The sequence below is a fragment of the Acinetobacter sp. ANC 3882 genome, from assembly GCF_022549545.1.
GTDB lineage: Bacteria > Pseudomonadota > Gammaproteobacteria > Pseudomonadales > Moraxellaceae > Acinetobacter.
Genome location: NZ_JAKZGB010000001.1, coordinates 401014 through 458684, shown reverse-complemented (window position 1 = coordinate 458684; position 57671 = coordinate 401014). Strand labels below are relative to the sequence as shown.

General features: G+C 40.7%; 52 protein-coding genes (2 of these 52 only partly in view). 35 read left to right on the top strand and 17 right to left on the bottom strand.

The window, feature by feature from the left end:
• Both glnG and glnL read right to left on the bottom strand, forming a co-directional pair.
• On the bottom strand, positions 1 to 849 hold the 5' portion of the coding sequence (gene glnG, locus MMO42_RS02345) for a nitrogen regulation protein NR(I) (protein WP_241319084.1). The gene continues 645 nt to the left of window position 1, outside the view; 849 of the gene's 1494 nt are visible here — the first part of the coding sequence; the start codon lies at positions 847 to 849; its stop codon lies off the left edge, out of view.
• Entirely contained in the window at positions 836 to 1945 is a 1110-nt protein-coding gene (gene glnL, locus MMO42_RS02340) for a nitrogen regulation protein NR(II) (protein WP_241319082.1), read from the bottom strand. Before glnL ends, glnG begins: the two co-directional genes overlap by 14 nt.
• A 328-nt stretch (positions 1946 to 2273) precedes the next feature.
• Here glnL and rimO point away from each other — a divergent pair, with 328 nt between their 5' ends.
• The 12 genes from rimO to lpxA all read left to right on the top strand — a co-directional run bounded on the left by rimO (position 2274) and on the right by lpxA (position 14878).
• Positions 2274 to 3617: a 30S ribosomal protein S12 methylthiotransferase RimO gene (rimO, locus tag MMO42_RS02335; protein ID WP_005293736.1), complete on the top strand. Its 1344-nt coding sequence runs from the start codon at positions 2274 to 2276 to the stop codon at positions 3615 to 3617.
• A gap of 51 nt (positions 3618 to 3668) precedes the next feature.
• Positions 3669 to 4397, top strand: a complete 729-nt coding sequence (gene pyrH, locus MMO42_RS02330; RefSeq protein ID WP_005152641.1) for a UMP kinase — start codon at positions 3669 to 3671, stop codon at positions 4395 to 4397.
• Between the two features lie 344 nt (positions 4398 to 4741).
• Positions 4742 to 5296 carry a ribosome recycling factor gene (gene frr / locus MMO42_RS02325; protein ID WP_241319080.1) on the top strand — a complete coding sequence of 185 codons (555 nt, stop codon included), beginning with the start codon at positions 4742 to 4744 and terminating at the stop codon, positions 5294 to 5296.
• Positions 5297 to 5302: 6 nt separating this feature from the next.
• Positions 5303 to 6052 (top strand): polyprenyl diphosphate synthase, encoded by a 750-nt coding sequence (uppS, locus tag MMO42_RS02320; RefSeq protein ID WP_241319079.1) that lies wholly within the window; start codon positions 5303 to 5305, stop codon positions 6050 to 6052.
• A 2-nt stretch (positions 6053 to 6054) separates the two neighbouring features.
• Positions 6055 to 6879 (top strand): phosphatidate cytidylyltransferase, encoded by an 825-nt coding sequence (locus MMO42_RS02315; protein WP_005293743.1) that lies wholly within the window; start codon positions 6055 to 6057, stop codon positions 6877 to 6879.
• Positions 6880 to 8076: a 1-deoxy-D-xylulose-5-phosphate reductoisomerase gene (ispC, locus tag MMO42_RS02310; RefSeq protein WP_241319078.1), complete on the top strand. Its 1197-nt coding sequence runs from the start codon at positions 6880 to 6882 to the stop codon at positions 8074 to 8076.
• Between the two features lie 5 nt (positions 8077 to 8081).
• Positions 8082 to 9437, top strand: a complete 1356-nt coding sequence (rseP, locus tag MMO42_RS02305; protein WP_241319075.1) for an RIP metalloprotease RseP — start codon at positions 8082 to 8084, stop codon at positions 9435 to 9437.
• A 34-nt stretch (positions 9438 to 9471) separates the two neighbouring features.
• Positions 9472 to 11982, top strand: a complete 2511-nt coding sequence (gene bamA / locus MMO42_RS02300) for an outer membrane protein assembly factor BamA (RefSeq protein WP_241319074.1) — start codon at positions 9472 to 9474, stop codon at positions 11980 to 11982.
• Positions 11983 to 12026: 44 nt separating this feature from the next.
• A complete protein-coding gene (locus tag MMO42_RS02295) occupies positions 12027 to 12527 on the top strand; it encodes an OmpH family outer membrane protein (protein ID WP_241319073.1) in 501 nt (166 codons plus the stop codon).
• Positions 12528 to 12530: 3 nt separating this feature from the next.
• Positions 12531 to 13601, top strand: coding sequence for a UDP-3-O-(3-hydroxymyristoyl)glucosamine N-acyltransferase (gene lpxD, locus MMO42_RS02290; RefSeq protein WP_241319072.1), 1071 nt, complete (start codon positions 12531 to 12533; stop codon positions 13599 to 13601).
• Positions 13602 to 13607: 6 nt separating this feature from the next.
• Positions 13608 to 14093, top strand: a complete 486-nt coding sequence (gene fabZ / locus MMO42_RS02285) for a 3-hydroxyacyl-ACP dehydratase FabZ (protein WP_241319071.1) — start codon at positions 13608 to 13610, stop codon at positions 14091 to 14093.
• A complete protein-coding gene (lpxA, locus tag MMO42_RS02280) occupies positions 14090 to 14878 on the top strand; it encodes an acyl-ACP--UDP-N-acetylglucosamine O-acyltransferase (RefSeq protein ID WP_241319070.1) in 789 nt (262 codons plus the stop codon). Before fabZ ends, lpxA begins: the two co-directional genes overlap by 4 nt.
• Positions 14879 to 14921: 43 nt before the next feature.
• Here lpxA and MMO42_RS02275 read toward each other — a convergent pair whose 3' ends face one another.
• Complete coding sequence (locus tag MMO42_RS02275; protein WP_241319576.1) at positions 14922 to 15854, bottom strand: AraC family transcriptional regulator; 933 nt, start codon at positions 15852 to 15854, stop codon at positions 14922 to 14924.
• Positions 15855 to 16043: 189 nt separating this feature from the next.
• On the opposite strand from MMO42_RS02275, the gene MMO42_RS02270 reads away from it, so the two are divergent.
• Positions 16044 to 17288, top strand: a complete 1245-nt coding sequence (locus MMO42_RS02270; protein WP_241319068.1) for an alkane 1-monooxygenase — start codon at positions 16044 to 16046, stop codon at positions 17286 to 17288.
• Between the two features lie 158 nt (positions 17289 to 17446).
• Positions 17447 to 18799, top strand: a complete 1353-nt coding sequence (gene gorA / locus MMO42_RS02265; RefSeq protein WP_241319066.1) for a glutathione-disulfide reductase — start codon at positions 17447 to 17449, stop codon at positions 18797 to 18799.
• Between the two features lie 41 nt (positions 18800 to 18840).
• Here the strand turns inward: gorA and MMO42_RS02260 are convergent, their stop codons facing one another.
• On the bottom strand, positions 18841 to 20187 hold the full coding sequence (locus MMO42_RS02260; protein WP_241319064.1) for an ATP-binding protein: 1347 nt from the start codon (positions 20185 to 20187) through the stop codon (positions 18841 to 18843).
• Positions 20184 to 20855: a response regulator transcription factor gene (locus tag MMO42_RS02255; RefSeq protein WP_241319062.1), complete on the bottom strand. Its 672-nt coding sequence runs from the start codon at positions 20853 to 20855 to the stop codon at positions 20184 to 20186. The genes MMO42_RS02260 and MMO42_RS02255 overlap by 4 nt, the downstream gene beginning before the upstream one ends.
• A 109-nt stretch (positions 20856 to 20964) precedes the next feature.
• Between MMO42_RS02255 and dsbD the strand changes: the two genes are divergently transcribed.
• From dsbD to dsbG, 3 genes are read left to right on the top strand one after another with little or no spacing between them, the layout of a single operon-like run.
• Positions 20965 to 22914, top strand: coding sequence for a protein-disulfide reductase DsbD (gene dsbD / locus MMO42_RS02250; protein ID WP_241319060.1), 1950 nt, complete (start codon positions 20965 to 20967; stop codon positions 22912 to 22914).
• Positions 22911 to 23759 carry a TlpA disulfide reductase family protein gene (locus tag MMO42_RS02245; protein ID WP_241319058.1) on the top strand — a complete coding sequence of 283 codons (849 nt, stop codon included), beginning with the start codon at positions 22911 to 22913 and terminating at the stop codon, positions 23757 to 23759. The genes dsbD and MMO42_RS02245 overlap by 4 nt, the downstream gene beginning before the upstream one ends.
• Entirely contained in the window at positions 23756 to 24502 is a 747-nt protein-coding gene (gene dsbG / locus MMO42_RS02240) for a thiol:disulfide interchange protein DsbG (RefSeq protein ID WP_241319056.1), read from the top strand. Before MMO42_RS02245 ends, dsbG begins: the two co-directional genes overlap by 4 nt.
• An 81-nt stretch (positions 24503 to 24583) precedes the next feature.
• Here the strand turns inward: dsbG and MMO42_RS02235 are convergent, their stop codons facing one another.
• From MMO42_RS02235 to paaZ, 4 genes are all read right to left on the bottom strand, one after another.
• Positions 24584 to 25783 (bottom strand): acyl-CoA dehydrogenase family protein, encoded by a 1200-nt coding sequence (locus tag MMO42_RS02235; protein WP_241319055.1) that lies wholly within the window; start codon positions 25781 to 25783, stop codon positions 24584 to 24586.
• A gap of 15 nt (positions 25784 to 25798) precedes the next feature.
• Positions 25799 to 27085, bottom strand: coding sequence for an acyl-CoA dehydrogenase family protein (locus tag MMO42_RS02230; protein ID WP_241319575.1), 1287 nt, complete (start codon positions 27083 to 27085; stop codon positions 25799 to 25801).
• Positions 27086 to 27359: 274 nt separating this feature from the next.
• Positions 27360 to 27650 carry a DUF1330 domain-containing protein gene (locus MMO42_RS02225; RefSeq protein ID WP_241319053.1) on the bottom strand — a complete coding sequence of 97 codons (291 nt, stop codon included), beginning with the start codon at positions 27648 to 27650 and terminating at the stop codon, positions 27360 to 27362.
• An 87-nt stretch (positions 27651 to 27737) separates the two neighbouring features.
• The gene (gene paaZ / locus MMO42_RS02220; protein WP_241319051.1) at positions 27738 to 29840 is read right to left on the bottom strand and encodes a phenylacetic acid degradation bifunctional protein PaaZ; all 2103 of its coding nucleotides are present in this window, start codon (positions 29838 to 29840) and stop codon (positions 27738 to 27740) included.
• A 264-nt stretch (positions 29841 to 30104) separates the two neighbouring features.
• Between paaZ and paaA the strand changes: the two genes are divergently transcribed.
• The 13 genes from paaA (at position 30105) to MMO42_RS02155 (ending at position 42704) form a co-directional block, all read left to right on the top strand.
• Positions 30105 to 31043: a 1,2-phenylacetyl-CoA epoxidase subunit PaaA gene (gene paaA / locus MMO42_RS02215; protein ID WP_241319049.1), complete on the top strand. Its 939-nt coding sequence runs from the start codon at positions 30105 to 30107 to the stop codon at positions 31041 to 31043.
• Between the two features lie 33 nt (positions 31044 to 31076).
• A complete protein-coding gene (gene paaB, locus MMO42_RS02210; protein WP_005188892.1) occupies positions 31077 to 31367 on the top strand; it encodes a 1,2-phenylacetyl-CoA epoxidase subunit PaaB in 291 nt (96 codons plus the stop codon).
• A 12-nt stretch (positions 31368 to 31379) separates the two neighbouring features.
• Positions 31380 to 32135, top strand: a complete 756-nt coding sequence (paaC, locus tag MMO42_RS02205) for a 1,2-phenylacetyl-CoA epoxidase subunit PaaC (protein ID WP_241319046.1) — start codon at positions 31380 to 31382, stop codon at positions 32133 to 32135.
• A gap of 16 nt (positions 32136 to 32151) precedes the next feature.
• Positions 32152 to 32652: a 1,2-phenylacetyl-CoA epoxidase subunit PaaD gene (gene paaD, locus MMO42_RS02200; RefSeq protein ID WP_241319044.1), complete on the top strand. Its 501-nt coding sequence runs from the start codon at positions 32152 to 32154 to the stop codon at positions 32650 to 32652.
• Positions 32653 to 32675: 23 nt separating this feature from the next.
• On the top strand, positions 32676 to 33737 hold the full coding sequence (gene paaE, locus MMO42_RS02195) for a 1,2-phenylacetyl-CoA epoxidase subunit PaaE (protein ID WP_241319042.1): 1062 nt from the start codon (positions 32676 to 32678) through the stop codon (positions 33735 to 33737).
• Positions 33738 to 33745: 8 nt separating this feature from the next.
• Positions 33746 to 34519, top strand: a complete 774-nt coding sequence (locus MMO42_RS02190; protein WP_241319040.1) for an enoyl-CoA hydratase-related protein — start codon at positions 33746 to 33748, stop codon at positions 34517 to 34519.
• Complete coding sequence (gene paaG / locus MMO42_RS02185; protein WP_241319038.1) at positions 34519 to 35310, top strand: 2-(1,2-epoxy-1,2-dihydrophenyl)acetyl-CoA isomerase PaaG; 792 nt, start codon at positions 34519 to 34521, stop codon at positions 35308 to 35310. The genes MMO42_RS02190 and paaG overlap by 1 nt, the downstream gene beginning before the upstream one ends.
• Before the next feature lie 2 nt (positions 35311 to 35312).
• Positions 35313 to 36851 carry a 3-hydroxyacyl-CoA dehydrogenase gene (locus MMO42_RS02180; protein WP_241319037.1) on the top strand — a complete coding sequence of 513 codons (1539 nt, stop codon included), beginning with the start codon at positions 35313 to 35315 and terminating at the stop codon, positions 36849 to 36851.
• A gap of 12 nt (positions 36852 to 36863) precedes the next feature.
• Entirely contained in the window at positions 36864 to 38075 is a 1212-nt protein-coding gene (pcaF, locus tag MMO42_RS02175; RefSeq protein WP_241319035.1) for a 3-oxoadipyl-CoA thiolase, read from the top strand.
• A gap of 42 nt (positions 38076 to 38117) precedes the next feature.
• Positions 38118 to 39407: a phenylacetate--CoA ligase PaaK gene (gene paaK, locus MMO42_RS02170; protein ID WP_241319033.1), complete on the top strand. Its 1290-nt coding sequence runs from the start codon at positions 38118 to 38120 to the stop codon at positions 39405 to 39407.
• A gap of 59 nt (positions 39408 to 39466) precedes the next feature.
• Positions 39467 to 40432, top strand: coding sequence for a phenylacetic acid degradation operon negative regulatory protein PaaX (gene paaX, locus MMO42_RS02165; RefSeq protein WP_241319031.1), 966 nt, complete (start codon positions 39467 to 39469; stop codon positions 40430 to 40432).
• Entirely contained in the window at positions 40413 to 41015 is a 603-nt protein-coding gene (locus MMO42_RS02160; RefSeq protein WP_241319029.1) for a gamma carbonic anhydrase family protein, read from the top strand. Before paaX ends, MMO42_RS02160 begins: the two co-directional genes overlap by 20 nt.
• A gap of 234 nt (positions 41016 to 41249) precedes the next feature.
• Positions 41250 to 42704 carry a benzaldehyde dehydrogenase gene (locus tag MMO42_RS02155; protein ID WP_241319027.1) on the top strand — a complete coding sequence of 485 codons (1455 nt, stop codon included), beginning with the start codon at positions 41250 to 41252 and terminating at the stop codon, positions 42702 to 42704.
• Positions 42705 to 42853: 149 nt separating this feature from the next.
• Here MMO42_RS02155 and MMO42_RS02150 read toward each other — a convergent pair whose 3' ends face one another.
• The 6 genes from MMO42_RS02150 to pobR all read right to left on the bottom strand — a co-directional run bounded on the left by MMO42_RS02150 (position 42854) and on the right by pobR (position 49239).
• The gene (locus MMO42_RS02150) at positions 42854 to 44185 is read right to left on the bottom strand and encodes an APC family permease (RefSeq protein ID WP_241319025.1); all 1332 of its coding nucleotides are present in this window, start codon (positions 44183 to 44185) and stop codon (positions 42854 to 42856) included.
• 148 nt (positions 44186 to 44333) lie between these two features.
• Entirely contained in the window at positions 44334 to 45041 is a 708-nt protein-coding gene (locus tag MMO42_RS02145) for a histidine kinase (RefSeq protein ID WP_241319023.1), read from the bottom strand.
• A gap of 64 nt (positions 45042 to 45105) precedes the next feature.
• A complete protein-coding gene (locus MMO42_RS02140) occupies positions 45106 to 45825 on the bottom strand; it encodes a GntR family transcriptional regulator (protein ID WP_241319021.1) in 720 nt (239 codons plus the stop codon).
• Between the two features lie 56 nt (positions 45826 to 45881).
• Positions 45882 to 46652 (bottom strand): nuclear transport factor 2 family protein, encoded by a 771-nt coding sequence (locus MMO42_RS02135; RefSeq protein WP_241319019.1) that lies wholly within the window; start codon positions 46650 to 46652, stop codon positions 45882 to 45884.
• A gap of 28 nt (positions 46653 to 46680) precedes the next feature.
• Complete coding sequence (locus tag MMO42_RS02130) at positions 46681 to 48111, bottom strand: gamma-aminobutyraldehyde dehydrogenase (protein ID WP_241319018.1); 1431 nt, start codon at positions 48109 to 48111, stop codon at positions 46681 to 46683.
• A gap of 321 nt (positions 48112 to 48432) precedes the next feature.
• Entirely contained in the window at positions 48433 to 49239 is an 807-nt protein-coding gene (gene pobR, locus MMO42_RS02125; protein ID WP_241319016.1) for an IclR family transcriptional regulator PobR, read from the bottom strand.
• Positions 49240 to 49383: 144 nt separating this feature from the next.
• Here pobR and pobA point away from each other — a divergent pair, with 144 nt between their 5' ends.
• Positions 49384 to 50592, top strand: coding sequence for a 4-hydroxybenzoate 3-monooxygenase (pobA, locus tag MMO42_RS02120; protein ID WP_241319014.1), 1209 nt, complete (start codon positions 49384 to 49386; stop codon positions 50590 to 50592).
• A gap of 113 nt (positions 50593 to 50705) precedes the next feature.
• On the opposite strand, the gene MMO42_RS02115 is transcribed toward pobA, so the two are convergent.
• Both MMO42_RS02115 and MMO42_RS02110 read right to left on the bottom strand, forming a co-directional pair.
• Positions 50706 to 52079 (bottom strand): AarF/ABC1/UbiB kinase family protein, encoded by a 1374-nt coding sequence (locus tag MMO42_RS02115; RefSeq protein WP_005293835.1) that lies wholly within the window; start codon positions 52077 to 52079, stop codon positions 50706 to 50708.
• Positions 52080 to 52273: 194 nt separating this feature from the next.
• Positions 52274 to 52579 (bottom strand): hypothetical protein, encoded by a 306-nt coding sequence (locus MMO42_RS02110; RefSeq protein WP_005152732.1) that lies wholly within the window; start codon positions 52577 to 52579, stop codon positions 52274 to 52276.
• A gap of 165 nt (positions 52580 to 52744) precedes the next feature.
• Here MMO42_RS02110 and ybaK point away from each other — a divergent pair, with 165 nt between their 5' ends.
• From ybaK to MMO42_RS02090, 4 genes are all read left to right on the top strand, one after another.
• The gene (gene ybaK / locus MMO42_RS02105; protein ID WP_241319013.1) at positions 52745 to 53209 is read left to right on the top strand and encodes a Cys-tRNA(Pro) deacylase; all 465 of its coding nucleotides are present in this window, start codon (positions 52745 to 52747) and stop codon (positions 53207 to 53209) included.
• A gap of 334 nt (positions 53210 to 53543) precedes the next feature.
• Entirely contained in the window at positions 53544 to 55328 is a 1785-nt protein-coding gene (locus tag MMO42_RS02100) for an IucA/IucC family protein (protein WP_241319012.1), read from the top strand.
• On the top strand, positions 55321 to 56754 hold the full coding sequence (locus MMO42_RS02095; protein ID WP_241319011.1) for a SidA/IucD/PvdA family monooxygenase: 1434 nt from the start codon (positions 55321 to 55323) through the stop codon (positions 56752 to 56754). Before MMO42_RS02100 ends, MMO42_RS02095 begins: the two co-directional genes overlap by 8 nt.
• A 20-nt stretch (positions 56755 to 56774) precedes the next feature.
• Positions 56775 to 57671: the 5' portion of a DHA2 family efflux MFS transporter permease subunit gene (locus MMO42_RS02090; protein ID WP_241319010.1), read on the top strand. The gene runs 543 nt beyond the window's last position; 897 of the gene's 1440 nt are visible here — the first part of the coding sequence; the start codon lies at positions 56775 to 56777; its stop codon lies off the right edge, out of view.

Below are 57671 nucleotides of genomic sequence, written 5' to 3'. Positions count from 1 at the left end.
ATGGGTTGCTGCAACGATACGTACATCGACCTTAACTGGGATATGTCCACCGACACGGTAGAACTCACCATCTGCCAAAACACGAAGTAAACGTGTTTGAGTTTCAAATGGCATATCACCAATTTCGTCTAGGAATAAAGTACCGCCATTGGCTTGTTCAAAACGGCCTTGATGTTGGGTATTTGCGCCTGTGAAGGCACCTTTTTCATGTCCAAATAACTCTGTTTCAATCAAGTCTTTTGGAATGGCTGCCATATTTAAGGCAATAAAGGGTTTGGCACGACGAGGTGAGTGTTTATGTAGTGCATGCGCAACCAACTCTTTACCTGTGCCTGATTCACCATTAATCAATACGGTAATATGTGATTGAGATAAACGGCCGATGGCACGGAAGACTTCCTGCATTGCAGGTGATTCACCAATAATTTCGGTCGATTGTAATGGTGATGCAGCTTTGGTTGCTTCTTGTTGCTGCAACTTATTAATGTGCAAAATCGCACGATTAACCAAAGCCAAAGCTTCATCGATATCGAATGGTTTTGGTAAATACTCAAATGCACCTGTTTGATAACTTGATACCGCTGACTCTAAATCAGAGTGCGCTGTCATAATGATTACAGGTAAATCAGGATGCGAATTTTTAACTTTGGATAAGAAAGTTAAACCATCAATCCCCGGCATGCGGATATCCGTTAAAATCACATCGGGCGCATCATCATGTAGACGTTCAAGCGCAGTTTGTGCTTCTTCAAAGTTGGTGACATCAAAACCCTCTTCTTTAAAGGTTTTTTCTAGTACCCAGCGCATGGCACGATCGTCATCGATTACCCAAATTTTATTTCGTGACATGGTTTAACTCCCAAGGTAGATATAGGCTAAATACGGTTTTTCCCGGAATTGATTGACACTCAATCATTCCGTTATGTTGATGCATAATATTTTGAGCGATACTGAGACCCAGTCCTGTGCCTTTGGCGCGGCCAGTGACCAGCGGGTAGAAAACGGATTCCAAGATGCTTTCAGGAACACCAGGGCCATTGTCTTCAATGTCAATGCGAACTGTTGAGCGATTTAGCACACCATTGATCGTGACGAGGCGTTGGATTCGGGTTCTTAAAACCAGTTCAGGTTCTGAATCGGTAAAAAAGTCTTTATTTTCGGTCATGGCCTGTACCGCATTGACGCTAATGTTGAGCATGACTTGAATCAATTGATCACGATCTGCCATTACATCGGGTAAGGAAAGGTCGTAGTCACGTGTGATCTTAATTTTCTTCTTGGTTTGATTTGCAATCAGGGAACGAACACGTTCTAAGGGTTCATGTACATTCACATGTTCATAGCTTGGTAGCTGACGTGAGCCAAGCATGGTGTCCGCCAAGTTGGTGAGTCGATCGACTTCACTAATAATAATGTCGGTGAATTCACGATAGTTATCATCAGCTAAACTACGGGCAAGGAGTTGGGTTGCTCCACGGATACCTGCGAGCGGGTTTTTAATTTCATGCGCCACACCTCGAACTAGCTGTCGGGCTACTTGATGCTGTTGAACTAAGTTTTCTTCTTTCGAAATTTTCAACATACGATCAATTGGATTGAGTTCAATTAACAGTAGTGGATGATAACTTGTACCTGCATTAAGTTGTGACGCTGTGTAATCGACATGAATCGGTTTGAAATTCACATTGATGACCGCTTCACGACGGGTATAGTGTTGTCCACTTTCTAATGTGTTTAATAAAGCTTCATGCGTGTTAAATGAATCATCATGTGCATGAAGTAAATTTAATACTGGCTGACCCGAGGCACGGAGCAAGCTGATATCAAATAATGCTTCACAAGCAGAATTTAAATAAAAAATATTAAGCTTACTATCGACCAATAAAATGGCAGTGCTCAGATTATCTACTAAGAGTCGATAGTCGATAGTGTTCTGTTGATCCATTTGTGAATCATCCTGTTTTAAAATGGCGCAATAAATATAAATTTTAATGAATAGCCATTAACTTCTAAAATGTACTTTATGCAAAATACAAGCCAACTTTGTATTAACTAAATTTCAAACACTTAATTCTGAAAGAATCGATTTATACGGTATTTTTCACATACATCTGCTTATTTCAATATTTTATTATGTTCCAAATTGGTGCGTTGTAGGGTTTTGTTTAAAATTTTGGTTGTATTTTGGTGCATTACACAAAGAGATGGCTTTGCTGCTATGCGTAAGCAAAGAAAAGTCATACAATACGCCGATTCTAGTGGAGCGCAGATTCATGAAGACCCCCAAAGTCGGTTTTGTATCTTTAGGTTGTCCTAAGGCATTGGTAGATTCTGAACGAATTTTAACTCAGTTAAAGACTGAAGGTTATCAAGTTGCATCAGATTATGACGGTGCAGATTTGGTTGTTGTTAATACCTGTGGTTTTATTGAATCTGCAGTACAAGAGTCTTTAGACGCGATTGGCGAAGCCATGAGTGAAAATGGTCGAGTTATCGTTACAGGCTGTTTAGGTAAAGACGAAGACAAAATTCGCCAAATGCACCCAAATGTTCTTAAAGTAACAGGTGCAGCAGCCTATCAAGATGTGATGGAAGCAGTACATGAATATGTACCAGCACCGCCAAAGCACAACCCATTTATTGATTTGGTTCCTGAGCAAGGTGTTCGTTTAACACCGAAGCATTATGCTTATTTGAAAATCTCAGAAGGCTGTAATCATCGTTGTACATTCTGCATTATCCCGAGTATGCGTGGTGACCTCGTGTCTCGCCCGGTGGGTAAGGTGTTGGATGAAGCAGCAGCATTGAAGCGTGCAGGTGTGAAAGAAATCTTGGTGATTTCTCAAGATACCTCGGCTTATGGTGTAGACACCAAATACAAGTTGGATTTCTGGAACGGCCAGCCAGTTAAGACCAAATTCTATGACATGTGTGAAGCACTCGGTCAGTTAGGCATCTGGGTGCGTTTACATTACGTCTATCCATATCCACATGTGGATGCTGCCATTGATTTGATGGCGCAAGGCAAAATCCTCCCTTATTTAGATATCCCTTTTCAGCACGCCAGTCCGCGCATCTTAAAATTGATGAAGCGACCAGCCCATAGTGAAAATACTTTAGAGCGCCTTAAATTGTGGCGTGAAAAATGCCCTGAATTGGTGATTCGCTCAACTTTTGTTGTGGGTTTCCCTGGCGAAACTGAAGAAGATTTCCAAATGTTGTTGGAATGGTTGAAAGAAGCTCAGCTAGATCGCGTGGGCTGTTTTACCTATTCACCTGTTGAGGGTGCAACAGCAAATGATCTTCCAGATCATGTGCCAGAAGAAATCAAGCAAGATCGTTATGAACGCTTCATGGAAGTGCAGCAAGCTATTTCAGCAGCTAAATTGCAAAAACGTATTGGTCAGAAAATGACTGTACTGGTTGATAGCTTGGAAGAAGAGTTTCCAGTGGCGGTTGCACGTTCATATGCAGATGCACCAGAAATTGATGGCAACGTTTTTGTTGAAGATATTGATAAGAGTCTGATTAAAGCAGGTAACTTGCTTGAAGTTGAAATTACGGATGCTGATGAGTATGACTTGTTTGCAAAGTTAATTCAGATTAAATCTGCTTGATGTTGAATTAAATTTAAGAAAGTTTTGAGATTGGTCGGTTTGGAGAAAAGTATGTCAGCTTCTAAGAATCCACGTTATGCACGTATTTTGCTAAAGCTTTCAGGTGAAGCTTTAGCAGGCAATAAAGATATGGGTATTGATGCCCAAGTATTAGATCAAATGTCACTTTCAATCGCTCACTTGGTTGGTCTAGGCGTTCAGGTGGGTATTGTGGTTGGTGGCGGTAACTTGTATCGCGGTAGCCAATTGCAAAAAGATGGTCTGGTTGGTCGTGTTACGGGTGACCAAATGGGCATGTTGGCAACGGTAATGAATGGTTTGGCACTGCGGGATGCATTGGTACGCCGTAATATCAAAACACGTCTTATGTCAGCATTGTCGATTGGTACTGTGGTAGAGCCATATTCAAGCCGTGATGCAATTCGTCATTTAAGCCAAGGCGAAGTTTGTGTGTTTGTTGCTGGTACTGGAAACCCATTCTTTACAACAGACACAGCTGCTTGCTTGCGTGGTATCGAGATCGAGTCGAACTTAATCTTGAAAGCGACCAAAGTTGATGGTGTTTATAATAAAGATCCAAGTAAATATGATGATGCAGTTAAATATGACCATTTAACGTTTGATCAGGTTTTAGATGAGAAGCTTGGTGTGATGGATCTTACGGCAATTTGTTTATGCCGTGACCACAATGTTCCATTGCAAGTTTTTGATATGAACAAATCTGGTGCATTGCTTTCTGTCGTGATGGGCGAAAAAGAGGGTACTCACGTAACGAACTAGGGTTTGTTAATATTTCACCATGCATTGCGTTATAGGCTAAAACAACACAAACTAGGTATGAAGCAAAAATAATGGCGATACCCTTATTGAGTTTCATAACGACGTTTGAGGAAGTTTTAGTCATAACCCTGTGGGACAGGAATATTTTTTGGCGTTACTGCGTTATGTTTAATTTATTTAGAGTGGCTAAATTTCATAAAACATGCCTTGCATCGCCTAAAAAATATTCTCTGTCGCAATCATCTGTGAAATGTTAATAAACCCTCATGTACGTGAGCCATAAAGCTCTTTATACTAATGTCTAAATATTTTGTAATACCTAATGAATAAGTAAGGAAGATCATATGATTAACGATCTCAAACAAGATAGCGAACAGCGTATGCAGAAATCGCTTGACTCGTTAGAGTTAGGCTTTGCCAAAGTTCGTACAGGTCGTGCGCACCCATCTATTTTAAATGGTGTGATGGTTTCTTACTACGGCTCTGATGTTCCATTGAATCAAGTGGCAAATATCGGGCTTGAAGATTCACGTACGCTGTTGGTTCAACCATTTGAACGTTCGATGGTTGCTGCGATTGATAAAGCGATTCGTGAAGCAGGTCTGGGCTTGAATCCTATTACTGCTGACGCAATCCGCGTACCAATGGCTGCTTTAACAGAAGAAACTCGTCGTGATATGCAAAAAGTTGCGCGTACTGAAGCTGAAAATGCCAAAGTTGCGATTCGTAACATTCGTCGCGATGTATTAGGCGATCTCAAAGCATTATTGAAAGAAAAAGAAATTTCTGAAGATGATGACCGTCGTGCATCAGATGATATTCAGAAAATTACTGATAAATATGTTGCAGAAGTGGATAAGCGTCTTGCAGCGAAAGAAGCAGAATTGATGAAGGTCTGATTTCATATGACCTTGCAAGAAGAACAGCTTCTTCCTCAACATGTTGCCATCATTATGGATGGCAACAATCGTTTTGCCAAAAAAAAGCAAATGCAAACAGGCGATGGGCATCGTGAAGGCAAAAATGTCTTGGATCCTGTCGTTGAACATTGTAAAGCAGTTGGTGTTCGGGCTTTGACTGTTTTCGCATTTTCAAGTGAAAATTGGAATCGCCCACAATACGAAGTTGATTTGTTAATGAAATTGTTAGGAGAAACAATTCATGAGCAACTGCCTCGTATGGAGCAATTTAATATCGCGTTGCGCTTTATTGGTGATCGTTCTCGGTTGTCAAATGAGTTACGTGATTTAATGCAATACGCCGAGCAAAAAACAGCAGCTTTTAACTCCATGACTTTGACTATCGCGATTAGTTATGGCGGTATGTGGGACATGGCACAGGCTGCAAAAGTGATTGCTCAAGATGTACTTGCTGGAAAACTTCAAGCAGATCAGATAAATGTTGATTTATTCGATAAATATGTCAGTCTAAATGATCTCCCTGCTGTCGATTTGTTAATTCGTACAGGTGGTGACTATCGTTTGTCTAACTTCTTACTGTGGCAAGCTGCGTATGCGGAGTTGTATTTTACCGAGACATTATGGCCCGAGTTTACAGTGAAAGAGTTAGATCACGCATTTCGTGTTTTTTCAGGACGTGAAAGACGCTTTGGCAAAACCTCAGAACAAATTCAACAAGCGAAAATAGAGAATTAATAATGTTAGAGCGGATTATTACCGCATTGGTGTTAGTTGCTGTTGTTTTAAGTTGCATGTTTGCAACGCAATCACATTATCCAATGTTTATGCTTATGATTTTAGCCGCAGGGGTCGCAGGTTATGAGTGGTTTAAGCTTATGCCGCGAGCAGTTACAGCTGTGTCAAAACCTAAAGCTTGGTTATATGGTGGATGTGTTGCAGCAGTATCAACACTCGCATTATTTTTTGATGATGTTGCACTTTTGCTTTGGGCAGCATCAATTCTCACGTGGTTAGGCAGTATTTATTGGGTTAAGAATTTTCCTGAATCAGATAGTTGGTACAACGTATCTTTATATATCGTTGGCTTTATTCTGATTTCTGCTGCGGTTACAGCACTTTATGCAGTTTGGCATAGTTCTCCGTGGTGGCTGATGTATTTGTTCCTGTTGGTATGGGGAGCAGACAGTGGTGCTTATTTCGTTGGCCGTAAATTTGGGAAGAAAAAACTTGCGCCATTTGTAAGCCCAAATAAATCTGTTGAAGGCTTATATGGCGGTATTGCAACCACGATTATCATTATGATGGTTGTACAATATTTCTATTTAAATTTAAGTGTTATACAGCTTATTTTATTCTTGATCCTTTCGATTATTACCGTGTTTGCATCTGTGCTAGGTGACTTATTTGAATCAATGATTAAACGCCGTGCAGGAATCAAAGATTCTGGTCGTGTTCTTCCAGGGCATGGTGGTGTGTTAGACCGTATTGATTCTTTGCTTGCTGCTGCACCGATTTTTGCAACTGGCATGTATATATTAAAACTTATTGGTGTAGATCTTTAAATGACTCAAGCTGTTTGTATATTGGGTGTTACGGGTTCAATTGGACAGAGTACTTTAAAAGTATTGGAACAACACCCAGACCAATACACTGTATTTGCAGTCTCTGCATATAGTCGTTTAGATGAACTTTTAGAAATTTGTAAAAAATATCATCCCAAAATTGTTGTTGTGCCGAATGAGAAGGCATTTGAGTTACAACAACGTTTCAATCAAGAAAATCTAAAACAGATTGAAATTTTGACAGATGAAACTGGCTTAATTGAGATTGCTGAACATGCTGATGTTGATATCGTCATGGCAGCCATTGTAGGTGCGGCTGGGTTGTTACCAACGCTGGCGGCAGTCAAAGCCGGTAAACGTGTTTTACTTGCCAATAAAGAGTCGCTCGTGATGTCTGGTGATATCATGATGCAAGCCGCGCGCGAGCATAATGCTTTGTTACTGCCAGTCGATTCTGAGCACAATGCAATCTTTCAATCCTTACCGCATAATTATTTAGATGCCGAAAGAACGGGCCAACCACAATTAGGTGTATCTCAGATCTTACTGACTGCATCTGGTGGGCCGTTCCTGAATCACTCGCTAGATCAATTGCATGATGTCACTCCGCAGCAAGCATGTAAGCATCCAAACTGGTCAATGGGGCAAAAAATCTCTGTTGATTCTGCGACTTTGATGAATAAAGGCTTAGAATTAATCGAAGCTTGTCATTTGTTTTCAATATCAGAACATTTTGTTACAGTTGTTGTTCATCCACAAAGTATTATTCATTCCATGGTGCAGTATGTGGATGGATCAACTTTGGCACAAATGGGTAATCCAGATATGTGTACGCCAATTGCACATGCATTGGCTTGGCCAAAACGTTTGGAGACAAATGTTCCTGCTTTAAATTTATTTAAGACAGCTCAGTTGAACTTTCAGTCGCCTGATCTTGTTAAATTTCCTGCATTGGATTTAGCTCGTCAGGCGATGCGTGCAGGTGGTTTAGCACCAACGATTTTAAACGCGGCAAATGAAATTGCAGTTGCGGCATTTTTGCAGCAAAGAATTCGATTTACTCAGATTGCTCAAGTTGTCGAAAATACCTTGCAAACTGTACAAAATGCTAAAGCAGAAAATATAGACATCATCTTGCAGACTGATATGATCGCAAGACGAATTGCAGAAAAGTATATTGTGGATATAGGAGGCTAAATCGTATGAATGCACTATTTATGATTGTTGCAGCGATTTTATTGCTTGGTCCTCTAATTGCAATTCATGAATTTGGTCATTATTGGGTTGCGCGTAGATTAGGCGTCAAAGTGTTGGTTTATTCCATTGGCTTTGGTCCAACTTTACTGAAATGGCAATCTAAAAAATCAGGAATCCAATATCAGCTTTCGGCATTACCGCTGGGTGGTTATGTCAAAATGTTGGATGAGCGTGAGGGGAATGTTGCTGAGCAAGATCTACCTTATGCCTTTAACCGTCAATCTCCGTGGAAGCGGATTGCGATTGTTGCCGCTGGTCCTTTGATTAATCTGATTTTTGCCGTATTTCTATTTTGGATTTTATTTTTACCCGCACAAGATCAGTTAAATACTCGTATTGGCAAAATTATGCCAAATACACCCGCAGCTCAAGTCGATTTAAAAGTCGGCGATAAGATTGTATATGTTGATGGGCAAACCACACCAACATGGGAAAAGTTGAATTATGCTTTAGTCAACCGTGTTGGTGAAACTGGGCAAGTTTCAATCATTGTTGATCGTGCGGGGACAGAAAAACAATTTAGTTTACCGATTAAAGAGTTTTTAAAAGATCAAAGTCAGTCGCCTTTGGATGTATTAGGTTTTTTACCGTATCGTCCTCAGATTCCTGCAGTGGTAAAAGAATTGAGTGCTGATGGTGCTGCGATACGCCAAGGTATGAAAGTCGGCGATCAAATCGTTGCAATTGATAATGTTGCGATGAAAGATTGGTTTGATGTGGTTGCTGTTGTTCAAAGCTCATCAGAAAAGCTTTTAAATATTGATGTGATGCGTCAAGGTCAATTGGTCCATTTGCAAGTGATGCCTCAAGGGCAGCGCGATAATATGGGCAATACCACTGGAATGCTTGGTGTGAAAAGTGATGCAGGCAAAATCACGATTCCAAATGATTACAAGCAAACCATTCAATATTCGCCTATAGAAGCCTTGGGTGTTGCCTTTGAAAAGACAACCCAGCTTTCAGGCATGATTTTCAATTCGATTATCAAAATGGTACGCGGTTTAATTGGTCTGGATAACCTATCTGGTCCAATCACTATTGCCAAGGTCGCTGGTCAAAGCGCGGAAATGGGATGGCAAACGTTCATTTCCTTCATGGCTTTGATGAGTGTAAGTCTTGGGATTTTAAATTTATTACCAATTCCGATGCTTGATGGTGGTCATTTAGTCTATTACTTCATCGAAGCAATTCGTGGTAAACCTGTTTCTGAACAAATACAGATGTTTGGTCTAAAAGTTGGTATGTTACTGCTCGGTAGCATGATGCTTTTGGCTTTATTTAACGACTTCATGCGTTTATAACAACGCAAATGGAATTTAACTTACTGGAAAATATATGGGCATGCGTCACACACATTTATTAATGCCTTTGGCACTGGTTAGTGCGATGGCAGTGGTACAACAAGCATACGCTGCAGATGAGTTTCTTGCACAAGATATACGAATTGATGGCTTAGTGCGTTTAACACCTGCAAGTATCTATTCTATGTTACCAATAAATAGTGGCGATAGAGTAAGTGATCCTATGATTGCTGAGGCAATCCGTACTTTGTATGCTTCTGGTTTATTTGATGACATCAAAACATATAAAGAAAATAATGTTTTGGTCTTTAAAGTTGTTGAACGTCCAGTCATTTCAAAGCTGGAATTCAAAGGTAATAAACTGATTCCAAAAGAAGCCTTAGAACAAGGCTTAAAGAAAATGGGTATTGCGGAAGGTGAAGTATTTAAAAAATCTGCATTGCAGACGATTGAAACTGAGCTTGAGCAACAATATACCCAGCAAGGTCGTTATGATGCAGATGTGACTGTTGAAACAGTTGCTCGTCCAAATAACCGTGTTGAGTTAAAGCTTAACTTTAATGAAGGTACGGCTGCAAAAGTATTTGATATCAACATTATCGGTAATACAGTCTTTAGTGATAGTGATATCAAGCAAGCCTTCGCTGTAAAAGAAAGTGGCTGGGCGTCTGTTGTTACTCGTAATGACCGTTATGCACGTGAAAAAATGGCTGCAAGTTTGGAAGCCTTACGTGCATTATATTTAAACAAAGGTTATATCAATTTTAATATCATCAATTCGCAACTGAATATTAGTGAAGATAAAAAGCATATCTTTATTGAAGTTTCGGTTGATGAGGGTAGTCAGTTTAAATTTGGTGAAACCAAATTCTTAGGCGATGCACTCTATAAACCAGAAGAGTTACAAGCGCTTAAACTGTACAAAGATGGTGAAACTTATTCGCAAGAAAGAGTAAATGCTGTCAAACAGTTATTGCTACGTAAGTATGGTAATGCTGGTTATTACTATGCTGAAGTGAATGTTGTACCTGATATCAATAACCAAACAGGTATTGTTGGTTTAAATTATTATATTAATCCAGGTCAGCAAGTGACTGTCCGTCGTATTAACTTCACAGGTAACAGTAAAACTGCCGATGAAGTATTACGTCGTGAAATGCGCCAAATGGAAGGTGCATTGGCAAGCAATGAAAAAATTGATTTATCTAAAGTTCGTTTAGAACGTACTGGTTTCTTTAAAACGGTAGACGTTAAACCTGTTCGCGTACCAAACTCGCCAGACGAAGTTGATTTAAACGTGAATGTTGAAGAACAGCATTCTGGTACGACGACATTGGCTGTAGGTTACTCACAAAATGGTGGTGTAACTTTCCAAGCAGGTTTAAGTCAAACCAACTTTATGGGAACTGGTAATCGTGTTGCGATCGATCTATCTCGTTCAGAAACTCAAGATTATTATAACTTAAGTGTAACTGACCCATATTTCACTATTGATGGTGTCAGCCGTGGTTATAACGTTTATTACCGTAAAACCAAGCTAAATAAAGACTATAACGTTAACAACTATGTCACTGATAGTATTGGTGGTAGCGTAAGTTTTGGGTACCCAATTGATGAAAATCAAAGTCTAAGTGCTTCTTTAGGTATTGATCAAACCAAAGTACGGACTGGTCCAAGTGTTTCGACTTATATCCGTGATTATTTATTAGCGAACGGTGGTAAGGCTACTGGAAGTTCAAGCTATTGTCCTTTAGATGCGGAAGGAAAATCGCAAATTGATGAGAAGACTTTAGAATGTAAAGTTCCTCTAGAAAAATATGATAATGCATTTGAAGGTACGTTCTTAACATACAACTTGAATTTGGGTTGGTCTTATAACACTTTAAATAGACCTATTTTCCCAACATCGGGTATGTCACATCGTGTCGGTTTAGAAATTGGTCTGCCTGGTAGTGATGTTGATTATCAAAAAATGACTTATGATGCCCAAGCCTTTAAATCTCTTTGGGGCGGTTTTGTACTCCGTGGTTATGGTAAGTTAGGTTATGGTAATGACTTACCATTCTATAAAAACTTCTATGCGGGTGGTTATGGCTCAGTACGTGGTTATGACAATAGCTCTTTAGGTCCAAGATATCCAAGTGTTATTTTCCAAGAACAGAAGCAAAACGACCTTGACCCTGAAGAAGTCGGTGGTAATGCATTGGTTCAATTTGGTACGGAACTCGCACTTCCTTTGCCATTTAAAGGTGATTGGACCCGTCAAGTACGACCAGTACTTTTTGCTGAGGGCGCACAAGTATTTGATACACAATGTGATGTACCTAAAGGCAATGTCACAATTGATGGAAAAGAGATTGACATCAAGCAATATTGTAAAGATAACAATAAGTTAGATTTTGGTAATATTCGCTATAGTGTTGGTGTTGGCTTCACATGGATTACGATGATTGGTCCTTTATCACTGAGCTATGCATTCCCATTGAATGATAAAAAGGGTGATGATACCAAATCAATCCAATTCGAAATCGGTCGTACCTTCTAAGGACGACCTTGTTTAGCGCTGTAAAATATATAAAGGATGTAATAATGAAAAAATTAACAATGCTCATGTTAGGTTTAGGATTTACGGTTTCTGCAACTGTAAATGCTGCTGGTCTTGCTGTGGTTGATTTAGCTAAAGTTGTTGAAAGCAGTACTTATCTCAAGCAACAAAATGCAAGTTTAACTCAATCAGTAAAACCTACTTCAACTCGACTTGAGCAATTGGGCAAAGAGTTAGAGTCTTTGCAGCAAAAAGCACAGACTGATGGCCAGAAAATGAATCAGGCTGATATTCAAAAACTGACTGCTCAATATCAGTCGAAGTTAAGTGAGTTCAACTCAACCCAACAAGGTTTACAGACCAAAGTTCAGTCAAGCTTACAAGCGATGAATACAACTTTTGAATCTCGTGTGAAGCAAGCTGCTGAACAATTGCGTAAAGAAAGTAACTTAGACTTCATTTTGAATAAAAATTCTACGATTGCCTCTGACGCTCAGTATGATTTAACTGATAAAATGATTCAAAAGGTTAACGCAATTAAATAATCAATGAATAGACGTAGTTATCGTTTAGAAGAAATTGCTCACCTTGTCAAAGGTGAGCATTTCGGTGAAAAAGATTTCCAAGTTTCCAATTTGGCAAGTTTGGAATATGCACAAAAGCAGCATATTTGCTTTGTAAATGGTGAAAAATATTTAGCACAAGCAGAGGCAAGTCATGCTGGTGCATATATCGTCACAGCAGAACTTAAACAACAACTGACAAGCAAACAAAATTTTATTGTTGTTGATAATCCTTATTTGGCATTTGCTACTTTAACGCATCTATTTGAAAAAAAAATAACTCAACGAGGTATCGAGAATACTGCTCAAATTCATCCTTCAGCCATTATTGCTGATGATGCTTATATTGGGCATTACGTTGTGATTGGTGAACATTGTGTCGTGGGTAGCAATACAATTATTCAGGCACATGCGTTCCTTGATGATGACGTTGAAATTGGTAAAGATTGCTTTATTGATGCACATGTTACCATTACGGGTGCGGCAAAATTAAAAGATCGTGTTCGTATTCATGCAAATACAGTGATTGGTTCTGAAGGTTTTGGCTTCGCACCTTATCAAGGGAAATGGCATCGTATTGCGCAACTAGGTTCGGTTCGCATCGGAAATGATGTCCGGATTGGTTCAAATTGTAGTATTGATCGCGGTGCATTGGACGATACAATTCTAGCTGATGGTGTCATTATTGATAACCTTGTGCAAATTGCTCACAATGTACAGATTGGTGAAAATACAGCGATAGCAGCAAATTGCGGAATTGCAGGAAGTGCAAAAATTGGCAAAAACTGTATCATGGGGGGCGCATCAGGGGTGGTCGGGCATCTTGAAATCACCGATAACGTGACACTTACGGCAATGTCAATGGTCACAAAAAATATTTCTGAAGCTGGAACGTATTCTTCTGGGATGGGACTTTTTGAAAATAGTCATTGGAAAAAGACAATTGTACGCTTGAGACAATTAGCAGATGTGCCATTGACCCAAATCACTAAAAGGCTTGATCATATGCAAGCTCAATTAGAGTCCCTTGAATCAACCTTTAAGTTACGTAAATAATTTATTATGACTGAGACTACATTACCTACATTCACGATGCCTGAATTACCCATGGATATTCTTACGATTCGTGAATATTTACCTCATCGTTATCCATTTTTACTCGTTGATCGCGTTACAGAAATTACTGAGAATAGTATTGTCGGTTATAAAAACGTTTCTATTAATGAAGAGTTTTTCCAAGGGCATTTCCCGACCTATCCAATTATGCCTGGTGTACTGATGATTGAAGCATTAGCACAGGTTTCTGGAATTTTGGGTTTTGTCTTAACTAATCAAAAGCCGAAAGCAGGTTCGCTGTTTTTATTTGCAGGTGCAGAAAAAATCAGATTTAAAAAACAAGTTGTTGCAGGAGACCAGCTTGTCTTAAAATCTGAACTTGTGATGCAAAAACGTGGCATTTACAAGTACAATTGTACTGCGAGCGTCGATGGCATTGTTGCTGCGACGGCAGAGATTATTATTTCCCACCAGAAAATTGAGCAGACATGAGTAGTCAAAATTTAATACATCCCACAGCAATTATTGACCCGTCTGCAGAAATCGCTTCTGATGTACAAATTGGTCCGTATAGTGTTGTGGGTCCCAATGTAAGTATTGACTCAGGTACAAAATTACATTCACATGTTGTTATTGGTGGTTTTACGAGAATTGGAAAAAATAATGATATTTTTCAATTCTCGAGTATTGGGGAAATTTGTCAGGATTTAAAATATCAGGGCGAAGAAACTTGGTTAGAAATTGGCGATCATAACTCGATTCGTGAACATTGTACTTTGCATAGAGGTACAGTTCAGGATCATAGCTTGACCAAAATTGGCAGTCATAACCTGTTAATGGTTAATACGCATATTGCACATGACTGTGTGATTGGTCATCATAATATTTTTGCCAATAATGTTGGTGTTGCTGGGCATGTCCATGTTGGTGATCATGTGATCGTCGGTGGTAATGCGGGTATTCATCAATTCTGTCGTATTGATTCTTACAGTATGATTGGTGGTGCAGCCTTAATTCTTAAAGATGTGCCAGCGTATATCATGGCTTCTGGTAACCCAGCACGTGCTTATGGCATGAATATCGAAGGTATGCGTCGTAAAGGCTGGTCAAGAGACACCATTCAGGGTTTAAGAGAAGCTTATAAGCTGATCTATAAATCAGGTTTAACTGCTGAACAGGCAATTGAACAGATTCGTAATGAAATTCTAGTGAAAACACCAGAAGCGCAATTGTTTATTGACTCTTTAGAGCAATCAACGCGTGGCATTGTGCGTTAATCACGAGATTGAAAAAAAGACACTGAGGTGTCTTTTTTTATGCCTAATTTTCCTCTTCTACAAATTGTTGTCGATACTGTTTAGGCGAATGTTCAAAAGTGCGTTTAAAAGCCTGACTGAACGCAGTTTCTGATGAATAACCCACTTTATTAGCAATTTGCTGAACTGAATAATTACTTTTACGCAGATATTGGCTGGCTAAGCGCATACGATGTTGCTGTAAATAGGCGAGTGGTGATTCACCAATTACTTCATGGAAGAGACTGGCAAACTTTGATCGTGACATACAGCATTGTTCTGCCAATGATTCAACCGTCCAAGCATCTTCAGGATGATTGTGAATTGCAGCCAAGCTATTGCTCAGTTCAGGATGATTCAAAGCACTGAGCCAGCCATGTTGGCTCGAAATTTGTTGAATATGATCTCGAATACATTTAATTAATAAGATATTCACCAAATGATCGATGATGATATCGCGGCCTGCCTGAATATTCTGCGTTTCTAAGGCGAGGAAATGTAAGCCGATTTGCAGCCATTCGGGTGCATTGGTATCTCCATGCTGCAGATGGATAATTGCAGGTAATGCCTGAATAAAAGGACGCGCCATAATGGTATCAATCTGGCAACGTACAGTGAGAATGAGATTTTTCTCAGATGAATGAGTACCGAATTCGATGGCTTCTTCTTTATGGCCATCAAATAGTTTTGATATATCAACGGCATCCACCAGCTTGGTAATTGCATTATCTGCAGCTGTATGTGCTTTCCCAGACGGGATAACCACAATTTCACCCGCATGTGCAGTTAAACTATTTTGCGCGTCAATTTGAATAAAGACAGAACCAACTAAAACAATATGAACAATTAAGGCCGTTTGATCTTGGCAGATAAAACTCCATTCTCCTTGAGTTTTCAAGTAGATATATTCAGTGTGATTTAAATGAATATCAGCAAATATTTTACTTAAAGCATCCATATGATTTTTTAACGATGTATTCATTTAAATTATAGAGAGCTGCGCCAATAACTCAATATGTGTTTATGGGACAAAAACAGGGTGGATGATGCCAAAGACTTTGACATAGGTTTTTTGGACGCTTGCAACTGTCATGAAATTCATAATTCCTCAGAATATACATATATATACAAAGACATGGATTCGATGATGAATGCGCCAGTAAATGTTGAGCAAGAACTTACGCCAGTAAGCATTCCAAAGTCAAAAACTCAGTTAGATCGTAAACGTTATTTATGGGCCATTAGCCCAGCTTTGCCTGCAATCGGGATTGGTATTTTAGCAGGTTATCAATTTGCACCACGTCCATTGAAGAAAATCTTTGCTTTAGGCGGCCCAATTGTTTTGCATATTGTGATTCCGACGATTGATACAATTATTGGCAAAGATGCTAATAATCCAACGGATGAAGATATTCGATTGCTGGAAAAAGACCCGTATTATTCTCGATTGGTGAAAAGCTTTATTCCTTTGCAATATGCAGCCAATGTCTATGCATGTTATTTAACCAGTCGCAAAGAAACCTCTTTCATTGATAAAATCTTTTTAGGTATTTCAATGGGTGCAATTAATGGGATTGCCATTAATACTGCACATGAGCTGAGCCATAAATCTGATCGCATTGATCACATCCTTTCACATTTGGCATTGGTACCAACGGGTTATAATCATTTCCGTATCGAGCATCCCTATGGTCACCATAAACGTGCTGCAACACCTGAAGATCCAGCATCTTCACAAATGGGCGAAACATTCTATGAGTTTTGGCCACGTACGGTCATTGGCTCTTTCAAATCAGCAATTGAAATTGAAACCAATCGTTTAAAACGTAAAGGCAAAGAATTCTGGTCAACAGATAATGAATTGCTGCAAGGTTGGGGCATGAGTGCTGCTTTTCACGGTTCAATGGTTGGCTTGTTTGGTAAAGGGGTCATTCCTTATTTAGCAACTCAAGCGTTCTACGGCATTAGTTTATTTGAAATTATTAACTATATCGAACACTATGGTTTAAAACGCCAAAAAGACAAGAATGGTAAATATGAACGTACCATGCCAGAACATAGCTGGAACAATAATAATATTGTGACCAACTTATTCTTATATCAATTACAACGTCATTCGGATCATCATGCATATCCGACACGCCCGTTCCAAGCGTTGCGTCATTTTGATGAAGCACCAGAATTGCCAAGTGGTTATGCAAGTATGTTATTGCCTGCTTTGATTCCACCACTATGGGCAAAAATGATGGATAAGCGCGTATTTGATCATTACAAAGGTGATTTGAATAAAGCCAATATTTTCCCTAAACGTCGCGCCAAAATCTTTAAAAAGTTTGATGTGGTGGATCAGTCATTGACTGAAGTTTCTACCGAGACAGCAACTACAGCATAATTCACGTAGCTTTCCCAAAGCAGGGCACTGATGAGTAATCGTCAGTGCCTTTTTATTTTCTTGTATAAAAAGCTTAACCAAGTACAGATTTTGAATATTCTTGCTGTATATCTATGTATAACTTAAAAATAATCTTGTAATTGGTTTATGAGGCAAAGATGACAAAACATTATGATTATATTGCGATCGGTGGTGGTAGTGGTGGAATTGCTTCTGTGAATCGCGCTGCGATGTATGGAAAAAAATGTGCCTTAATTGAAAAATCGGAAATAGGTGGAACCTGCGTCAACGTGGGTTGTGTTCCTAAAAAAGTGATGTGGTATGCCGCTCATGTTGCTGAATCGATTCAAAAATACGGTCCAGATTATGGTTTCAATACTAAAGTCGAGTCATTTGACTGGCAGGTTTTAATCAAAAATCGGCAGGCTTATATTGATAGAATTCATCAGTCTTATCAAAATAGCCTAAGCAAAAATCAAGTTGATCTTATTCAAGGTGCGGCTTATTTTATTGATAAAAATACCATTGAAGTCAACGGTGAACGATTCACAGCAGATCATATTCTCATTGCGACAGGTACGCAGCCCTCACTGCCTAAAATAGACGGAGTGGAATATGGCATAGATTCGAATGGTTTTTTTGAATTAAGCGCTTTACCAAAAACAACTGCCGTGATTGGATCGGGTTATATAGCGGTTGAATTGGCTGGTGTGCTGAATGCTTTGGGTTCTCAGGTTGGACTATTTATTCGTAAGGATTTACCTGTAAGACGTTTTGATTCTTTCTTAAGCGAAACCTTGGTTGAGGTAATGCAAACGGATGGAATTACTGTACATACACAAGCTGTTCCTAAAAAAGTCACCAAAAATGCGGACGGTCGTGTTGTATTACATTTAGAGAATGGTGAAATGCATACGGTAGATTGTCTGATTTGGGCAACGGGTCGAGAACCGAATACCGCGAGTTTGAATTTGGATAAAGCCCATGTCCAGCTCGATGAGCGAGGCTATATTCAAGTCGACAAATTTCAGAATACCTCACAACAGGATATTTATGCAGTGGGCGATATTACTGGCAAAATGGAACTTACACCAGTTGCCGTTGCTGCTGGGCGAAGATTATCTGAAAGATTATTTAATAATAAACCAGATGAGCATTTAGATTATGAAAATATTCCGACCGTGGTATTTAGCCATCCTCCAATAGGAACGGTGGGGATGACTGAACAGGAAGCTATTGAACAATATGGTCAGCAAGCGGTGAAAGTCTATAACTCATCATTTACTGCGATGTACAGTGCCATTACGCAGCACCGTCAGCCAACCAAAATGAAACTGGTGTGTGTGGGTGAGGAGGAGAAAATTGTAGGTATTCATGGGATTGGCTTTGGTATGGATGAGATTTTGCAAGGTTTTGCTGTTGCCTTGAAAATGGGAGCAACCAAGAAAGACTTTGATAATACGGTAGCTATTCATCCAACATCTGCTGAAGAGTTTGTCACCATGCGTTAATCGTGCTTTTCACCCCTAAATGTCGGTGATCATTTCACAAATTAAATCGAGGAAATGATCACTTTGAGGCCACTTGGGGAATTGTGGCTGAATGTAATTTTGAAGCCATATTTATCCAGTAGCAGTTTCACTAACGACAATCCTAGTCCATGCCCATCATTCTGTGATGATTTACGCCAAAAACGTTGAGTGAGCAGGTCCAGTTCATTATCAGTTAAGCCATTTCCAGTATCTGTGATCACGAGCTGATTATTTTGCATATAAATATGAATTGGGGTTTGAGCATGTAAATAGGCATTCTCAATTAAATTTTTCAGCACAATACTCAATGTCTCAGATGGAAGTGGAATGGGGGATAGGCTGTCCCAATCAATCAATAATTGTTGTGATAAGTGATGATATTTGTTTTCCAACTCATTCAGCACTTGGGTTAGACACGCAGTAACATCAACTATGCCGATGGATGGTTGAGCTTGATTCTCAGTTTTGCTCAGTAATAATAATTGCTCTAGTAATTGTTCATAACGCAGGATGCTTGTTTCTGCTTTTTCTAAATTATCCAGCAGTTTGTGTTGCTCAGAACCAGATTGTGTCAGTATAAGTTGACTAAGCTGTACATGTGTTTTAATTGCTGTGAGTGGGCTGCGCAGCTCATGTGCCGCAAAAGCACTAAAACTTTTTTCATTTTCCAAACTTTGCTGTAAGTTCTGTATTAATTCCAAAATGCTATCTACAAAAGGTTGAATTTCATTAGGAATATTTTGGGTATTTAAATCTAATAGATGCGTCGCCGCTATAGAAAATTGTTGTTTTTTTCGGAGTCGTTGTGCCATCTGATCAAGCGGCTTAAATTCAACGCGGATAATCCATAAAATCAAAAGAATACATAAAATAAGCGTAAGCGTTAAAGGAACTAGAACAGATTGCAAAATTTGGGTGAGCAGAGAATAACGGAGCTGTGATTTCTCAGCAGTGACCACTCTTATTTGTCCTTTTTGCAGGACATAACTACGCCAATCAATACCATTTTCTTGCCATGTGCTAAAACCAACTGTTCTGGAGGCTAAATTTGGCGAACCTTGAGTCCTTACAAGCACCTGATGATCTTCGGCAGGATTGTAGCTAAAAAATGAAACTTCACAGACAATTAAATTCTGCGGATTATGCTTTTGCTGTACAGAATCTAAGCTATTCATAATCTGATCAACAGGGAGCTGTTGAATTAGATGGGCAACCATCTGGGCTGAAGCTGAGAGACGTTCATCCAATGTATTTTGTAGACGTTTTTCTAGATCGACATATAGCCAATAAAATACCAGTGACCACAACAGGATAAACACAAAGGAGATAGTGGTTACCAAGCGCCACTTTAAACTATAGCTTTTCATAGGCTGGACTCAGGCGCTTTAAAAATATAACCCACACCTCGAATGGTTTGGATAATGTCTGGCTGAATCTTTTGCCTTAAATGATAAATATGCACATTAATGGCGTTACTCTCGATACTGTCTTGAAAACCGTAAACCTTATCAATTAAATGTTCATTTTTAAGGATTTGGTTGGGGTACATCATAAAAGTTTCGAGCAGGCTGTATTCGCGTCGAGAGAGATCTAAAAGCTGTTCTTGGTAGTAGGCTTGTTGAGTGTCTTGATGAATTTTTAGCTCACCGAGCTGTAAAATATTGGAAGAATAGCCTCGGTTTCTTCGCGCTAATGCATGAACTCGAGCAACCAAGATAGTTAGGTCAAATGGTTTGGTGAGATAATCATCAGCTCCACTATTCAGCGCTTCCACACACTGTTGAGTTTGATTGCGCGCTGTTAGAACCAGTACAGGAACATGTAAACCTGCTTTGCGCCAGGTCTGTAATAGCTCTAACCCATCTTGATCTGGTAAGCCAAGATCTAGTAAGCATAAATCAACGGCACTGTTGCGGATAAAATAATCAGCAGCTTTTGCCGTATTTACGTGTTCTACCGAGATATTTAGATAGTCCAATGTCGCGATAATACTTTGGGCAATATAGGGATCATCTTCAACAAGTACAACAAACATGGCTTTCCCTCAATAACTGCACTCATTTTACAAACAAATACAGCTCTTAATGTTCTCTTAATTTTATCCGTTTGATAATGCTGTCACGTTGAGTTTTAGACACATTGATATGCGATTTCAATTTCTTGCGGGTATGTTACTTGGATTAAGTAGTACTGCATGGGCTGCTGGAGAGTTCCTGCCGCCTGATCAAGCTTTTAAGTTTCAAGCAAGTTCCATTTCTAAAGACAAAGCAGAGTTAAAATGGGACATTGTGCCTCATTATTACCTTTATCATGATCAATTCAAAGTAAGTGTAAATGGTAAAAATATTGATCTAAATTTACCAAAGGGAACAGAAAAAGATGATCCAACTTTTGGTATCACGGATGTTCATTATAACAACGTAACCGCACAATTTGAGGTGCAGCCAAATCAGCAATATAAGGTTCAATGGCAAGGCTGTGCTGAGGATGGATTATGTTATCCCGTACAACGGACAACCATTCAGACTGACGATGTCGGCTTATTACCACAGCCAAAGCATAAAGAACCTCAAGCGAATTTGACACTTTTAGCGCAAGCACCGACAAAATCGAATCAGTCCTCAGATCAGTCAATTGATGCAGTTGATACTCAAATGGGTAAAGCTTCTGTAACCTCTTTAACTGCTGACCAAACTCAAGAAGATCAGCAAATTGAGACGGTATCAAGTTCAGAAGAATTGAAGCCCGTATCAGAGGTAGAAACGATTAATCCAGCGTCAAAATCAAATCCGTCCTCAGAGTCGCAATCGATTTCAGGACAATCACTAAAAAAAGACTGGAATAACGACCAATTTTTCCTTCATTTATTATCCAGTCAAGCGGTTTGGCTCAATCTTATTGTTTTCTTAGGTTTTGGCATATTATTGGCATTTTTACCCTGTTCATTGCCTTTAATTCCGATTCTTTCTGGTATTTTAGTACAGCAAAATAAAGGGCATCGGGCAGCACTGATCGCCATGACCTTTGTGCTGAGTATGGCATTGGTCTATGCCATGATGGGTGTCGTGGTATCACAGCTTGGTTTTAATATTCAACGCTGGTTCCAAAATCCTGTTTTTATTGGCCTGTTTGTTCTGATGTTCATTGTTTTTGCATTGAATCTATTTGGTCTCTATCAATTGTCTTTACCCCAAGCTTTATTACAGCGTTTGGATCGGATTCAACAAGCTCAAAAGGGTGGGACTTTGGTTGGGGCTGGGGTGATGGGCGCCGTATCAGCTTTAATCGTAGGTCCATGTATGAGTGCTCCACTCGCGGGTGCTCTATTGTATGTTTCACAGCTGGAACAGGGCTTATTAGGTGGATTTTATTTATTTATTATGGGTTTGGGAATCGGAATCCCGCTGTTTATTGCCAGTGTTTTTGGGGCGAAGTATCTACCTAAGCCTGGTCTATGGATGGAACGACTCAAATTCAGCTTCGGTTTTGTCATGTTGGCCATGGCAGTTTATTTTGCACGACCGTTATTGCCAAATGTGATCTATTATTCTGTTTTTGCAATTATTTTAATCGCGGCGGCGGGCTATTTAATTAATATTTCGTGTCATATCGCAAAGTTATCTGTTCGAATTTTGATGTTCATTTTAATTGGTGCTGTAGCAGCCAGTGGTATTTGGCAAGCACATTTCGCAATATCGTCTTTTAATCAGCAACAAGCGCAGGTTTTGCATCCATGGATCGTAGTCAAAAATAAACAAGAGCTGCAACAGGCTTTAGCTGATCATGCCGATCAACTGGTATTGATTGATGTTTATGCAGATTGGTGTGCAGCGTGCCAGCCCATTAAACGGGATGTGATTCCTTCACAACAAGTACAGCTCGCGATTGCAAATGTTGTGAGGATCAAACTGGATTTAACTCATTATGAAGCATCGCAAGACACGATCTTAAAAGAGCGTCAAATCTTAGGTCCTCCAACCGTTTTACTTTTGAATAAAGCGCATGAGGAACAGCGGGATTTACGTTTAACAGGAACATTTACTGCAAATCAACTGGTTCAAAATATAAAACAGTTAGTTGAGCAAGAATCATGATAATGTCCTCAGAAGCCCTGCATTTGGGTGGGTTTATTTTGCCATGGACATTGTTGATCATTTTGATTGGATGGATCGCTGTTTTTCTATCTGGGCTTTATTTTAGTCGTCAATATGCATGGTCAGAAAATGTTTGGCAGCGTTATAAAGACTCGCTTTGGTCGGCGATTTTGGTAGGATTCTTCGCGGCGCGAATGGTTTTTGTCATGATCCATGCTGATGTGTATTTAGTACATCCCATTGATATGATTAAGATTCAGGATAAAGGTTTTCATCTTTATGCAGGTATTATTGCGGCCTGTCTATGGTTTATTTGGAAAAATAGAGACTTAAAACTCACACTGCTGAGCATCAGCCTAATGGTCTTTCTGGCGATACAATCCGTTGGCATGGGTGCTATTAAATCCTTTCAAGTCCAATCACAGTATCCCGTACTCAGTTTTGATGATTTACAACAACAGCCGCAAGCTTTAACCCAGTTTATTGGACAACCCACAGTGGTTAATTTATGGGCGAGTTGGTGCCCACCTTGCCATCGTGAAATGCCTGTACTGTATCAAGCACAACAAGATTATCCGAATATACATTTTGTCATGCTCAATCAGGGTGAATCAGCTGATGCTATTAAAGATTATTTAAGCCGTCATGAATTTAATTTTAAACATGTGCTAACAGACCCCAATGGGGACATGGCGCAGCAGATGAATATGTACGGGATGCCAAGTACCTTATTCTTCAATGCTAAAGGTCAACTTGTAGAAAGGCATATGGGTGAACTCAGTCCTGCAATGCTTAAGCAGTATTTGCAAAAGATTAATCAACATCAGAAGGTGTCATCTCAATGAACCGTAATTTTAAATTTTTAGCAGGTTTAGCACTGAGCTTATCCGCTACTCAGGTATTTGCCGCAGTTCCGACAATTAAGCAAAAATTGGAAAAAGAAGGATTCACTTTTGTTAAGCAAATTGAAGCGCCTGCTCAAATGACAGGTTGGGCAGGACATATGCAGCAGAATCCAGCAACGGTGTTTATTTCGAATGATAACAAATACTATATTATTGGCGATTTACATAATGCCAAAGGCGATAATTTAACGGTCGATGCGCTGAATAAACATGTAAAGCAATCTGTTTTGGATGATGTATGGAAAAGTCTAGCACAATCTGCGTGGATCCAAGATGGAAGTGTCAAAGCACCACGAATTATTTATGTGTTCTCGGATCCGAATTGTCCTTATTGTCACGCTTTTTGGGAAAAAGCGCGTCCGTATGTAAAAGCGGGTAAGGTGCAATTGCGTCATATTCAAGTCGGAGTAATTCGACCTGAAAGTCGCGGGCAGGCAGCAACACTTTTGGCTGCTTCTAATCCGCAACAAGTGTTTGAAGCATTTAATGCAGCCAAAGGCAAACAAAAGCTGAAAGAGTTAAAGCCTATACCAGCCCATCTCGCTGAAAAATTAGAGCGTAATGAGGAAATGATGAATAAATATGGGTTTTATGCCACACCTGCTTTAATCTGGAAAAATAGTCAAGGCAAGCTGGAAACGGCTCAAGGATTACCTAAAGACGTGAAAGGTGTTTTTGAATAGATCGAATCGGCGAACTTATAGATATAAACAGGACGTTCGAAAACGTCCTTTTTATAATTCATTATATGGCGTAAGAAAAAGTTATTTCAGTTCGCTTGATGATTTACCGAGCTCACGACGCGCAATAATCAATTGCTGAATTTGCTGTGTCCCTTCAAAAATATCCAAGATTTTTGAATCTCGTGCCCATTTTTCAAGTAACTCATCTTCACTGTAGCCAACACTCGCGGCTAGTTCGACGCATTTTAAGGTGATCTCACTGCCAACTCGTCCAGCTTTGGCTTTGGCAATCGATGCTTCTTTGGAATTTGGCTTTTTATTGTCAGCCATCCAAGTTGCTTTAATCATGAGGAGGCGAGCTGCCTCCCATTCGGCTTCCATTCGATAGATTTGTGCAGCTAAATTTGAAGTTTGTAAGTAAGGCGTTTTATAGTCTGCATCAAGTTGATCTTTAAAAATTTCTTTAATGCGTTCTAAAGAAGCTTTGGCACAACCTACAGCCATTGCAGCAACTAGTGGACGGGTATTGTCAAAGGTTTCCATAACGCCCGCAAAGCCTTTTGCTACGTCAATTTCAGGATTACCTAACAAATTGGCAGCAGGCACACGACAGTCAGTAAAACTAATCACCGCCGTATCCGAGGCTTTAATGCCCAGTTTATGTTCCAAACGCTCGACCTTCATTCCAGGCGTGCCCTTGGGTACAACGAAAGACTTAATTGCAGCACGACCTAAGTTTTTATCGAGTGTTGCCCAGACCACAACCGAGTCGGCACGTTCACCTGAAGTGACAAAGATTTTTTCACCATTCAAAATATAGTCATCGCCATCTTTGGTCGCCATTGTGCGAATAGCAGCTGAATCGGAGCCACAGCCTGGTTCAGTGATTGCCATTGCTGCCCAAGTCCCTTTGAAACGCTCCAACTGTTCATCATTGGCAACGGCCGCAATGGCAGAGTTGCCCAAGCCTTGGCGTGGCATGCTCAGCAGTAAGCCAGTATCGCCGTAACACATTTCGATAATGCCAAGTGCTGCTGACATATTACCGCCATTGACAACCGTATCTGGATTTACAGTGCCACGTTTACTGGCATTGGCTGCACCAACGCCTTCACCACTTTCATTCATGCCATCAAGCAAGGCAGCGAGCATATCGAGTTCTTTCGGATAGGCATGTTCGGCTTTGTCATATTTACGTGAAATAGGACGTAAAACATTCAGTGCAGTTTCGTGTGCCTGATCCACCAGCATTTTGAATTTTTTCGGATTTTGTAAGTTCATTATTCTTCTCCAAAATTAAGCGTGTAAACCAGAGTGCATGACCGCAGTTGCACGCAGGTCGCGATACCAACGCTCAACAGGGTGCTCTTTGGTAAAACCATGACCACCGAGGATTTGCACACCATCGTTACCTATTTTCATTGATTTTTCGGCACAGAGTAGGCGAGCTAAATAAGCTTCACGATGGAAACTTTGACCTGCTTCAGCCAAACTTGCGGCATTTAAAACCAGCATGCGCATTGCATCAATTTCAATCGCCATATCTGCAATCATGAACGCTACGCTTTGACGATGTGAGATTGGTTCACCGAAAGCCGTACGCTCATTGGCATATTTAATACAGTATTCTTTCACTGCCTCACATGTGCCTATTGTCATTGCACACCACATCAAGTTGCCTAAATCGACAAATGCACTATAGTCAAAATCGGTATCACCCAAACGTAATGCAGGTGTTTGGTTGAATTGTAATGTCGCTGTTTCTGCTGCTTTTAAACCCATTGCCGGATTTGCTTTAATGGCGATACTTTCATTGGATTGCACTACGAAAATATCTGGCTGACCATTGAATTCTGCACTGACAAGGAAGACATCCGCGGTATCGCCTAAAATCACTAAGGTTTTTTCACCAGTGACATAGAATTGCCCATTTGCTTCCGTCGCTTTGGTCTTTAATTGAAACGGGTTAAATGCAGGTGTTGCCTCTTGGAAAGCAAAGCTTGCTGTTACATCGGTATCTTCTGCAAACACAGGTAAATACATAGATTGGACTTGGGTTGAACCCCAGCGTGTAATTGCATTAATCACGCTGAAAGTGCTGAGTAGGCCTGCGGTTAAACTAAAATCACCTTTTGCTAAACTTTCAGCAATCAAGATATTACTGACGATGTTTTGTTCTGCGGCTACACCACCCAATGCTTCTGGTAGTGCATAATAGTTTAAGCCGAGATCGACCAAATGTTGCCAAAGTTCTTCTGGAAATTCAGCATTGTGATCTGCATCGTGTGCTAATGCATATAAAACTTCTTCAGCAAATTTTGACATGGCATCAGCTGTCATTTTCTGCTCGTCAGTTAAACTTAGATCAAATAAATTTTTGTTAACTTGATTTGGGAGACGTTGTTTATCGATCGGTTGCGGCTTAAACGCTTTCTGTGTTTTTGTAAGTACTTTAAAGCCTGTTTTTGAACCTTGATATAATGATTTCTCTACAAATTTTCTTAATTTGAGTTGATCAAGCACTTCGCTTCCTGCGAGTTTTGTGATCAAAGATAGCCCAAAACCTTGAGCCTTATTCATCATATTCGACATGATTTTATCCTAGAGGATGGTTGTAAATTTATGCTGACATGCTCCTGATAAAAAAACTATGTCTTCTTTGACGTGCTGATTGGAGAAAGATAAAGGGTAAATGAGTTAGTTTTTGTTCTATATTTATTTGTTTTATATAACTTAAAAAAAATATTGAGGAAATATTTATTTTTAAAATTGACCTAAATGACAGAGACAAGAACATGCCTTGATCTGTTTGTTGTTCAGCAAGCAGAATCTGTCATTTATTTATCTATATATGCACTTACTCTAACCCTTCCGTTAGAATCACGATATATTCACCTGCTAAATCACGGTGTTTTTTGGCCTGTTGATAGGCATCGCTACGATACCAATCTTGTGCTTCCTGCATACTGCTAAATTTAATAATTGCAACACCATCACTTTCGATATTTTCCAGAGCAATGGATTGCCCATAAAATACAATGGGTTCAGCATTAAAGCCTTGGCTGGCTTGTCTTGCCAATGTTGTATAAGTTTTCATTTCATCTTTGTTTTTTAATTCTTTACGAATAAGAATAATGTATGCGCTCATGAGTATTCCTGAATTGAATTTAGATGTAACACACCAAATATTGAAGTTGTTGATGGACACTTGATGGTATCCATCAATCTGCATGCTTTAAGCTGCGCGGGCAACCAAAGTTAAAATATCATAAGTCGCAACCAGTTCATCACGTTGATTTTTCACCTTGATATCCCAAACCACTACACCATGCTCGGGTTGAGATGGATCTTTTTGTGGCTTTGGGGTTTTCTGTTTGCAGGTCAATTCAACTCGGATTGAATCACCAATCTTGACTGGCTCAACAAAACGTAAATTATCCATACCATAATTGGCAATCACAGGGCCTTGAGCCGCATCGACAAATAAACCTGCTGCTGCAGAGACAATGAAATAACCATGTGCAACACGCTCGCCAAAGAAGGAGCCTGCCGCAGCGATTTTGTCAGTATGGGCATAGAAATAATCACCACTTAAACAGGCAAAATTGACAATATCTGCTTCAGTCACGGTACGGCGTGCGGTGAGCAGGCGTTCACCAATCACCAGTTCATCAAATGATTTTTTGAAGGGATGAACTCGGTCTTCATTGATATGTGAACCCGCTGTCCATGAATGTGTGATTTGAGTCAGGCTATTCGGTGAACCCTGAATTGCCGTGCGTTGCATATAGTGTTTAACTGCACGGATACCCCCCAGCTCTTCACCGCCACCCGCACGACCTGGCCCGCCGTGGACAAGATGAGGGAGTGGGGAGCCATGCCCCGTACTTTCTTTGGCAGATTGTTCATCCAAAATATGTACGCGGCCATGCCAAGGCGCAATTTTCTGAATAATCTGCTCAATATTTTCATCACTGTTTTTCACTACAGAGGCCACCAGACTGCCTTCGCCACGTGCAACCAGATCGACAAGTTCATCAATCGACTGGTATGGCATCAAGGTACATACAGGGCCAAATGCTTCAGTGGTATGCACTGAGATGGCTTCTAACGGTTTTTCACAGCGCAAGAGTGTCGGTGGAAAGAAGGTGCCTTTTTCTGGGTGATCTGCATTAAATTTAAATGAGTTGTCTCCACCGAACACAATTTGAGCTTCTTTTGCCAGTTCAGCAACTTTGGCTGCTACATCCAATTTTTGTTTTGGGCTAGCCAAAGCACCCATTGTTGTGTCAGGTTTTTGTGGATCTCCAACCACGACTTTTGCCAGTTTAGCGCTCAGTTTTTGCTGGACTTGTTCAAGCAGAGCATGAGGAACAAAGGCACGGCGAATGGCAGTACATTTTTGTCCTGCTTTGGTGGTCATTTCACGAAAGACTTCACGGACAAACAGATCAACAGTGGCTTCATTCGCCTCTGGACTTAGAATGGCGCTATTCACCGAATCTGCTTCCATGCTGAATGGAATCGAGTATTTGTTCAGGTGAGGATGATTGCGAAGTTTTTGTCCTGTGTATGCTGAACCTGTAAATGTCACACAATCCTGTGGACCTAAATAGTCAAAAAGATCATCAATTTGTCCACAAATTAATTGAAGTGAACCTTTAGGTAAAATTTGGGTTTGTTCAATCGCTTTAACAACGGCTTGGGTCAGTTGAGCACCATCGGTTGCAGGTTTAACAATACAAGGTACCCCAGCCAATATTGTTGGGGCAATTTTTTCTAACATTCCCCAAATTGGGAAGTTGAATGCATTGATATGAATTGCCACACCCGCCTTAGGGCTTAAAATGTGTTTCGCGCCAAAAGTGCCATTTTTAGAGAGCTGAATCCAACTGTCTTCGGTCATGATTTTTTCATCATTAAGTTCTCGACGGACAAGGCTCGAATAGGCAAATAGGGTCTGAATTCCACCTTCAATATCAATCCAGGCATCTTTACGCGTTGCGCCCGTTGCATAAGCAAGCTGGTAAAAATCCTCTTTATGCTCTAGTAAATGCTGTGCAATTTGTTTTAAGGCATTGGCACGTTGATGAAAAGTCCAGTTTGCTAGTTCAGAACCATTTTTCTTGGCATATTGCACCACTTGTTGCATATCTATGCCATGGCTGCTGACCGTATAAATTGGTTCATTGCTAATCGCGTGAACAACCGTACGCGTATCTTCATGGCTTGAGTGCCACGTTCCATAAACAAAAGAAGATAGTTGTGTGAGCTGTTGAGTTGGCTTTTGGTATTCAGTGTCCTGTGCGATGTCTTCGCGTTTTGCTTGTTCTAGCATGATCAAACTCCATTTTTATGTGATACATCAATTATAAAAACTTTTAAATATGATTCATAATTTCATCTTGATTCAGCTAAAAGTCAACTTTATTTTGTTTTTTTCGATAAATTTAATTTTTATTTTTTTGAATATATTTAAATAAAACAATTTCTTGAATTTGTTTTTGTGGTTGCTTTTAATTTGATACAAAAATATTGATTGACTTTATTTTATGTGTATCGAAAAATAGATTTAAGGGTGAGGCCTAAAGGAAATACACAAATGGAAAATAAGTATCAGAAATTTGAGCACAATATTGCCAACGACATCACGATAGAAGCCAAAGATGAAATGCCTGAGGCGTATCGTAAAACTTTGATTCGCCAAATTGGGCAGCATGGTCATTCTGAAATCGTTGGTATGCTTCCTGAAGGCAACTGGATTACCCGTGCACCGACGTTAAAGCGTAAAGCGGTTCTATTGGCAAAAGTTCAAGATGAAGCAGGGCACGGACTTTATCTTTACAGTGCAGCAGAAACCTTAGGTGCTGACCGTGATGACATGATGGAAAAACTGATTAATGGAAAAATGAAATATTCATCAATTTTCAATTATCCAACAGTGACATGGGCCGATGTTGCTGCAATCGGCTGGTTGGTCGATGGCGCTGCGATTGTCAATCAAGTGGCCTTGTGCCGTACCTCTTATGGCCCATATGCACGAGCCATGGTACGTATCTGTAAAGAAGAAAGCTTTCATCAGCGTCAAGGCTTTGAAGCCATGATGGTACTGGCTGCTGGAACGCCTGAACAAAAACAAATGGCTCAAGATGCAGTAAACCGCTTTTGGTGGCCAGCACTGATGATGTTTGGACCAAGTGATGAACATTCTCCAAATAGCGCACAAAGTATGGCTTGGAAAGTTAAACGATTTAGTAATGATGATTTACGTCAAAAGTTTGTCGACAACACGGTTCCTCAAATTTTACAGCTTGGTTTAGAAGTGCCTGATCCTGATTTGAAGTGGGATGAAGAAACGGGTCGATATATCCATGGTGAAATTAATTGGGATGAATTCAATGAGGTTATTGCCGGTCGAGGCCCATGTAACCACGAACGTATAGAAGCACGTCGCAAAGCTTGGGAAAACGGTAAATGGGTTCGCGATGCAGCTGTTGTCTATGCGAAAAAACAGCAGCAAGCAGCCACTCAAGTCGCTTAAACAAAATTTATGGACAAAATTGAGGAAATCAAAATGGAAGATAAAAATAACTGGTCACTTTATGAAGTATTCATCCGTAGTAAACAAGGTCTAAGTCATCGTCACGTGGGTAGTTTAAGAGCATCCGATGATGAAATCGCATTACAACATGCACGTGATGTTTATACACGTCGTAATGAAGGCATCAGCATCTGGGTGGTTCGTTCTGAATTAATTAAATCATCACAGCCTGATGAAAAAGCTGAATTTTTTGAACCAGCGTTGGATAAAGTTTACCGTCATCCTACGTTCTATCATATTCCTGATGGCATCGAGCATATGTAAGGGAGTATGCAAATGAATAATGTGATTTTATCTAAGTTCTTATTACATATTGGCGATAGCCAGTTGGTTTTGGCGCAACGTTTAGCTGAATGGTGTGGTCATGCACCAGAGCTGGAAGTTGATATTGCATTGGCAAATATAGGTTTAGATTTACTCGGTCAATCCCGAAATTTTCTGACTTTAGCTGGGCAATACGAAGCGGAACAGCGTGATGAAGATCAATTGGCATATTTTCGTTCAGAGCGTGAATTTCTTAATTTATTGTTATGCGAACAACCCAATGGTGATTTTGCACAAACCATCGTACGTCAATGGTTAATGGATCATTATCACTTGTTATTAATGACCGCATTGAGTAGCAGCCAAACAGCTGAGGTTGCGGCATTGGCAGCGAAATCATTGAAGGAAGTGAAATATCACATTCGTTTTTCGACCAGTTGGATGGAGCGTCTGAGTTTAAGTACAACTGAGGCACATCAACGTGTACAGACGGCATTAGATCGTTTATGGCGTTTTACGGCAGAGTTGTTTGAGTTGACTGCTGAAGAACAGGTACTGGTTGAGCAGGGCTTAATCAGCAACTTCGCCAATGAAAAGTCGCAATGGGATAAAACAATTGCTGAAGAATTAAAACGATTTGAACTCAGAATTCCTGCAAATGGTGCTTATCGCCGTGGTGCAAAGCAGGGATTACATACGGAACATTTGGGATATTTATTGGCTGAAATGCAATCCATTCAGCGAACTTATCCTGAAATGACTTGGTAAGACAAGGAGTTGAGCCATGCAAATGATTCGTCATTGTATCGATCAGTGCTGGGACGTTTTACAAACGGTCAATGATCCTGAGATTCCTGCATTATCTGTCGTGGATTTGGGCATGATTCGTGGTGTGGAACTCAATGCTCAGCAAGAAATTATTGTTCGATTGACACCAACATATAGTGGCTGTCCTGCAACTGATTTATTGAAAGCACAGATTGTTGAGGCTTTAGCAGCAGAAGATCTCATTCCAACAAAGGTCATTGTTGATTTATCTGAAGCATGGACAACAGATTGGATGTCTGAAATAGGCAAAAAAAAGTTACAAGACTATGGCATCGCGCCACCTGAGGGTTTAGCTCATCAGTGTGGAACACACGTTCATTTAAAAGATGGCGTGATATGTCCGCAGTGTAAAAGCCGCAATACTAGATTGCTCACAGAGTTTGGTTCGACCGCCTGTAAGGCCCTATACAAATGTCGAGACTGTCTTGAACCCTTTGATTATTTTAAATGTATTTAAAGTCTTGGATAAGGAAATCAGCCATGAGCCAATTTATTCCCTTAAAAGTAAAAAGCATCACCTCTCAGACTGATCAAGCGATTTGTATTTCATTTGATCTCGTCGCTGAGCAGCAAGAACAATTTAAATTTCAACCTGGTCAGCATTTGACCATTCGCCATTTAACTGAGGCGGGTGAGATTCGTCGTTGTTACTCAATTTGTAGTTATGCGCCGAAAGAAGATATCAGTATCGCAGTTAAAAAAATGGATCAGGGGCAATTTTCCAACTGGGCCAATGACTATCTAAAAGTCGGTGATGTCCTTGATGTCATGCCTCCGCAGGGTGTTTTTTTCCAAAAAGCAGCTCGATCTGGCGGCCAATCATTTCTCGGTGTGGCTGCTGGCAGTGGTATTACCCCGATTCTGTCGATTATTAAGCAAGTTTTGTTTGAGCAAGCGACATCAAACTTTACTTTGCTTTATGGCAATCGCTCGTGGAAACAAACCATGTTTGCTGAGCAAATTATGGATTTGAAAGATCAATTTAAGGAACGCTTTCAGCTGATTAATATTTTTTCACGTGAGTTCAACGACAGCGAATTGCTAAATGGTCGAATTGATCAAACCAAACTCAAGCAACTATTTGATCATGATGTCTTAGAGACCAACTTTGATCATGTTTTTGCCTGTGGTCCAGATGAAATGATGGATACAGTCGAAAGCCTTTTACAGACCTATGGTTTAACGAAAGATAAGATTCACACCGAACGCTTTAATACTGGCCATGTACGAAAACGTGTTGTTGATGCTGATGTAAACCGTAAGGAAGAACAAGTCAATATTGTACTTGATGGGCGTGAACTGATTGTGTCTGTGTCTCAAGATGATGAAAGCATTTTAGATGCAGCATTACGGGCAGGTGCAGATTTACCTTATGCGTGCAAAGGTGGTGTCTGTGCGACCTGCCGTTGTAAGGTACTTTCAGGCGAAGTAGATATGTTCCTGAACTATAGCCTTGAGGATGATGAAGTCGAAAAGGGCTATGTGCTGAGCTGCCAGACTTTACCGAAAGGCGCAAATGTACGTTTGAGCTTTGATGAGTAGAGGTTGCCATGCAAGAGCTGATTAAAGCTGAGATAACAGTTGATGGTGTGATGCTATTAACCCTCAATCGTGCGGAAAAACGCAATGCTTTAAATAATGCAACTTTGCAATATTTATGCGAATTATTTGAAGAGGCAGAACACAATAGCCGAGTCAAAGTCGTAGTTCTAACAGGCAATCCATATTGTTTCGCAGCAGGTGCAGACCTGAGTGAATTGGCAGAAATGGATGCGGTTGCTTTACAGCTCGATATTCGTCCCAAGCTCTGGCAGAAGATCGATGCGTTTACTAAACCGATTGTTGCAGCTGTGAATGGTTATGCTTTAGGTGCGGGATTTGAACTGGTTTTACACACAGATATCGTGTTGTGTGGTGAAAATGCCAAATTTGGATTGCCAGAAATTGGTTTGGGTATGTTACCTGGTGCAGGTGGAACACAGCGTTTAGCACGTCTAGTGGGCCAACAACTGGCCATGCGTTGGGCGATGACAGGGGAAATGATCTCCGCCAAGCAAGCACAGCAGCATGGTATCTGTAGCGAAGTAGTACCAACCGCGCTCACGCTGGAATATGCCATTCAACTGGCAAGCAAAATTGCCAAGCAAGCACCTTTGGCAATTCGGGTGATCAAGCAATCGATTAAAAGTATTCACGAAATCACATTAAGTCAGGGACTGAAATCCGAACGGCAGAACTTTGTCTGGTTGGCAGCAACCAAGGATCGGAATGAAGGCATTAATGCATTTTTTGAAAAAAGAAAACCAATCTTTAGAGGTGAGTGATGGACTATAAAAATATTATCGTTGAAGAAAAAAATGGCGTGGGTTATTTAACGTTGAATCGTCCCCAAGCACTCAATAGCTTTAACGTGGACATGCACCATGAAGTAGCCGAGGTTCTGAATCTTTGGGCTAAAAAACAGGACGTTCGCTGTATCGTAATCAGTGGAGAAGGCCGCGGCTTCTGTGCAGGACAAGACTTAGGTGATCGTGTGGTTGATCCAAATGCTGCTGCACCTGATTTGGGGTACTCGATTGAAACCTACTATAACCCGCTGATCAAAATGATTGTTAATATGCCAAAACCAGTCATTTGTGCTGTGAATGGCGTGGCGGCGGGCGCAGGTGCAAATATTGCACTTGCCTGTGATCTAGTCATCGCAGCTAAATCTGCCAACTTTGTACAAGCTTTCTGCCGTTTAGGTCTGGTGCCTGATTCAGGTGGAACTTGGTTCCTGCCACGCTCAGTCGGTCACGCACGTGCCATGGGACTGACCTTGCTCGGTGATAAATTGCCTGCTGAAACTGCCAAAGAATGGGGCATGATCTGGGATGTTGCAGAAGATACGGAATTAAAAACGAAAGTGACTGAGCTAGCTGAACGTCTTGCAAAACAGCCGACCTTTGGCTTGTCATTGATTAAAAAAGCTATCCATCAATCTCGTAATCATAGTTTTGATGAGCAAATGCACTTGGAACGAGATTTTCAGCGTATCGCGGGTCGTTCAGAAGATTATCGTGAAGGCGTACAAGCCTTTATGAATAAGCGTGAGCCAAACTTTCAGGGGCTTTAAACATGACTCATCTGGATTTGTCTCATGCCCGTGTTGCCGTCATTGGCTCGGGAACTATGGGTATCGGTATCGCCCAATTGTCCATTATGAATGGTCATTCTACCATTCTATATGATCTTGATCGTGAAAAGACCAAGCAGGCGGTGGATGGATTGCATCAGACTTTTGCCAAACTGGTTGAAAAAGGCAAGATAACGGATCAACAAGCCCAGCAGGCATGTTCACATTTAAGCATTGCCGATGGTATAGAAGATTTAGCTGATGTGAATTTGGTGATCGAGGCTGTGGTTGAAAAACTGCAAGTAAAGCAGTCTTTGTTTCAACAGCTTGCAGATATTTGTAGTAAACACACTATTTTCGCCACCAATACATCTTCAATTTCCGTCACTGCGATTGCGGCTGGGATTCCACAACCTGAACGTGTCGTGGGCCTGCATTTTTTCAATCCTGCGCCAGTGATGAAACTGGTCGAGATTGTACAAGGTTTAAAAACGCCAGTTGGCCTATGTCAGGCGTTAAAAGCCTTGATGTTGGCGTGGGAAAAAATCCCAGTTCTAACCAAGTCAACACCTGGTTTTATCGTGAACCGCATTGCCCGTCCATTTTACGCAGAAGCATTTCGTGCTTTACAAGAACAGGTCACAACGTATGACCAACTGGACTATGCCTTAAAGCAGTGTGGTGGTTTTGCGATGGGGCCATGTGAGTTGACGGATTTGATTGGGCAGGATGTGAATTTTTCTGTGACCCAAAGTGTCTATGAAGCGTTCTTTTATGAGCCGCGTTATCGTCCGAGTCTGGTACAAAAAGAGCTCGTCGATGCAGGTGCATGGGGACGAAAGTCAAAGCAAGGTTTCTATCACTACGATGCAAAAAATCAGTATTCGACTTTTCAGCCTCAAGCCATTACAGCTACAGCCTTTCAGTCAGATGTTCAGGTCAAAGGCGCATGGTCTCAGCTACCAATGCTACTCACACGTCTAGCGCTGAATTTTGGGACTGAAAATGAAGAAAATATCATTCAGATGGATGATATTGATCTACGGTTAAGTCAGGGTGAATCTGCCAACCTGAACTATCTAAGCCGTAAAACGGTATTGATGGATTGGCATCATGATTTTTCAAAGGCACAAGCCGTAGTGCTGAGCCACAACCCGTTGTGTGAAGCCGAAGATCTGGCAAAAGTTGAGGCATTTTTTGCTCAATATCAGATCCATGTGATCTGGATTACAGACCATCCTGCATTATTAACTTTACGTACCCTTGTGTTGCTGATCAATGAAGCCTGTGAGGCCAGCCTGCACGGTATTGCCAGTATGGAAGATATTGATAATGCCATGAGATATGGTGTCAATTATCCTAAGGGGCCGTATCAATGGATGATGCAATTGGGCGCGCAGTATGTGTTGCAAACCCTCAATAATTTATATGCCATTTATGGCGAAGAAAAATATCGTGCAAGTTTATATCTCAAGCAATACGTGGCACAGCAGCAAAGTGTAACTGCCAACTATTCACAAGATTTAACAGCATTTGCATAAGCAGGAGCGATCATGGAAGACGTTTTAATTTGTGATTTTATTCGTACCCCGATTGGACGCTATGCAGGGTCACTCAGCTCGGTACGTACCGATGATCTTGCTGCATTGCCAATCAAACATTTAAAAGAAAAACATGCACATCTGCCTTGGCAGGATTTAGATGAAGTATTTTTGGGCTGTGCCAATCAGGCGGGTGAAGATAACCGTAATGTGGCACGTATGGCAACTTTGTTGGCAGGATTACCAGAAGCAGTTCCTGCCATGACGGTAAATCGACTCTGTGCTTCGGGGTTGGATGCAGTGGGCTTGGCGGCACGTTCGATTAAATCGGGCGAATCACAATTTGTACTGGCGGGTGGTGTCGAATCGATGAGTCGCGCGCCGTTTGTGCAGGCAAAGCCCACTGAAGCTTTTGGGCGTAGTCCTGAGATTTTTGATACCACCATTGGCTGGCGCTTCATCAATAAAAAGATGAAAGCACAATATGGCACCGATAGCATGCCCGAAACGGCTGAAAACGTGGCTGAAAAATATCAGATCAGTCGACAGGATCAGGATGTATTTGCGATTCGTAGCCAACAAAAAGTGGCTGCAGCACAACAAGCTGGTTTCTTTGATGAAGAAATTTTGCCAGTTGAACTGGTGGATCGTAAAAAGAACATCACAACGTTTGTCCAAGACGAGCATCCTCGAGCAGATACCAGTCTGGATAGTTTAGCGAAATTGAAAGCACCATTCCGCAAAGAAGGTGGTTCAGTTACGGCAGGCAATGCATCAGGTGTGAATGATGGCTCGGCTTGTGTTTTACTCACGAATCGCCAATTTGCGGATATGCATGGTTTAAAACCTTTAGCTCGTGTGGTGGCGATTGCCAGTGCAGGAGTTGAACCGAAATATATGGGCATTGGCCCAGTACCAGCGGTACAAAAATTATTGAAACAAACGGGTCTGAGTCTGGATCAAATGGATGTGATTGAGCTGAATGAAGCGTTTGCGGCCCAGTCGCTGGCGTGTATGCGTGAATTAGGGCTCAAGGATGATGATACGCGTGTAAACCCAAATGGCGGTGCGATTGCACTGGGTCATCCTCTTGGTATGAGCGGAACGCGCTTAGTAATTACTGCCACCAGAGAATTAAAAAGACGTGGTGGTCAATATGCACTGTGCACCATGTGTGTGGGTGTAGGTCAAGGTGTGGCCCTGATTATAGAAAATTTAAATTAATTTAGACGGTTCTCGTGAAATAACGACATAGGAGATACGGCAGTGGATAGCCAGATGATAGAAAATGTAGAAAAAATGACGCTAGCGGAATTGCGAGCACTTCAAACCAAACGGTTAAAAGAAACTTTGACGTATGTGTATGCCAATAGTCCTGTGTACAAGAAAAAGTTTGATGATGCTGGTGTGCATCCGGATGATTTCGTCACATTGGATGATCTCGCCAAGTTTCCATTTACCACTAAACAGGATTTACGCGATAACTATCCGTTTGGCATGTTTGCAGTGCCACAAGAACAGATTGTTCGTTTACATGCCTCGTCAGGCACCACAGGTAAACCAACTGTAGTCGGTTATACCCAAAAAGATATTCATACTTGGTCGGACATCGTGGCGCGTTGCCTGCGTATGGCGGGTTTGAGTGCCAAAGATATGATTCAGGTGGCTTATGGTTATGGCTTATTCACAGGTGGTTTGGGTGCACATTATGGAGCTGAACGCTTAGGCGCAACTGTGATTCCGATGTCAGGTGGTCAGACAGAGAAACAGGTGCAACTGATTCAGGACTTTAAACCAACAGCAATCATGGTCACGCCATCGTATTGTGTCAGCATTATTGAAAAACTCGAACAGCAGTTGGGTAGTGCGCGTAATACTTCGTTAAAGGTTGGTATTTTTGGTGCAGAACCGTGGTCAAAAGAGTTACGCCGTGAGATCGAAGAACGTCTTAATATCAAGGCACTCGATATTTATGGTCTATCTGAAATTATGGGCCCAGGGGTTGCCATGCAATGTCTGAACGAAGGCGATGGTCTCACCATTTGGGAGGATCACTTCTATCCTGAAATCATTAACCCAGAAACAGGTGAAGTATGTAAGGATGGGGAGCTGGGCGAATTGGTTTTCACCACCATTACCAAAGAAGGTCTACCAATTATTCGTTATCGTACCCGAGATTTAACCCGCTTATTGGCAGGCCAGAATCTTGCCATGCGCCGTATGGATAAGATCGTCGGGCGTAGTGATGATATGCTGATCATTCGTGGTGTGAATGTATTTCCAACTCAGATTGAAGAACAAATTCTTCAAGTGCCAAGTTTGGTGCCGAATTATGAAATTCTGGTGGCAAAGAAAGGACACATGGATACTTTGCATATTCGCACAGAAATGTGCCATAACTGTGATAAGCAGGCGCAGCAACTGGCTCAGCAGTTGATGCAGCGAATTAAAACCATGATTGGTATTTCAGTGACGGTAGAAGTGGTGAATGAACTTACCTTGCCACGCTCTGAAGGGAAAGCAAAACGCGTTATCGATATGCGTCAGATTGCTTAACATTATGACCATTCAGGGTATAGAATCTATATCCTGAATCTAAACGCCAAGATAAAAGTATGAGTGCAAAGCTACAGCAAATTATTGATTCGATTATTCAGAATGAGACCTTAAGTGGGACATCGCTCATTTCAACCATTTTTGGGGATTCGGTGCTGCATCGCGGTGGCAATATCAGCCTTGCTAGCTTGATTCAGTTGCTGGAGCTGTTTGAATTTAATGATCGTGCTGTACGGACTTCGGTTTTTCGGCTGGTTAAAAATGATTGGTTAGATTCAGACAAGATCGGCAGAACCAGTTTTTATCGTATCACCGATGCCAGTCGAGCAAAATATTTGCAGGCAGAACAACGGATTTATAATGATCAGATGAAAGAATGGGATCATTCTTGGGATCTTATTCTGATGTCGAGTCTGGATACTGACAATAAAGCATCTTTGAGAAAAGAACTGGAATGGCTCGGCTTTGCCAATATTTCTACCAATTTGATGGCTTATCCAGGTTCTAATCGACTGCAATTGCAAAAGTTGTTGGTTGATCTGAATATGAGTGAACAAGTGGTTGTGTTTAAGGCAGAGACCTTGCAGCTATTTAATAACTCAACTGAAACCATTAGCCGTATGTTAGAGACTAACTGGCCGATTGATGAGTTGCGCCAACGTTATCTACAATTTTTGGATATGTTTCGGGAAATCGGAGCAATTCTGATGCAGGACGATGAGAGCATCGAACCAGTTCAAGCTTTTCAGATTCGTACTTTACTGATTCATTATTATCGTCGGATTTTGCTTAAAGATCCTTCTTTGCCATTAGAGTTGTTGTCAGCAGATTGGCCTGCAATCAATGCCCGTACTTTATCTATGAATATTTATAAGAAAGTCTTTGAGGCCGCGGATGACTATTTCCTGTCAGTTGCTGCAACTTCCGAAGGGCCTATGCCAAATGCAACAGCACATTTTTGGCGTCGCTTTGGCGGCTTGAATCAAAACACTGAGAGAATGAGTGATGCCTTGTTACAGTATTGATGGTGTGATCCCAGTTGTTCATGCTAGTGCATTTGTTCATCCTACTGCCGTTTTAATTGGCGATGTAATTATTGAAGCAGGGGTTTATATTGGGCCATTTGCGTCGCTGCGCGCTGATTTTGGTCGTATCCATATCAAGGAAAATGCCAATGTACAGGACAGCTGCATCATTCACGGTTTTCCACAAAGTGTCACGCTGGTTGAGGAAATGGGACATATTGGTCATGCAGCGACGTTGCATGGTTGTCGTATCGGTAAAAATGTCTTGATTGGTATGAACAGTGTGATACTGGATTATGCTGAAATTGGTGAAAATACCATTATTGGTGCCAATAGCTTGGTGAAAACCAAAGCTAAAATTCCTGCCAATGTTCTGGCTTTAGGCAGCCCAGCCAAAGTTGCCAGAGAGCTTTCAGAGCAAGAACGGCACTGGAAAATAAAAGGTACTCAAGAGTATGTGCAGTTGGCACAGCGATGTTTAAGCACAATGACAGAAGTTGCACCATTAGCAGAAGAATCTGCTGAACGGAAGACCTATCAGAATTTTCAGGCAGATCATCAGATTAAACCAAAAGCAGAATAAAACAGGTATTTCAGTCACTCGGCTCATTTAAGATTTCATGACAGTTCTAATAAAAAATACCGTTTAGTCAAAAAAAGACAACAGCTTCATATTCAATATCAGCACATGATGAAACTTAAAAATATCGTTCAGTGAATATTTAGACTGAACAATATCAGTAAGCGTTACGCTCATTTTAGGACATCAAGCCTTCTAAAGTGAATGCGTTGGGCAAGAAAATACAATGAGGTCAAGATGTCTATTTTAACAAAAGAAATTTGGGATCAAAAATTATTTCGTGGTACATGGCAATTAGCCAAAAACGGTTATCAAGTGGTTGAAGTCGCGACAGGCGAGTCTTTAGGTCAGATCGGTTATGCATCTGCGATAGATGTGGTTGATGCGGCGCAGCAAGCCAAGGTTGCACAAAAGCAATGGTGGGCATCGAGTTACCAAGAACGTCAGGCTGTGTTTGAACGGGCAGTCCAGATTCTGACAGAACATCAGGCTGAAATCATTGAGTGGCTGGTCAAAGAAAGTGGCTCGTTACAGTTCAAAGCAGGGTTTGAAGTCAATATCTCGATTCAAGTATTAAAACATTGCATCGGTTTACCTGCCGCGGATCAAGGTACCTTATTGCCAACTGCAACAGGAAAGTTGAGTCTGGCCAAGCGAGTTCCTTTGGGTGTAGTTGGTGTGATTTCACCGTTTAATTTCCCGCTTTATCTTGCGTTGCGTGCGGTTGCTCCTGCCTTAGCCCTAGGCAATGCTGTGGTACTGAAACCCGATGAGCGAACCGCAGTTTGTAGTGGTTATGCGATTGCTCGTATTTTTGAATTGGCAGGTTTACCTCAGGGGCTGCTGCATGTATTACCTGGCAGTGCGGAAGTTGGTGAGGCACTGACATTGGACAAAAATATTGCCAGTATCCAATTTACTGGCTCAACTCATGTTGGTCGTATTGTAGGTGCCAATGCAGCCAAAACACTGAAAAAAGTATCGCTTGAATTAGGTGGAAAGAACTCACTCATTATTCTAGATGATGCAGATATTGAATTGGCGGCTGAGAATATTGCTTGGGGAGCTTTTTTACATTCAGGTCAAATTTGTATGACCTCTGGGAAAATCTTGATTCAGGAAAAGATTTATCAGCAAGTTAAACAGCGCGTCATTGAAAAGGTAAAGAATTTTGTAGTGGGTAATCCTTTGAATTCTGATGTTACGATTGGTCCTCTGATTAATGCCAAGCAGTCGCAACGTGTTGAGCAGTTAGTGAAGGATGCGATTGCGCACGGTGCAAAACTGGAAGTAGGTGGGCAGGCAAATGGTGTATTCTTTGAGCCAACGGTATTGGCTGATGTAAAGCAAGACAATCCAATTTTTTCAGAAGAAATTTTTGGCCCAGTGGCAGTTCTGATTCCTTTTACAACAGATCAACAAGCCATTGAACTTGCAAATGACGGTGATTATGGGCTTTCTGCTGGTATTATCACCGCCAATGTCGGACGCGCTATACAGCTTGGGCAACAACTTAATGTCGGTCTGTTGCATATCAATGATCAAACCGTAAATGATGAAACCGTCAATCCATTTGGTGGGTTTGGTGCTTCAGGCAATGGTACGCGGATTGGCGGGCCAGCAAATGCAGATGAGTTTACCCAATGGCAATGGATGACGATTCAAGCGCAAGCACCACATTACCCATTCTAGCTTTTAATCTCGTCTATTAAACCTGAATATAAGTTTGCTGAACGCTGAATAAGAGGGTTGGTCCAAATATTTTAGCAAATTTCTCAACGGGCATATTTGCTCCTTCCTGTTAAGGGGCAAATAGCCGATGCAGTTTATTTTTAAAGAACTTAGCATGTGTTGGTCAAGGTAATATTCTGTTTTTTCATTAACTTGTAAATAAATATCAGTATACCAATAGCCAGCCAACAGCTTCCAAATTTTAAGGCTGATGAATCTAGATTGATCCAGAGGCACAGAATACTGATGACCGAAATAAGCGGTAAAAAGAGATTGAAAAACTTATTTTTAAATCCTGAACGTTGTTTTTCTCTAACATAGAACTTGACGAAAACGGATAGGTTGACTGCGGTAAATGCCACCAGTGCACCAAAGCTAATCAAGCTGATCACTTGTGCAAGGTTTAAGAAAATAGCACTTAGTGAAATCAATCCAACAAATAATACCGAGAAAAATGGCGTACCTAAGGTGGCATGGAGTGTTCCAAAATACTTTTTGGGGAAAATATTATCTTTGCCCATGATATAGAGTAAACGTGATGCACTGGCATGCGAAGCAAGACCTGAAGCAACCGTATTCATAATTTGGCCACATAAAAAGATGGACTGAAATAAGGCGCCACCCACATATAGAACAATTTCAGGCAATGCTTCTGATGGATGATGAAAACGGATATTGCTTGGATAATAAAGCTGAATAAACCATGACGCGGTAAAGAAAATCATGCCACCAAAAAGTGTAGTGAGAAGAACTGCATAAGGAATGGTCTTGGTAGGGTTTTTGGTTTCGTTTGAAAGTGTTGTGACTGCATCAAAACCTAAGAAAGAAAAGCAAAGCACTGAGGCTCCTGCAACCAAAGGCAGCAATTCCTGTTGACCATGCCATAAAGGATTTAAGGTGAGTACATATTCATAACCTTGTGTACTTCCAATGCCTTGAATCACCAAATACACAAAAATAATCATCAGAATAATCGGGGCAAATACAAAAATTAGACTAATGTTGGCGAGCAAACGGATACGGAAGCAGTTCACCAAAGTCACTAGACCTGCCGAGACAATGACCCAAAACCAGTAGGGAACACTTGGGATCAGTGCTGTTAAATAAATGGCTGCAAGTAGAACGTTAATTAAAGGCAATAATAAATAATCAAGTAAGGTACACCAACCGACGAACAGACCACTTTTAGGGCCAATACTTTCCGTGGTGTAACTATAGGCAGAACCCGATTTTTCTGAGTGCTTACTAAAGCGAGCATAACTAAAAGCAGTTAATAGCATCGTGGTGAGTGCCAATAAGTAAGCCAGCGGGACATGACCATTGGTAATTCCTGAAACAATGCCAAAGGTATCAAATACGGTCATTGGGGTCATGTAGGCAATACCGATCACAGTGACTTGCCATAAAGAAAGCTTTTTGAGAGAGACAGATTCTTGTTCCATATTCCTTCAACCTGATTTATTGCGCTTTTCTATCCAGAAAAACTTGTAATTTTTAGGCAAAAAACTCCCTTGGCTTATATTGACAAGCCAAAAAGAAGAAACTTATGAGAAAGAGAAGGTTAAGCGTTTAATTTAGAGCGAGAGAACGCTAAATCACCACCAACCTTAAAGACTGATTGGGGAGAGCACTTGCGTGTTTGCTCGTTAAGTTCTTCAACAAAGTGCCAGTTCTGATACTGATGTCATTTGAGGTAATAACACGAGCCGTGTTATTGGTGATGACTGCTTTTTGTTGGATGTTTTTAAGTTTTGGAAGCAGAACTTTTTCTAATGCCGAGACCAGAACATCAATCGCAATTACACCGATAAACTGCTCACCAATCATCACGGGATGAGCCATGGTAATGGTATAAGCACCATTGCAGATGTAATCGACATAGGGACCATAAAAACCAGGTTGTTTATTTTCGGCAGGTTGCTGGAACCATTCAAAAGTCCGGAAATCTAAAAAACGTTGCGCGTTTTGATAGTTCTCTAGTTGTGCCTGTTGTAATTGATTTTCTTTTTTATACCACCATTCCAGTGTCCAGTATTCTTGCTCTGTATTGGTTGCAGGACTATAACTGGCAAATCCCATGCCTTGACTATACTGGCTTTGGTGAAGCGCAGCTTTTATTTCCTGTTGCAGCGCTTTACGCTCTGACGTAGAAAGCTTGATGTCTTTGGTTTTTGCAGTTTTATGCTTAGATAAAATCTGACTGGTTTTATCAGCGAGGATCTCTGCAAGCGAAGTCGTTTCATCTGTTATGTGTTGAAGTAGCTGTTGAAGCTCTTCTATATATGCAAGTTGGGTCATTCCTATAACTCCTAAAATTCCATATGCTTGCAATCAATGCGTTGATTATCCCTTGGTTGTTTTTTTAATTGATCGATAATTTATATTGCAGCATTTGATCTGTTTGCATGGAAATGATTTTTCTCGTTTGTAGCATGGCTTCATCTCCATTTCCTTGAGTCAATGATGACAAAATTTTATGGTATTGATCTACTACAGCCTGATGAAATCCATCATTTTGGTATAAAACAGCAATAAGTGGGGCCCATTCTGCCTGTAAAGCGAGTTCTTGATTTGCCAGTCGTGCTGACTGTGCAAAAGAAGTCAAACTCAGTAAACAACGTAAATCCAGCTGAGCACGGATATCTGCCTCACGAGCTTGATTAAATTGTTTAATCAATGTGCTAATTTTCTCAAGTTCAGCATCGCTTGTTCTTTGACAAGCCAGATATGCACTATGACTTAAAATCGCACTATGGAACTCGCCTAAATCTGCCAGATACTCTGTTGAGGCCTGACGCAAAGGATGCAGGCTTAAACGTAAATCAGCAGGTAATTCACAAACAAAACTACCGCCATTCCGACCACGTCGAGTGTCAATTAAACCTTTGACACGTAAAGTTGTTAAAGCTTCACGTACCGTGATAGGTGAAACACCCATTAAACGCGCTAAGTCAGCTTCATTCGGAAGCTGTTCCTGACTTTTGAGCAGTCCTGAGATAATCGCATTCTCCAAACGTTCAACCACCTGTTCAGAGCGCGTTGATTGTGTGATCGGTGCAAAGATTATCGTATATGCTGACATAGCTAGTTCTCTAAAAGCGAAGTTTAATTACTTCGCTTAATGATACGGATCATGGCTTAAAACACGCCAAAATTGTGTATTGCCTTTTCATCTTCTGGAACAGCAGGTATAGCATCCCAGAGTTCAGCAATTTTGCCATTTTCGAGACGCCATAATTCAAAATAGGCGTGTCGGTTTCCTGCGATACTACCTTCAGAATGGGTCAGTACAAACTGACCATCGGCAATGCTTCGATGAGTTTTGGAGTATACCAAACCTTGTCCTTCATTACGGATTTTGTTCAGGAAATCAATAACGGAATTTACACCGTCACCAATATCCGGACTATGTTGCAGGAAATGATCGCCATCCGTATAGGTTCTGAAGGCCTGATATTCTCCGTCAATCAAGGCCTTTTGAAAAAAAGCACGAATGACATTGCGGTTCGCTTCACGATCAGCACTGTCATCAATCTGAGTCGGGCCATCCAGTTGGGTACGACCGCTGATATTCGGCTGTGCTTCAGTCACCAAGCCATCCCAATGTTCAACGATCTTGTCATCCTTGACACGATAAATATCAAATCCAACCAATGGCGTTTCATCTAGGCCATGAAAACGACCATGGATTGCCACCAGATCGCCATCAGCGAGTACACGAATTGCTTCATGCTGGATCTGAGGGCAATCTTGGATTAGTTGACGCAGACCTGCCAGACCATCCGCAACTAAAGGCGAATGTTCAATAAAATCTTCTGAAAAATAAAGATCTAGAGCTCGGGGATCATGTAAATTAAACAAGACATGATGTGCCTTGCTAACAAAGCGTTTGGCTTCCTGAGTATCCATTCTATGCTCCTATTTACTTCTGTTTTTATTATTCATTTGAACTCATGACATGCTTGATGCGCGTGTATTCTTCAAATCCATAACCAGATAAATCTTTTCCATATCCTGATTTTTTGAAACCGCCGTGTGGCATTTCTGCAGCTAAAGGGATATGTGTGTTGATCCAGACTGTACCGAAATCCAGTTCACGAGATAAACGAGTCGCACGCGCGTGGTTCGTTGTCCAGACACTTGAAGCTAGGCCATATTCAATATCATTAGCTTTTTCTACAGCATCATCTTCATTTTTAAATTTTTGAACCGTGATCACTGGGCCAAAAATTTCGTTTTGAATGGCGTCATCCTGTTGCTGTAAACCGCTAATTACAGTTGCTTCAAAATAAAAACCTGGACGATTGGCATGCTTGCCGCCAGTTTCGACTTTGGCATGTGCAGGTAGTTTTTCAATGAATGTCTGTACGTTCTTCAGTTGATTGGCATTATTTAATGGACCATAAAGTGCATCTTGGTCATCAGGCTCACCAAAGCGTGTATTTTTTGCAGCAGTGACCAGTTTTGCTAAAAATGCATCATGAATAGATTCTTCTACGATGACACGTGTAGCTGCGGTGCAGTCTTGTCCTGCATTGAAGAAGCCAGTCAATGCGATCATCTCAACCGCTTTATCGATATCTGCATCTGCAAAGACCAAGACTGGTGCTTTTCCACCTAATTCGAGGTGTGCTTTGGCTAAGTTGGCCGCAGCTGATGCAGCAACTTGTAAACCTGCACGAACTGAACCTGTAATAGACACCAGAGCAGGTGTCTTGTGTGACACCACTTTAGAGCCAGCATCAGCACGACCTAAAACCACATTGAAAGCGCCTTTAGGGAAAAATGGTGCTGCAATCTCCGCCAAAAGCAGGGTACTTTCAGGTGTTGTATCACTTGGTTTTAAAACGACGGTATTCCCAGCCGCCAAAGCAGGCGCGATTTTCCAGACAGCCATCATCAACGGATAATTCCATGGGGTAACCTGACCGACAACGCCAACAGGTTCACGTCGAATACTTGAGGTTAAGCCATCTAGATATTCACCTGTAGCAGAACCATTGAGTAAACGTGCAGCACCAGCAAAGAAACGAATTTGATTTGCAGAAACAGCAACTTCTTCAGAAGCAATCAGATGCTTAAGTTGTCCAGTATTACGGCTTTGCGCCTCAACTAAACGATCAGCATTCGCTTCAACGGCATCTGCTAAATCAAGTAAGGCTTTTTGGCGAACTGCCGGTGTGCTGCGTCCCCAAATCTTAAACGCTTGTTTTGCTGCTGCATACGCTGCATCTACTTCGGCATCCGTTGCATTGGGTGATTCTGCGTAGATTTGTCCTGTCACAGGACTGACAAGGTCAAAGTATTCGTTCCCTTTTGCTGCTACATATTCGCCGTCAATAAAGTGTTTCAGTTGAATTTTAGACATTGTCCATTCCTTGTCTTTAGGTTTTAAAATATAACATATAAAACTATATGTATTATGTTTTAAATTTCCTGTCAAATTATTTCGAACCATCTTTATTGGGCAAATTGGCTTTTAAAAATGCTGAGTGTGTATAAGGATTTGATATCTATTTAGATATTACTTTATTGATTTTTCTTTTCTAAATTTTAAAAATGTCCCGTTATGTTTAAAAAATTACTATCAAATGCCTAAATTGTTTTTGAATGCTTTTTAGGTCGCATTTCTATAGTGCAACTGCAAAAATGAAGAGGGCAAGGCGATAAAATTTTAACGCCTACTTTTTTAAATCACATTGCGAAGTTCGTTGGCTGTGTTGCGTAGCAACGGTAAAATTTGCTCAATCAAATAATCTTGCTGTACACGATTGGTTTGAGACATGCAATTGAGCGCAGCAATTGCTTTTCCCTGGGCATTTAGCACAGGCACTGCAATCGCAATCACACCCAGTTCATGTTCTTCCTTGGAGAGACAATAATCTGATCGGGAAATCGTTTTTAATACGTCTAAAAACGTTGGCTCATCCAGTATAGTGAAAGGAGTTAACCGTTTTAGTCCATAGCTTTTGATCCACTCATGCTGCGCTTGTTCGGAGAGTGCCGCCAGTAAAACCTTTCCTGTCGAAGTTGCGTGTGCTGGCAAGCGATTGCCTAAATGCATGCCATAGGGGCTGACCCGCAAATTATCCTGTTGAGGAAGATAACTTCGAGCGATGGGCACAACTTCATTCTCATCTAAGACCACTAAAGAGAATGTTAAAGTGGTCTGGGCACACAGCAGATTCAGGAAAGACTGGGCGATTTTAGGCAAATGAGCAGAACTGAGATAAGAGCTTGAAAGCCTTAACACCCGATGGGTCAGCCAAAAATAGTGCTCGTCTGTTTCCAAATAGCCTAAGTATTTTAAGGTTTTTAAATGCCTTCTTGCTGCGGTTCGACTAATCCCTGTGCGTTCTGCCACTTGTGTGACATTCAGACGCTGACGATCAATTCCAAACGCTTCAAGTAAAGCCAGACCTTTCGCTAAACCTGCAATATAGTCGTCCTGACGAATACGTTCATGTGAACTTGGGTGCTCTAAAAAAATATCCATATGGCCATCTTTTCTGACAGTTATTTTGATTTTGTCCGCTATTCGGACAGATTAGATGATAAACGGATATTTTCAACTTGGATAGATCGTATACAGAATATAAAAGCAGTAGTTTAAAAGTCAGGACAGTACAAGGATGAAGTCATGGAGACTTTAACAACACAAGTTGCAATTATTGGTGCAGGGCCTGCTGGATTATTGCTGGGACAACTTCTCTATAAAGCAGGTATTGAACATATCATCATTGAGCAACGTAGCGCTGAGTATGTAGCCTCACGTATTCGTGCTGGAATTTTAGAGCAAGTATCAGTTGATTTACTCAAACAGGCAGGTGTAGACCAACACTTAAAAGAGAGAGGACTACCTCATTCAGGAATTGAGATACTAACCAACGGACAGAAGCATCGCGTTGATTTATCTGCGCTTACAGGCGGTAAACAAGTCACAGTGTATGGGCAGACAGAAGTCACCAAAGATTTAATGACTGCACGTGAGGCTGCACAGCTTACATCGTTCTATGAAGCGGAAAATGTACAGGTCAAAGACTTTTATGACACACCGCAGGTTCATTTTGAGTATCAGGGCAAGGCGATTCAAATTCACTGTGACTTTATTGCAGGTTGCGATGGCTATCATGGAATCTGCCGTGCCAGTGTTCCAGAAGATAAAATTAAGACCTTTGAAAAAGTCTATCCATTTGGCTGGCTGGGGATATTGGCTGATGTGCCACCCGTTGCGGATGAGTTGATTTATGTTCAGTCGGAACGTGGTTTTGCACTGTGTAGTATGCGTTCAGAAACCCGTAGCCGTTATTATTTACAAGTTCCATTAACTGATCGGGTCGAAGATTGGTCGGATGAACGGTTCTGGGAAGAACTAAAATGCCGTTTAGATATTGAAAGCCGGGAAAAGTTGATGACTGGTGTATCTATTGAAAAAAGTATCGCACCGTTACGTAGTTTTGTGACTGAACCTATGCGCTTTGGGAAAATGTTTTTAGCAGGAGACGCAGCACATATTGTGCCGCCTACAGGCGCAAAAGGGCTGAATTTAGCAGCGTCAGATATTGCCTATCTATCAAGTGCATTGGTTGAATATTATATTGAAGGTTCAGATCAAGGTATTGATCAATATTCGGAAAAATGCTTACAGCGAGTTTGGAAGGCTGAACGCTTTTCCTGGTGGATGACGCACTTGTTACATCGTTTTGAAACCGAAACGGAGTTTGAGCATAAAATTAAACAGGCTGAGCTAAGCTACATTCTTGGGTCGACTGCAGGCAAGACGACGTTGGCAGAAAACTATGTCGGTTTACCTTATGAAATTCAATCAGTGTCAGAAACTTGTGCTTAAGTCTTGTATCGTTTTGGATAAGTTTTAACGCATAAACTAGCTTCATACAGAAATGAAAAAGACCTGCACAATGATTTGGGCAGGTCTTTTAAAAGATTCAAAATATCGCTGTATTAAGCAAATTGAGGAATCATTTTGCGGACATTGGTTTTTGCATCAATCACGGTCATGAAAGTATAAGCACCAATGAATTTACGGCTGATAAACATAAATTCTTTAGGTGGGACTGAAAAATAGCGAGAAGCCATGGATTGTCCTGCTTGCTGCATGACACGGCTGTGTAATTGGCTTTTCTTCCAGTCATAGCGGTCTTGATCATCCATAATACCCACAGGCATATCTGGATTGTTGCTTGGGCAGCTAAATGCTTCGGTGGCAATCAGGAATACATCCGCCATACCAGGTTTAACACTTTCAGGCATGCCATCGAAGAATTCATAGCCTGTCATGGCTTTAACCATTGCATTTTTGTCATGATCATAACCTGCATGAATAAGGTTACGCGCTACAGTCAGTAAATTGTTATCGAATTGGCGAATCGCACCAAAGTCGAGTAAAACAATTTTGTCTTTCACGTCATTACCATCACCTAAACGAACGAGGTAATTCCCAAAGTTCGGATCGGTCTGCATTTCGCCCCATTCAAATAATTCACGTACTGCAATCTCCAAAGAAGCTTCACCTAACTGGTTACGACGTTCTTGAGGTAGAGAAAGCATGACGGGACTATTCACAGGAACACCGCGCTCAAAGGTCATGCACAGTATTTTTTCAGCACAGAACTCATCAACAATCTGAGGCACGATGTAACGCGGATCATCTTTTAAACGTTCAGCAAAACGTCGTGTGGTCGCAGCTTCAATGCCATAGTCAACTTCACGATGCATCATTTCTCGAACTTCATCAAACCACTGATCAAATTCACGAGTTTGCGGCACCATACGTGTCAATTTCAGCATGTTTTTAAAAAGATTCATGTCTGAATCAATCGCTTCGGCAACACCTGGATATTGAATTTTAAGTACTAGCTCTAGACCATCAGATTTACGTGTTGCACGGTGCACCTGAGCGAGTGAAGCTGTTCCGATTGGCTCATGATCAATGGTGAGCTCATCTAATTTTGAACCTAACTGTTCTTGTAAATGTGCTTTGATTGCAGGCCAAGCTAGTGCAACAGTTTGATTGTTAAGCGTATTTAAAGCTTGTGTAATTTCTTCAGGTAAAAAATGTTCACCATATAAAGCCATCATTTGTCCAATCTTCACGATTGAACCTTTTAATTTCCCTATTTCAGAAACCAAATAATGTGCCTGTTCAGCCATGGCTTTTTTACGTTTCTTCTCTTTTTCTTCTTCACTTGAGAAAAGAGAAGTGGCATTTGCAGTCGCCCAACGAGTTCCAGCAAGTAAAGAAGCTTTTGCAATAGATAAGCGACGATCCACCGATGAGGTTTTTAGATTCTTAAGCTTATCGTTCTGATCTGACATGAAAGAAAAATCCTATGCTGAAACCGGAGAGTTAAAAGCCGAGACTTGAATTGTAGCGGATATTACAACTTTTGAACGTATTAAAATAGTTCAATCTCTTGAATTATCAGTCTAAATTTGTGAAAAAGGGCCATGATATTAAAATAGCCTAAGTAAATATTTGGCATTTACTTGAGATTTACTATACATATGTCCTAAATTTTAAACTGAATTTTGAGTGAAGATTTTCTTATCAAGGCTGCTCGATTGCTATGAATATGCTTCACTAACATTCGTTTGACTTCACTATGGTGAAAGCCGACTGAGTAAGCTTTGACAATAATAATACTGGGCAGTGTAAAGAAAAAATACTTAGTGTCGTCTAAAGTCGCATCCTTGAAAATGCCTTCAGCAACCAACATTTCTCTTAGAAATTGTTTTTCAGCTTGTATGGTACTGGATGACTCATCATCCCAATAATTCTGACGCATGGCCATTAAATTATTATGCTTATAACTCATATAAGAATTGAGCCTGTTTGTTTCACCTTAGCCAATATATGAGGTTGGTACAGCATTTATCAAGGAGATATTTATATCTAAAATAGCCTAAGCAAATTTAATCTTTAATTTTTAAATGCTACACTTATCCCACTTTTATTCCTAAACCAAAAATACTGAATTGATATGACACCTGCTTGTAAACTATTGGAAAAAAATAAAATAGCATTCTCGATTCATGAGTACGAACATGATGTAAATGCAAAAAGTTTCGGGCTAGAAGCTGCAGAAAAGTTGAACTTAAATGTTGAAGAAGTATTCAAAACCTTGATGGTGACAGATGAAAAAAATTATTTCATCGCAATTTTGCCTGTAAATCATCAACTCAATCTAAAAAAAGTTGCAGCAGCAGTGGGTTGCAAGAAATTACAAATGGCAAACCCGAAAGACGCTGAGCGTTTAACTGGCTATTTGGTTGGAGGAATTAGCCCATTAGGGCAGAAGAAACGTCTCAAAACAGTGATTGATGCGACAGCCAAATCATTTGATAAAATTTATGTCAGCGGTGGTAAAAGAGGGCTGGACATTGGTTTAGATCCACAACAACTTGCAAAATTGCTGGGTGCAAGTTTTTTTGATGTTTTGGACTAAAAAGAAGCTATTATGTGCCTTTTTATATAAATTATTGTTATTTCTATCTTTTTAAAATCTATAAAAACTATTGGTAATTGGGAAATTATCATTTTATTTAATGAGAATGATTATTGTCTTTTTGTATCTCACTCGATCAATCATCACGTTTAAAACCAGATAATTCAATAGATTGGGCCCGCATTTTCAAGTTCTCTTATGGAATTGAAAATATAAATGATAATAATTATCATTATTTGCGTCTTAATCTTAAATCAAATTACGGTTAAGTCATGTTTATGGCCAAAACATTCCGAAAAATAAATTAACTCTCTCGATAAGAGGATACCGTCAGATGCAATCACTTGCCAATCGGTTGGCGATACAACATTTCGTCAATGCATATACGCAAGAAACTGGCAAAGGTCACTTGCTAGATAATAATCAGCAAAGTCCACAACAACAAGCGTTTAGCCAAGGTTTGACGCTGTTATCAATCCCGATTCATTCTATTCAAGCACAATGCTATTTCCCATTATCCTATGTCAGCCGAGTTGGGCGGCATCGTTTAGCAGCTCTCCCTCAAATTGTTCTCCAAGGTCAAATCAAAACATTTAGTCCAGTTGCAATCGTTGGTCTTTTGCTAGAAGAGCTTATTTTTGAGTCCGATGTCCCATTGGATGCGGCTTCTTTAGTCGAAAAGTGGATTCAAAGTCGCGATGCATTACAACAGTTTTTAGTACAGCGAGAAGCTGATTTTGATGACTTGGTGAAAGCAGGTCAGAATTTTATAGAAACAGAGCAAGCTTTAATCCTCGGTCATAGCATGCACCCCGCACCGAAAAGCAGAACTGGTTTTGTACACGAAGATTGGTTGAAATTTTCTCCTGAACATAAAGGTCAAACGCAACTACATTATTGGTTTGTACATCAAGATTATATTTCAGAGGGCAGTGCCACAGATGAAGATATTTCTGTACAGCTTAAAACTGCCTTGCAATGGTATTTGTCTGAAAGTGATCTCAATCTATTAAAGACGCATACGGAATATAAACTACTGCCTTTACATCCTTGGCAGGCACGTTATTTACAAAGCAAACCATGGTTTGAACGTTTAAAGCAAACTGGTCAGCTCATTGATTTGGGCTTACGTGGTTGGCAATTCGCCCCTACGACCTCTATTCGTACTTTGGCGAGTTTTAATGCGCCGTGGATGGTAAAACCCTCTCTTTCCGTGATGATTACCAATTCAATCCGCGTAAACTTGGCAAAAGAATGTCATCGTGGTGAACTTACACACCGACTTTGGCATAGTGAGTTTGGTCAGAATATTTTAAAACAATGTCCAAGCTTAAAGGCTGTGAATGACCCAGCGTGGATGGCTTTAAACATTGACAATGAAGTGATAAACGAAAGTATCTGCATTTTCCGAGATCAGCCATTTAACCCGCAGCAGCAAGTGACTTGTATTGCATCCTTATGTCAGGATCATCCAAGTAAAGCTTTAAATCGATTCAATGCATTGTTTGCAAAAATTGCCAAAACGAATCCTAGTACGGACTTTTCAGAGATCGCCCTAGATTGGTTTAACCGCTTCCTCGAAGTGAGCTTGCAACCGTTGATGTATCTCTACCATCGTTACGGTATGGCATTTGAATCACATCAACAAAATGTATTGGTGGAACTTGAAAATCATTTTCCAAAAACTTTATGGCTGCGTGACAACCAGGGTTTTTATTATATTGAAGAATTTGCCACAGAAATTTTAAAAGCATTGCCTGAGTTGAAAGAGAAAGCATTTGCTGTGGGTCCTAAAGATTTTGTAGATGAACGTTTTAGCTACTATTTCTTTGGAAATACGCTATTTGGCATTATCAATGCGATTGGGGCAACAGGCTATATCACTGAAGATGAATTGCTTGAACATTTAAAAGGCTTTTTACAAGAGCAGTTACAGCAATATCCTGATAGTACTTTATTACAAGGTTTATTGTTTAACGAAACCTTGCCCTATAAAGGAAACTTACTCACACGTCTGCATGAGCTGGATGAGTTAATTGCACCTGTTGAGCATCAATCTGTTTATGTCCAACTGCAAAATCCTCTGTTTATTGAGCAGAAGGATGTGAGCTATGCTTGATTTTATTGGTGTTGGGCTAGGACCCTTTAATTTAAGCCTTGCGAGTTTATTGCAAGATAAAAGTAATCTTAAATATCAATTCTTTGAGCAAAAAGAGAACTTTGATTGGCATGCGGGGATGCAATTACCCAACGCCTTGCTACAAGTACCGTTTATGGCAGATCTTGTAAGTTTGGTTGAGCCGACAAGTCCCTATAGTTTTCTGAATTATTTGAAGCATCATCAGCGTTTATATAAATTTTACTTCCGTGAAAATCTATTTATTCCGCGTCAAGAATATAACCACTACTGTCAGTGGGTTGTTCAGCAACTCGACAACATTCAATTTAATAGTCAAGTGCTTGATGTACAGGCAATTAAAGGTGGCTTTGAGGTTGTAATCTTCTCAAACGGCGAGAAGCAAATTCATCGAGCGCGCCAGCTTGTGTTGGGCATAGGTACAGTACCGCATTTACCTGAAAGCCTACAGCACGTTTATTCCAAAACTACACAGTGTTTGCATTCTGCTGAATATCTAAAAAATTGTCCTGAGAAATTAAAAGGAAATGTGGTATTAATTGGCTCAGGCCAGTCTGCTGCTGAAATTTTTCTAGATTTATTTGATCGTCAGTATGCTCAAAAACAGGCAACTCCAGACTTTAATTTACACTGGTTAACGCGATCTGCTGGGTTCTTCCCAATGGAGAACACACCATTAGGGCTAGAGCACTTTAGTCCTGACTACATGCACTATTTCCATCATTTACCTGCCTCTTTAAAGGCAGAGTTACCTGTACAACAAGCGAATTTATATAAGGGGATCAGTAGTAAAACGATCCGTGATATTTATGAGCGCTTATATCACCGAAGTATTGGTGATAATAAAACAGATGTAATGTTGGCTGGTCATCATCAATTACAGCATGCAGAAGTGTTGGAAAATCAGAAAATTCGTTTGCGTTTTAATCAGAGTCAGCAAGGTGAAAGTTATCAAATCGATGCTGATTGTGTGATTGGAGCGACGGGTTATCGTTATCCTAAACCAACTTTCTTGCAGAATTTACAATCACTGATTCCACTTGATCGAGCTGAACGTTGGCAGGTCAATGTTCATTTTGAGGTGAATTATCAGGGTGATGGTCGAATCTTCCTACAAAATATGGAAGTTTTTCATCATGGCGTAGGAACACCTGATTTAGGTTTAGGAGCACATCGTGCGGCAACTATTGCAAATCAGCTCTTAGGCGAAGAGCTATTTAAACTTGACCATACTCAATCCTATCAACATTTTGGTGTTGTTCAATCAGCTCATTCTGATCAAACTGCCCGAAATCATGCTCAGCTCGCTGCTTCAGGGTTATCTCGTGTTGTACAGAAGCCTGGACAACTTCGACCTACATCAGCAGGTTTTTACTCCCAACATAAACTGTCAGAGCATATTGATTAAGTTATACAGAGGAAACGCGCATGGAACGGTCTTCTGTACCATCAGCTCAGTCTGTACAAGTTGGATTGCAGCGTTATGTTTTACTTACAGTCATGTTAGGTACTGGGACAGTAAGTTTAAACAATAGTAGTTTCAATCCAGCAATACCTCAACTGATGCAATATTTCCAAATTGGTGAAATTTGGGCGAGTTGGGTTGTCGTTGCATTTTTATTGGCAATGAGCATTAGTTTGCCACTTGCTGGTTATTTCAGTCAGCGTTTTGGAAAACGTGAAACCTATCTGACAGCCTTATTTTGTTTTGCGTTGGCATCTATAACAGGCGGATTATTCAATCAATTTGAGTCTGTTCTTATAGCCAGAGCTTTACAGGGCTTTTGTAGTGGTTTGATGATTCCATTGTCTTTGGGGTTGATCTTTTCCGTTACCCGAAGTGAACAGCGTGGCAGTACTACAGGATTATGGGGTGCCATGATTATGCTGACATTGGCAATTGGTCCAATGTTGGGTGCTTTGGTTCTGGTTTGGTTCGACTGGCAAGCTTTGTTTTTTATCAACCTTCCGATTGCTTGTATCGCATTGGTATTGGGATATATCTACCTACCTAAAGAACAAGCAGATGTAAATCAGTCTTTTGACTGGGCGGGGTTTATCTACTTAAGCATCAGCATTATTTTGCTTTTGGGCACATTAAGCCAGATCCATCGCCTCGAAGATTTGTATCAGCCTGTCTATTGGCTCTTGCTTGGCATCACTGCTTTGACATTCTGGCAGTTTTTCAGACGTCAGAAACATCAATCCCATCCTTTAATTGAACCAGCATTGTTTGCATCGCAAGGATTTCGCTTCAGTTTGATGATCTGTGTTGCTCAAACCGTCGGTTTGTTTATTGGAATGTTGTTGATTCCTTTATGGATA

Excerpts from the sequence above, each read along its gene's own strand:
- glnL (WP_241319082.1), bottom strand. The coding sequence starts at position 1,945 with ATGGATCAACAGAACACTATCGACTATCGACTCTTAGTAGATAATCTG.
- rimO (WP_005293736.1), top strand. The coding sequence starts at position 2,274 with ATGAAGACCCCCAAAGTCGGTTTTGTATCTTTAGGTTGTCCTAAGGCA.
- pyrH (WP_005152641.1), top strand. The coding sequence starts at position 3,669 with ATGTCAGCTTCTAAGAATCCACGTTATGCACGTATTTTGCTAAAGCTT.
- frr (WP_241319080.1), top strand. The coding sequence starts at position 4,742 with ATGATTAACGATCTCAAACAAGATAGCGAACAGCGTATGCAGAAATCG.
- uppS (WP_241319079.1), top strand. The coding sequence starts at position 5,303 with ATGACCTTGCAAGAAGAACAGCTTCTTCCTCAACATGTTGCCATCATT.
- MMO42_RS02315 (WP_005293743.1), top strand. The coding sequence starts at position 6,055 with ATGTTAGAGCGGATTATTACCGCATTGGTGTTAGTTGCTGTTGTTTTA.
- ispC (WP_241319078.1), top strand. The coding sequence starts at position 6,880 with ATGACTCAAGCTGTTTGTATATTGGGTGTTACGGGTTCAATTGGACAG.
- rseP (WP_241319075.1), top strand. The coding sequence starts at position 8,082 with ATGAATGCACTATTTATGATTGTTGCAGCGATTTTATTGCTTGGTCCT.
- bamA (WP_241319074.1), top strand. The coding sequence starts at position 9,472 with ATGGGCATGCGTCACACACATTTATTAATGCCTTTGGCACTGGTTAGT.
- MMO42_RS02295 (WP_241319073.1), top strand. The coding sequence starts at position 12,027 with ATGAAAAAATTAACAATGCTCATGTTAGGTTTAGGATTTACGGTTTCT.
- lpxD (WP_241319072.1), top strand. The coding sequence starts at position 12,531 with ATGAATAGACGTAGTTATCGTTTAGAAGAAATTGCTCACCTTGTCAAA.
- fabZ (WP_241319071.1), top strand. The coding sequence starts at position 13,608 with ATGACTGAGACTACATTACCTACATTCACGATGCCTGAATTACCCATG.
- lpxA (WP_241319070.1), top strand. The coding sequence starts at position 14,090 with ATGAGTAGTCAAAATTTAATACATCCCACAGCAATTATTGACCCGTCT.
- MMO42_RS02275 (WP_241319576.1), bottom strand. The coding sequence starts at position 15,854 with ATGGATGCTTTAAGTAAAATATTTGCTGATATTCATTTAAATCACACT.
- MMO42_RS02270 (WP_241319068.1), top strand. The coding sequence starts at position 16,044 with ATGAATGCGCCAGTAAATGTTGAGCAAGAACTTACGCCAGTAAGCATT.
- gorA (WP_241319066.1), top strand. The coding sequence starts at position 17,447 with ATGACAAAACATTATGATTATATTGCGATCGGTGGTGGTAGTGGTGGA.
- MMO42_RS02260 (WP_241319064.1), bottom strand. The coding sequence starts at position 20,187 with ATGAAAAGCTATAGTTTAAAGTGGCGCTTGGTAACCACTATCTCCTTT.
- MMO42_RS02255 (WP_241319062.1), bottom strand. The coding sequence starts at position 20,855 with ATGTTTGTTGTACTTGTTGAAGATGATCCCTATATTGCCCAAAGTATT.
- dsbD (WP_241319060.1), top strand. The coding sequence starts at position 20,965 with ATGCGATTTCAATTTCTTGCGGGTATGTTACTTGGATTAAGTAGTACT.
- MMO42_RS02245 (WP_241319058.1), top strand. The coding sequence starts at position 22,911 with ATGATAATGTCCTCAGAAGCCCTGCATTTGGGTGGGTTTATTTTGCCA.
- dsbG (WP_241319056.1), top strand. The coding sequence starts at position 23,756 with ATGAACCGTAATTTTAAATTTTTAGCAGGTTTAGCACTGAGCTTATCC.
- MMO42_RS02235 (WP_241319055.1), bottom strand. The coding sequence starts at position 25,783 with ATGAACTTACAAAATCCGAAAAAATTCAAAATGCTGGTGGATCAGGCA.
- MMO42_RS02230 (WP_241319575.1), bottom strand. The coding sequence starts at position 27,085 with ATGATGAATAAGGCTCAAGGTTTTGGGCTATCTTTGATCACAAAACTC.
- MMO42_RS02225 (WP_241319053.1), bottom strand. The coding sequence starts at position 27,650 with ATGAGCGCATACATTATTCTTATTCGTAAAGAATTAAAAAACAAAGAT.
- paaZ (WP_241319051.1), bottom strand. The coding sequence starts at position 29,840 with ATGCTAGAACAAGCAAAACGCGAAGACATCGCACAGGACACTGAATAC.
- paaA (WP_241319049.1), top strand. The coding sequence starts at position 30,105 with ATGGAAAATAAGTATCAGAAATTTGAGCACAATATTGCCAACGACATC.
- paaB (WP_005188892.1), top strand. The coding sequence starts at position 31,077 with ATGGAAGATAAAAATAACTGGTCACTTTATGAAGTATTCATCCGTAGT.
- paaC (WP_241319046.1), top strand. The coding sequence starts at position 31,380 with ATGAATAATGTGATTTTATCTAAGTTCTTATTACATATTGGCGATAGC.
- paaD (WP_241319044.1), top strand. The coding sequence starts at position 32,152 with ATGCAAATGATTCGTCATTGTATCGATCAGTGCTGGGACGTTTTACAA.
- paaE (WP_241319042.1), top strand. The coding sequence starts at position 32,676 with ATGAGCCAATTTATTCCCTTAAAAGTAAAAAGCATCACCTCTCAGACT.
- MMO42_RS02190 (WP_241319040.1), top strand. The coding sequence starts at position 33,746 with ATGCAAGAGCTGATTAAAGCTGAGATAACAGTTGATGGTGTGATGCTA.
- paaG (WP_241319038.1), top strand. The coding sequence starts at position 34,519 with ATGGACTATAAAAATATTATCGTTGAAGAAAAAAATGGCGTGGGTTAT.
- MMO42_RS02180 (WP_241319037.1), top strand. The coding sequence starts at position 35,313 with ATGACTCATCTGGATTTGTCTCATGCCCGTGTTGCCGTCATTGGCTCG.
- pcaF (WP_241319035.1), top strand. The coding sequence starts at position 36,864 with ATGGAAGACGTTTTAATTTGTGATTTTATTCGTACCCCGATTGGACGC.
- paaX (WP_241319031.1), top strand. The coding sequence starts at position 39,467 with ATGAGTGCAAAGCTACAGCAAATTATTGATTCGATTATTCAGAATGAG.
- MMO42_RS02160 (WP_241319029.1), top strand. The coding sequence starts at position 40,413 with ATGCCTTGTTACAGTATTGATGGTGTGATCCCAGTTGTTCATGCTAGT.
- MMO42_RS02155 (WP_241319027.1), top strand. The coding sequence starts at position 41,250 with ATGTCTATTTTAACAAAAGAAATTTGGGATCAAAAATTATTTCGTGGT.
- MMO42_RS02150 (WP_241319025.1), bottom strand. The coding sequence starts at position 44,185 with ATGGAACAAGAATCTGTCTCTCTCAAAAAGCTTTCTTTATGGCAAGTC.
- MMO42_RS02145 (WP_241319023.1), bottom strand. The coding sequence starts at position 45,041 with ATGACCCAACTTGCATATATAGAAGAGCTTCAACAGCTACTTCAACAC.
- MMO42_RS02140 (WP_241319021.1), bottom strand. The coding sequence starts at position 45,825 with ATGTCAGCATATACGATAATCTTTGCACCGATCACACAATCAACGCGC.
- MMO42_RS02135 (WP_241319019.1), bottom strand. The coding sequence starts at position 46,652 with ATGGATACTCAGGAAGCCAAACGCTTTGTTAGCAAGGCACATCATGTC.
- MMO42_RS02130 (WP_241319018.1), bottom strand. The coding sequence starts at position 48,111 with ATGTCTAAAATTCAACTGAAACACTTTATTGACGGCGAATATGTAGCA.
- pobR (WP_241319016.1), bottom strand. The coding sequence starts at position 49,239 with ATGGATATTTTTTTAGAGCACCCAAGTTCACATGAACGTATTCGTCAG.
- pobA (WP_241319014.1), top strand. The coding sequence starts at position 49,384 with ATGGAGACTTTAACAACACAAGTTGCAATTATTGGTGCAGGGCCTGCT.
- MMO42_RS02115 (WP_005293835.1), bottom strand. The coding sequence starts at position 52,079 with ATGTCAGATCAGAACGATAAGCTTAAGAATCTAAAAACCTCATCGGTG.
- MMO42_RS02110 (WP_005152732.1), bottom strand. The coding sequence starts at position 52,579 with ATGAGTTATAAGCATAATAATTTAATGGCCATGCGTCAGAATTATTGG.
- ybaK (WP_241319013.1), top strand. The coding sequence starts at position 52,745 with ATGACACCTGCTTGTAAACTATTGGAAAAAAATAAAATAGCATTCTCG.
- MMO42_RS02100 (WP_241319012.1), top strand. The coding sequence starts at position 53,544 with ATGCAATCACTTGCCAATCGGTTGGCGATACAACATTTCGTCAATGCA.
- MMO42_RS02095 (WP_241319011.1), top strand. The coding sequence starts at position 55,321 with ATGCTTGATTTTATTGGTGTTGGGCTAGGACCCTTTAATTTAAGCCTT.